The organism is Streptomyces yatensis, assembly GCF_018069625.1.
Classification (GTDB): Bacteria; Actinomycetota; Actinomycetes; order Streptomycetales; family Streptomycetaceae; genus Streptomyces; species Streptomyces yatensis.
The window spans coordinates 1,381,957-1,439,627 of the sequence record NZ_CP072941.1 but is presented as its reverse complement, the minus strand read 5'-3'; the positions used below and the strand labels follow the sequence as shown (position 1 = coordinate 1,439,627).

The 57,671-nt window shown below is 72.9% G+C and carries 48 protein-coding genes and 1 riboswitch (2 of these 49 only partly in view); of the genes, 29 read left to right on the top strand and 19 right to left on the bottom strand.

All coding sequences use genetic code 11. From position 1 onward, the window contains the following. Together J8403_RS05160 and J8403_RS05155 are read left to right on the top strand one after the other, a co-directional pair. A protein-coding gene (locus J8403_RS05160; protein WP_211122088.1) for an NAD(P)/FAD-dependent oxidoreductase crosses the window boundary here: on the top strand, positions 1-768 show its 3' portion. It extends 525 nt beyond the left edge of the window; the window shows 768 of its 1,293 coding nt (coding positions 526-1,293); its start codon lies off the left edge, out of view; it ends in the stop codon at positions 766-768. Between the two features lie 162 nt (positions 769-930). Then, entirely contained in the window at positions 931-2,076 is a 1,146-nt protein-coding gene (locus tag J8403_RS05155) for a glycoside hydrolase family 88/105 protein (RefSeq protein ID WP_211122087.1), read from the top strand. Positions 2,077-2,151: 75 nt separating this feature from the next. On the opposite strand, the gene J8403_RS05150 is transcribed toward J8403_RS05155, so the two are convergent. Then, on the bottom strand, positions 2,152-3,234 hold the full coding sequence (locus J8403_RS05150; protein ID WP_211122086.1) for a PQQ-dependent sugar dehydrogenase: 1,083 nt from the start codon (positions 3,232-3,234) through the stop codon (positions 2,152-2,154). Between the two features lie 11 nt (positions 3,235-3,245). Beyond that, entirely contained in the window at positions 3,246-4,052 is an 807-nt protein-coding gene (locus tag J8403_RS05145; RefSeq protein ID WP_211122085.1) for a hypothetical protein, read from the bottom strand. A 409-nt stretch (positions 4,053-4,461) separates the two neighbouring features. Here J8403_RS05145 and J8403_RS05140 point away from each other — a divergent pair, with 409 nt between their 5' ends. The 7 genes from J8403_RS05140 to J8403_RS05110 all read left to right on the top strand — a co-directional run bounded on the left by J8403_RS05140 (position 4,462) and on the right by J8403_RS05110 (position 11,167). Then, a complete protein-coding gene (locus J8403_RS05140; protein ID WP_211122084.1) occupies positions 4,462-6,255 on the top strand; it encodes a discoidin domain-containing protein in 1,794 nt (597 codons plus the stop codon). A 154-nt stretch (positions 6,256-6,409) separates the two neighbouring features. After that, on the top strand, positions 6,410-6,553 hold the full coding sequence (gene pqqA / locus J8403_RS05135; protein WP_211122083.1) for a pyrroloquinoline quinone precursor peptide PqqA: 144 nt from the start codon (positions 6,410-6,412) through the stop codon (positions 6,551-6,553). Positions 6,554-6,563: 10 nt separating this feature from the next. Further along, a complete protein-coding gene (pqqB, locus tag J8403_RS05130) occupies positions 6,564-7,484 on the top strand; it encodes a pyrroloquinoline quinone biosynthesis protein PqqB (RefSeq protein ID WP_211122082.1) in 921 nt (306 codons plus the stop codon). Continuing rightward, the gene (gene pqqC, locus J8403_RS05125) at positions 7,481-8,188 is read left to right on the top strand and encodes a pyrroloquinoline-quinone synthase PqqC (protein ID WP_211122081.1); all 708 of its coding nucleotides are present in this window, start codon (positions 7,481-7,483) and stop codon (positions 8,186-8,188) included. The genes pqqB and pqqC overlap by 4 nt, the downstream gene beginning before the upstream one ends. Next, positions 8,185-8,496, top strand: a complete 312-nt coding sequence (gene pqqD, locus J8403_RS05120; RefSeq protein WP_246585695.1) for a pyrroloquinoline quinone biosynthesis peptide chaperone PqqD — start codon at positions 8,185-8,187, stop codon at positions 8,494-8,496. The genes pqqC and pqqD overlap by 4 nt, the downstream gene beginning before the upstream one ends. Then, a complete protein-coding gene (pqqE, locus tag J8403_RS05115; protein ID WP_211122079.1) occupies positions 8,493-9,599 on the top strand; it encodes a pyrroloquinoline quinone biosynthesis protein PqqE in 1,107 nt (368 codons plus the stop codon). The genes pqqD and pqqE overlap by 4 nt, the downstream gene beginning before the upstream one ends. Positions 9,600-9,688: 89 nt before the next feature. Then, entirely contained in the window at positions 9,689-11,167 is a 1,479-nt protein-coding gene (locus J8403_RS05110; protein WP_211122078.1) for an SDR family NAD(P)-dependent oxidoreductase, read from the top strand. A gap of 58 nt (positions 11,168-11,225) precedes the next feature. Here the strand turns inward: J8403_RS05110 and J8403_RS05105 are convergent, their stop codons facing one another. Then, the gene (locus J8403_RS05105; RefSeq protein WP_211122077.1) at positions 11,226-12,485 is read right to left on the bottom strand and encodes a glycosyltransferase family 4 protein; all 1,260 of its coding nucleotides are present in this window, start codon (positions 12,483-12,485) and stop codon (positions 11,226-11,228) included. A gap of 175 nt (positions 12,486-12,660) precedes the next feature. On the opposite strand from J8403_RS05105, the gene J8403_RS05100 reads away from it, so the two are divergent. Continuing rightward, a complete protein-coding gene (locus J8403_RS05100) occupies positions 12,661-13,365 on the top strand; it encodes a response regulator transcription factor (RefSeq protein WP_093467083.1) in 705 nt (234 codons plus the stop codon). Next, on the top strand, positions 13,365-14,777 hold the full coding sequence (locus tag J8403_RS05095) for a sensor histidine kinase (RefSeq protein ID WP_211122076.1): 1,413 nt from the start codon (positions 13,365-13,367) through the stop codon (positions 14,775-14,777). Before J8403_RS05100 ends, J8403_RS05095 begins: the two co-directional genes overlap by 1 nt. A gap of 260 nt (positions 14,778-15,037) precedes the next feature. Here the strand turns inward: J8403_RS05095 and J8403_RS05090 are convergent, their stop codons facing one another. Genes J8403_RS05090 through J8403_RS05080 form a run of 3 tightly spaced genes read right to left on the bottom strand, consistent with a single transcriptional unit; the run spans position 15,038 to position 17,012 of the window. Then, a complete protein-coding gene (locus tag J8403_RS05090) occupies positions 15,038-15,856 on the bottom strand; it encodes an SAM-dependent methyltransferase (RefSeq protein ID WP_211122075.1) in 819 nt (272 codons plus the stop codon). After that, on the bottom strand, positions 15,853-16,125 hold the full coding sequence (locus J8403_RS05085; protein ID WP_272933882.1) for a DUF397 domain-containing protein: 273 nt from the start codon (positions 16,123-16,125) through the stop codon (positions 15,853-15,855). Before J8403_RS05085 ends, J8403_RS05090 begins: the two co-directional genes overlap by 4 nt. Positions 16,126-16,154: 29 nt before the next feature. Next, positions 16,155-17,012 (bottom strand): helix-turn-helix domain-containing protein, encoded by an 858-nt coding sequence (locus tag J8403_RS05080; protein WP_211122073.1) that lies wholly within the window; start codon positions 17,010-17,012, stop codon positions 16,155-16,157. Between the two features lie 225 nt (positions 17,013-17,237). Here J8403_RS05080 and J8403_RS05075 point away from each other — a divergent pair, with 225 nt between their 5' ends. Then, entirely contained in the window at positions 17,238-17,705 is a 468-nt protein-coding gene (locus J8403_RS05075) for an ATP-binding protein (protein WP_211122072.1), read from the top strand. A gap of 25 nt (positions 17,706-17,730) precedes the next feature. On the opposite strand, the gene J8403_RS05070 is transcribed toward J8403_RS05075, so the two are convergent. Continuing rightward, positions 17,731-19,068, bottom strand: coding sequence for an MFS transporter (locus tag J8403_RS05070; RefSeq protein WP_211122071.1), 1,338 nt, complete (start codon positions 19,066-19,068; stop codon positions 17,731-17,733). 154 nt (positions 19,069-19,222) lie between these two features. Then, on the bottom strand, positions 19,223-19,558 hold the full coding sequence (locus J8403_RS05065) for a winged helix-turn-helix transcriptional regulator (RefSeq protein ID WP_211122070.1): 336 nt from the start codon (positions 19,556-19,558) through the stop codon (positions 19,223-19,225). A 140-nt stretch (positions 19,559-19,698) separates the two neighbouring features. On the opposite strand from J8403_RS05065, the gene J8403_RS05060 reads away from it, so the two are divergent. Further along, on the top strand, positions 19,699-20,583 hold the full coding sequence (locus J8403_RS05060) for an NAD(P)-dependent oxidoreductase (protein WP_211122069.1): 885 nt from the start codon (positions 19,699-19,701) through the stop codon (positions 20,581-20,583). A gap of 66 nt (positions 20,584-20,649) precedes the next feature. On the opposite strand, the gene J8403_RS05055 is transcribed toward J8403_RS05060, so the two are convergent. The 4 genes from J8403_RS05055 to J8403_RS05040 all read right to left on the bottom strand — a co-directional run bounded on the left by J8403_RS05055 (position 20,650) and on the right by J8403_RS05040 (position 26,726). Further along, positions 20,650-21,771 carry a DMT family transporter gene (locus J8403_RS05055; protein WP_211122068.1) on the bottom strand — a complete coding sequence of 374 codons (1,122 nt, stop codon included), beginning with the start codon at positions 21,769-21,771 and terminating at the stop codon, positions 20,650-20,652. Between the two features lie 97 nt (positions 21,772-21,868). Beyond that, entirely contained in the window at positions 21,869-23,428 is a 1,560-nt protein-coding gene (locus J8403_RS05050; protein ID WP_211122067.1) for a bifunctional phosphatase PAP2/diacylglycerol kinase family protein, read from the bottom strand. 127 nt (positions 23,429-23,555) lie between these two features. Beyond that, complete coding sequence (locus tag J8403_RS05045; RefSeq protein ID WP_211122066.1) at positions 23,556-25,886, bottom strand: glycosyl hydrolase family 95 catalytic domain-containing protein; 2,331 nt, start codon at positions 25,884-25,886, stop codon at positions 23,556-23,558. A gap of 243 nt (positions 25,887-26,129) precedes the next feature. Next, on the bottom strand, positions 26,130-26,726 hold the full coding sequence (locus tag J8403_RS05040) for a TetR/AcrR family transcriptional regulator C-terminal domain-containing protein (RefSeq protein ID WP_211122065.1): 597 nt from the start codon (positions 26,724-26,726) through the stop codon (positions 26,130-26,132). Between the two features lie 138 nt (positions 26,727-26,864). Between J8403_RS05040 and J8403_RS05035 the strand changes: the two genes are divergently transcribed. From J8403_RS05035 to cobM, 13 genes are all read left to right on the top strand, one after another. Next, the gene (locus J8403_RS05035) at positions 26,865-28,397 is read left to right on the top strand and encodes an FAD-dependent monooxygenase (protein ID WP_211122064.1); all 1,533 of its coding nucleotides are present in this window, start codon (positions 26,865-26,867) and stop codon (positions 28,395-28,397) included. A 181-nt stretch (positions 28,398-28,578) separates the two neighbouring features. Then, positions 28,579-28,749, top strand: a complete 171-nt coding sequence (locus J8403_RS05030) for a hypothetical protein (protein ID WP_211122063.1) — start codon at positions 28,579-28,581, stop codon at positions 28,747-28,749. A gap of 280 nt (positions 28,750-29,029) precedes the next feature. Next, entirely contained in the window at positions 29,030-29,557 is a 528-nt protein-coding gene (locus tag J8403_RS05025; RefSeq protein WP_211122062.1) for a helix-turn-helix domain-containing protein, read from the top strand. Continuing rightward, positions 29,544-30,236 (top strand): ImmA/IrrE family metallo-endopeptidase, encoded by a 693-nt coding sequence (locus J8403_RS05020; protein ID WP_137970342.1) that lies wholly within the window; start codon positions 29,544-29,546, stop codon positions 30,234-30,236. Before J8403_RS05025 ends, J8403_RS05020 begins: the two co-directional genes overlap by 14 nt. Further along, positions 30,229-31,413 (top strand): MAB_1171c family putative transporter, encoded by a 1,185-nt coding sequence (locus J8403_RS05015; protein WP_246586302.1) that lies wholly within the window; start codon positions 30,229-30,231, stop codon positions 31,411-31,413. The genes J8403_RS05020 and J8403_RS05015 overlap by 8 nt, the downstream gene beginning before the upstream one ends. Before the next feature lie 191 nt (positions 31,414-31,604). After that, the gene (locus J8403_RS05010) at positions 31,605-32,834 is read left to right on the top strand and encodes a cytochrome P450 family protein (RefSeq protein ID WP_211122060.1); all 1,230 of its coding nucleotides are present in this window, start codon (positions 31,605-31,607) and stop codon (positions 32,832-32,834) included. Between the two features lie 333 nt (positions 32,835-33,167). Next, positions 33,168-35,051, top strand: a complete 1,884-nt coding sequence (mutA, locus tag J8403_RS05005; protein WP_211122059.1) for a methylmalonyl-CoA mutase small subunit — start codon at positions 33,168-33,170, stop codon at positions 35,049-35,051. Next, on the top strand, positions 35,051-37,279 hold the full coding sequence (gene scpA, locus J8403_RS05000; RefSeq protein WP_211122058.1) for a methylmalonyl-CoA mutase: 2,229 nt from the start codon (positions 35,051-35,053) through the stop codon (positions 37,277-37,279). Before mutA ends, scpA begins: the two co-directional genes overlap by 1 nt. A 166-nt stretch (positions 37,280-37,445) precedes the next feature. After that, positions 37,446-38,444: a methylmalonyl Co-A mutase-associated GTPase MeaB gene (gene meaB, locus J8403_RS04995; protein WP_211122057.1), complete on the top strand. Its 999-nt coding sequence runs from the start codon at positions 37,446-37,448 to the stop codon at positions 38,442-38,444. Continuing rightward, on the top strand, positions 38,437-39,180 hold the full coding sequence (locus J8403_RS04990) for a (2Fe-2S)-binding protein (protein WP_211122056.1): 744 nt from the start codon (positions 38,437-38,439) through the stop codon (positions 39,178-39,180). Before meaB ends, J8403_RS04990 begins: the two co-directional genes overlap by 8 nt. A gap of 78 nt (positions 39,181-39,258) precedes the next feature. Next, positions 39,259-40,104 carry an acyltransferase gene (locus J8403_RS04985; RefSeq protein ID WP_211122055.1) on the top strand — a complete coding sequence of 282 codons (846 nt, stop codon included), beginning with the start codon at positions 39,259-39,261 and terminating at the stop codon, positions 40,102-40,104. 50 nt (positions 40,105-40,154) lie between these two features. Beyond that, entirely contained in the window at positions 40,155-41,450 is a 1,296-nt protein-coding gene (gene cbiE, locus J8403_RS04980; RefSeq protein WP_246585694.1) for a precorrin-6y C5,15-methyltransferase (decarboxylating) subunit CbiE, read from the top strand. After that, the gene (gene cobM, locus J8403_RS04975) at positions 41,447-42,223 is read left to right on the top strand and encodes a precorrin-4 C(11)-methyltransferase (protein ID WP_211122053.1); all 777 of its coding nucleotides are present in this window, start codon (positions 41,447-41,449) and stop codon (positions 42,221-42,223) included. Before cbiE ends, cobM begins: the two co-directional genes overlap by 4 nt. Before the next feature lie 159 nt (positions 42,224-42,382). Here cobM and J8403_RS04970 read toward each other — a convergent pair whose 3' ends face one another. Next, on the bottom strand, positions 42,383-43,543 hold the full coding sequence (locus J8403_RS04970) for a cobalt-precorrin-5B (C(1))-methyltransferase (RefSeq protein WP_211122052.1): 1,161 nt from the start codon (positions 43,541-43,543) through the stop codon (positions 42,383-42,385). A 53-nt stretch (positions 43,544-43,596) separates the two neighbouring features. Here J8403_RS04970 and J8403_RS04965 point away from each other — a divergent pair, with 53 nt between their 5' ends. Then, positions 43,597-44,358 carry a cobalt-precorrin-6A reductase gene (locus J8403_RS04965; protein WP_211122051.1) on the top strand — a complete coding sequence of 254 codons (762 nt, stop codon included), beginning with the start codon at positions 43,597-43,599 and terminating at the stop codon, positions 44,356-44,358. 9 nt (positions 44,359-44,367) lie between these two features. On the opposite strand, the gene J8403_RS04960 is transcribed toward J8403_RS04965, so the two are convergent. The 3 genes from J8403_RS04960 to J8403_RS04950 are packed head-to-tail and all read right to left on the bottom strand — an operon-like array spanning position 44,368 to position 48,160. Next, complete coding sequence (locus J8403_RS04960; protein WP_211122050.1) at positions 44,368-45,867, bottom strand: precorrin-2 C(20)-methyltransferase; 1,500 nt, start codon at positions 45,865-45,867, stop codon at positions 44,368-44,370. After that, positions 45,864-46,514 (bottom strand): precorrin-8X methylmutase, encoded by a 651-nt coding sequence (locus J8403_RS04955; RefSeq protein ID WP_211122049.1) that lies wholly within the window; start codon positions 46,512-46,514, stop codon positions 45,864-45,866. The genes J8403_RS04960 and J8403_RS04955 overlap by 4 nt, the downstream gene beginning before the upstream one ends. Continuing rightward, positions 46,511-48,160 carry a nitrite reductase gene (locus tag J8403_RS04950; RefSeq protein WP_211122048.1) on the bottom strand — a complete coding sequence of 550 codons (1,650 nt, stop codon included), beginning with the start codon at positions 48,158-48,160 and terminating at the stop codon, positions 46,511-46,513. Before J8403_RS04950 ends, J8403_RS04955 begins: the two co-directional genes overlap by 4 nt. A gap of 131 nt (positions 48,161-48,291) precedes the next feature. Beyond that, positions 48,292-48,377: riboswitch (cobalamin riboswitch) on the top strand. A gap of 53 nt (positions 48,378-48,430) precedes the next feature. Here J8403_RS04950 and cobN point away from each other — a divergent pair. Then, positions 48,431-52,072 carry a cobaltochelatase subunit CobN gene (gene cobN / locus J8403_RS04945; RefSeq protein ID WP_211122047.1) on the top strand — a complete coding sequence of 1,214 codons (3,642 nt, stop codon included), beginning with the start codon at positions 48,431-48,433 and terminating at the stop codon, positions 52,070-52,072. Positions 52,073-52,157: 85 nt separating this feature from the next. On the opposite strand, the gene J8403_RS04940 is transcribed toward cobN, so the two are convergent. Next, positions 52,158-52,412 carry a hypothetical protein gene (locus J8403_RS04940; RefSeq protein ID WP_211122046.1) on the bottom strand — a complete coding sequence of 85 codons (255 nt, stop codon included), beginning with the start codon at positions 52,410-52,412 and terminating at the stop codon, positions 52,158-52,160. Positions 52,413-52,706: 294 nt separating this feature from the next. Between J8403_RS04940 and J8403_RS04935 the strand changes: the two genes are divergently transcribed. After that, positions 52,707-53,705 carry a cation diffusion facilitator family transporter gene (locus tag J8403_RS04935; protein WP_211122045.1) on the top strand — a complete coding sequence of 333 codons (999 nt, stop codon included), beginning with the start codon at positions 52,707-52,709 and terminating at the stop codon, positions 53,703-53,705. A 157-nt stretch (positions 53,706-53,862) separates the two neighbouring features. On the opposite strand, the gene J8403_RS44285 is transcribed toward J8403_RS04935, so the two are convergent. Next, positions 53,863-53,991 (bottom strand): hypothetical protein, encoded by a 129-nt coding sequence (locus tag J8403_RS44285; protein ID WP_269785803.1) that lies wholly within the window; start codon positions 53,989-53,991, stop codon positions 53,863-53,865. Between the two features lie 166 nt (positions 53,992-54,157). Further along, a protein-coding gene (locus tag J8403_RS04930; RefSeq protein ID WP_211122044.1) for a cation-translocating P-type ATPase crosses the window boundary here: on the bottom strand, positions 54,158-57,671 show its 3' portion. Its footprint extends 1,112 nt past the window's final position; the window shows 3,514 of its 4,626 coding nt (coding positions 1,113-4,626); the start codon falls outside the window, past its right edge; it ends in the stop codon at positions 54,158-54,160.

Below are 57,671 nucleotides of genomic sequence, written 5' to 3'. Positions count from 1 at the left end.
GCCCGGCTCGCGGAGGCGGAGCCCTCGCTCACCGACGGCGCCCGGGCGGGTTTCGTGGTGGAGCGCCAGTGGTCGCTCGACCCCTCGCTCTTCGTGGACCGGCTCGCCGAGCGGCTGCGGGGCCAGGGCGTCGAACTGGTCGAGGGCGCCCGGGTGTCGGCCGTCACGGACCGGGGCGGCCGCACCGAGGTGCGCACTTCGGCCGGGACGTACCGGAGCGACGCGGTGGTCATCGCCGCGGGCGTCCGGTCGCGCGAGCTGGTCCGCGGACTCGGCCTGGACGTCGACCTGGTGGCGGGCAAGGGGTACAGCTTCTCCGTGGCGGCCGAGCCGCCGCCCTCCCGGCTGGTCCACCTCGGCGCGGCCAAGGTGGTGCTCACTCCGATGGGCAAGCGGGTCCGGGTCGCCGGGACGATGGAGTTCGAGCGCGACGCCGACCGGTTCCGGCAGCGGCGCATCGAGGCCATCGTCGCCGCCGCGCGCCCGTATCTGCGCCATGCCGACTGGGACGACCGCCAGGAGGAGTGGGTGGGGCCGCGGCCCATGACCCCCGACGGGCTGCCGCTGATCGGGCCGGTGCCCGGCCATCCCCGGGTGCTGCTGGCGACCGGTCACAACATGCTGGGGCTGATGCTCGCGCCCGCCACCGGCCGGCTGGTGGCCGGACTACTGACGGGTACGGCGGATTCTGGCCTTTCCTCCGCTTTTGCCCCGGTACGGAGCGTTCGCCGCTATTCTTGGCGTGTACGCGCCACCCACGGCCGGTGAGCCGAAGGGGCGCACCGCTGTCGAAAGGGAGAGCGCGCGCGGACCCGTGAGGAACGCGCGGGCCGGGCACGGTCGACGACCGGCAGCGGGTCCCTCCCAGCGGTAGCCGGGGGAGACGTGGGCGACCCGGAGCCGAACCGAGCCCTGAGAAAAGGGGAACGAGTGATCAGTCGCAGAACGCTGTTCGCGAGCACACTGGGCATCACCGGCGGCCTTCTCCTCCCGACGGCGGGCGCCGGCGCGGCGCCCGCCGACTGGTCCCGGGCGGTGGTGGACTCCACCGTCGCCCGCTACCCCGACCCCGCCTCGCTCGGCGGCTGGGGCTACACCCGGGGGCTGTTCCTGCTCGGCACCCACCGCGTCTACCAGCGGGTCAAGGAGCCCTCGTACCTGGCGTACATCAAGCGCTGGGTGGACAACTTCGTCGACGCCGACGGTCATATGAGCCGGACCTTCGACAACCTCGACGCGATGCAGTCCGGCAATCTGCTGCTGGTCCTCCACCAGGAGACCGGCGACCCCCGCTACCGGACCGCCGCCGACCAGATCCGCGCCCGGATCACCAGCTATCCGCGCACCGCCGACGGCGGGATGTGGCACGCCACCGGCAAGACCAACGAACTGTGGGGCGACGGCGTCTTCATGGCCCAGCCCTTCCTGCTGCGCTACGGCACCGCCTACGGCGACCAGGCGTACGCGTACGAGGAGGTCACCCGGAACCTCTCGGTGTACTTCCGCCACCTCAAGGCGTCCAACGGGCTGCTCTACCACGCCTTCGACGCCGACGGCGACGCCCCGTGGAAGCCCGATCCCACCACCGGCACCTCCGGCTACCACTGGGCACGGGCCATCGGCTGGACCGCGATGACCCATGTGGAGGTGCTGGAAATGCTCCCCGCCGACCATCCGCGCCGCGCCGAACTCATCGGCAACGTACGGCACTTGGCGAAGGGTTTCGTGCGCTACCAGGACCCGGCCACCGGCCGCTGGTTCCAGGTCGTCGACAAGGCGAGCGACCCCGGCAACTGGACCGAGACCTCCGCCTCCAGCATGTACACCCTGATGCTGCACGCGGCCCTGAAGCACGGCTGGATCAGCGGCGGCGCCTACGCCTCGGCGGCGCGCCGGGGCTATCAGGGCGTGCTGCGGAAGGTGTCGGTCGGCTCCGACGGGCTGACGAACATCTCCGACATCAGCGAGGGCACCAACGTCGGAGACCTGGCGTACTACCTCAATCGGCCGCGCAATACGAACGACCTCCACGGTCTGGGCGCCTTCCTGCTCATGAACGAGCGGCTCGCATACTGACACCGACGTACGGGCGCGACATGGACGTACGGGCGCGGTCCGCGGACCGCGCCCGTACGCTCACCCGCGAAGGCGCTACTTCAACTCGACCTGGAACACCTTGTCCGCGCCGTCCGGCTCCCCGCCGTTGTTGTCGGCGTTGGTCGTGGACAGCCACAGCGTGTTCTTGCCCGGCACGGTCTCCACGGTGCGCAGCCGCCCGTAGGAGCTGGTGTAGTACGCCTTGGGGGTGCCCGCGCTCGTCCCGTCCACCGGGATCCGCCACAGCCGCTCACCGCGCAGCGCCGCCATGTACATCGCGCCGTCGGCGTAGGTGACCCCGCTGGGCGAGGCGTCGCCGACCGGCCACTGGCGCTTGGGGTTGGTCATCCCGGAGGTGGAGCAGTTGCCCTCACAGGTCGGCCAGCCGTAGTTCTTGCCCGGTTCGATGAGGTTGAGCTCGTCGTACTTGCTGTTGCCGAACTCGGCCTCCCACAGCCTCCCCTGCGGATCCCAGGTGATGCCCTGCGGATTGCGGTGGCCGTAGGAGTAGACGAGCGTGCCGAACGGATTGCCCGGGGCGGGCTTGCCGTCCGTGGTCATCCGGAGGATCTTGCCGTTGAGGGAGTTCTTGTCCTGGGCGAGATCGGGGGTCTGGGCCTCCCCGGTGGTGGCGTACAGATAGCCGTCCGGACCGAACTTCAGGCGTCCGCCGTTGTGATACTTGTTCTTCTTGATGCCGGTGACCAGCGCCTTGTAGCCGCTGAGCGAGGAGCCGTCGTAGGTCATCCGGGCGATGCGGTTGCCGTCGGAGGCGGTGTGCATCAGATAGACGGCGTGGTCGCTGTTCCAGTTCGGGGACACCGCGATGCCCAGCAGCCCGCCCTCACCGCCGGTGGTCACCACATTGGGCACCGTGCCCACCTTGGTCCTGGTGCCCGACTGGGTGAGCTTGTAGACGTCGAACGCGTCGCGCTCGGTGATCAGGGCCGAGCCGTCGGGCAGCCAGCTGAGTCCCCAGGGGATCGACCAGCCGGAGGAGACGGTCTTGATGTCCGAGGGGGCCGAGTCGGCCGCCGAGGTCGCGGCGCTGCCGGTGCCGGTCTGGGTGAGCAGCAGCCCCGCGGCGAGTGCGGTGGTGGCGGCCGCGGCCACCAGGGTGTTCCGATAGCTCTTCATCGCGCGCCCTCCTACTGGAGCTTGTACGCCTTGAAGTTCCGGGTGAGCAGGTAGGTGGTCCGGAGGCCGTCGCTGTTCAGGCTCCGGTAGATGCCCCACTTGGGCCGCAGATAGTTCTTGCCGCGCCACAGGTCCAGGCCGGTGCGCTTGTACGCGGCGACTCGTCTGCCGCCGGTGGTCACCGACCAGTCGGCGTACGCGCCCGAGTCGGCCGCCTTGACCTCGACCGACACATCGCTCCACGCGCCCTGGAGCGGCGTCATGTCGGCGGCCCCGGCCTCGGTGAGGTTGTCGTCGTCGTCCGACGTCCGGATCTCTACCTTGGGCCCGTCGCCGTGCTGGTGCAGCGACATGGTGAACAGCGGGGCGGCCACGTCCCCCACCTTGATCTGCATGATGTGGGTGAAGCCGGTGGTCGCGTCGAGGGTGTCCGGCACATACATCTGGTACTGGATCCGCCAGGTCTCGTTCTTGAGGATCTTGACGGCGGAGCCGTTCCGCTCCATGCCCCTGACCTCTTGGCGCTGGCGGTCGGTGCTGGTGTCGACGTCCTTGGGGTAGTGGATGTCGGTACGGAAACCGCCCTGGTAGGGGTAGATGTGGGTGACACCGGGATGGGAGTCGGCGCGGTCGTCCTCGGCGCCCTCGAAGGCGTCGGCGACACTCGCCCCCGATGCGGGGCTCCACTTCAGACTCCAGGACGCGGCCGGCGCCCGCGGGGACCGCTCGGCACCGTAGGCGACCGCTGCCGGGGCGATCAGCGCGGCCGTGGTCGCGAGAGCCAGGGCGGTGCGGGGTAAGAGCGGTGAATGCTCCATCAAGGATTCTCCTGTCTGATCCTTGTTCACATGGGGGGACTGTAAGGAAGGCTTCCTAACGCGTCAACAGGTGAGCCGTAGTCGGCTACGGTCCGGAGTGAAGACCCCGTGATCGTGTGGATCTCCGCATGGCCGGCTCCACTGAACGCGGACAGTGCTTCGCGGAAGGTAGGAGGTATGGCCCGATGAGTCAAGGAATGGTGTGGACCAAGGGGCGGTGGCGTGGGGGGAGGTCGGCGGAAAGCGGCCAACTACCAGCGGATTCCGCTTGTTTGTTGGTGACGCACGGGGAATGTGCAGCCGGAGAGGTCGGAGGATTTTTGACGCACGCTTCTTGACCGAGCCCCAACAGCCGGTGACGCTGCAACAGAACGGCACATGACCGTACGCCCCCCGAGAAGGAGCCCTCATGGGCCGCAGATCCCGCCGGCGCCTCGGCGTCTGGCCGGCAGCCGTGCTGTCTCTTGTCGCCACCCTCGCCCTGACCGGCCCCGCCCCCGCGCGGGCCGATGTGGTCAACTCCCGTCAGCAGTGGCTGCGCGACTCCCAGGCGGGCCTCTTCCTGCACTGGGGCATGCGCACCTCGCCCGGCTACACCAGCTGCTCCGCCTGGGAGAAGGCGGTCAGCGACGGCGGCTGGAAGGCCGACTACTGGGTGGCCGAGGCCAAGAAGCTGCACGCCTCCTACCTGGTGCTGGCCTCCTTCCACAGCCGTCTGGGCTACGCTCGCGCCTGGCCGTCCGCCGTCCCCGGAAGCTGCTCCACGAAGCGGGACTTCCTCGGCGAGCTGATCGAGGCGGCGAACGCCCAGGGGCTGAAGGTCATGCTCTATATGACCGACGACCCGCAGTGGCATGCCGAGGGCGGCCATGAATGGCTCGACTCGGCGGCCTACTCGGCCTACAAGGGCCATGACGTCGACCTGACCACGCGCGACGGCTTCGGCGAGTACTCGTACGACAACGTCGTGGAAGTGATGCGGAAGTACCCGAAGCTGTCCGGGTTCTGGATCGACAACGACAACGACTACTGGATCGACCACGGGCTCTACGAGAAGATCCGTGCCGACCGTCCCGGCTGGCTGCTGAGCAACAACAACGAAGACACGCCGATCATGGACACGGTCAGCAATGAGCAGAAGACCGGGATGACCCCGGCCTACGACTATCCCCAGGCCATCTGGACCCCGCAGCCCCGGCTCACCGAAGCCTGCTTCAAGCTGCCCAGCAGCGGGGCCTGGTGGTACAGCGGCACCGACTCGGCGGTGGACCACGGACTCACCCTCGGCCGGCTGATCAGCAACTCCGGATCCTCCGTCAAATCGCTCATGGCCGAAACCGCCCAGGTGAACGGTCGCTTCCCGAGCAAGCAGGAAGCCTTCAACGACTACGCCAAGAGCTATCTCGACAAGATCTGGGGGTCGCTGGGCGGCACCGAGGGCGGCGGCTACTCCTACGGCGGCCTGCAGCCCGGCGCCTGGAACGACGGCGCCCACGGGGTGACCACGGTGAGCGAGGCCGACCCCGACCGCCACTTCATCCACGTCCTCACCAGGCCCTCCGGCTCCACGCTGACCGTGCGGGACAACGGCTACAAGGCGACCGGCGTCACCGACTACCGCACCGGCAAGAAGCTGAACTTCCGCCAGAGCGACGGCAGGATCACCATCTCCGGCATCACCGGCTGGGATCCGTACGACACCGTCCTCGCGGTCCGCACCGACGGCCGCCAGGGTGTCGTTCCGGCCAGTTCGGTCACCGCGAGCGCCAGTGTCTCCGCGAGCGGCCACCCCGCCTCCGCCGTACTCGACGGCGACCCGGAGACCTACTGGGACAACGCCACCACCCTGCCCGCCTCGGTCACCTTCGATCTGCGGTCGGCCAAGAGCCTCCGCTATCTGGCGGTGAACCAGCGGGAGTGGTCGGTCTCCTACGCCCGCTCCGACACCGAGCAGTCCGCCCGCATCCGCGACTACCAGGTGCGGGTCTCCGGCAACGGCCGCGACTGGGGCAGCCCGGTGGCGAGCGGAACGCTGCCCAGCGCCCGCGGAGTGGCGTTCATCGACATCCCCGCCACCACCAAGCGCTATGTCCGGCTCACGGTGAACAGCACCTGGGCGGCGGCCACCGACACCAAGCACTACCGCAAGCTGCTGCTCGACGAGGTGCGCATCGGAACGGCCTACCCCGGCAGCGGCTCATGACCCCGTCCCCGACGACGCCATCGACCACCGCGGGCGACGGCACCACCCCCGACGGCGGGGCGCTGCGGATCCGGACCGCCGACCGACGGCCCGACTGACGGTCCGTCCCGTCCCGTTGACCCATCCCCACCCAGTTGGAAGGCAGGTCGAAGCCATGAACGACACCACACCGCAGACGGCACCCGAGGCGACGGACCGGACCCGTACGGACGCCGGGGAAACCGCCTGGCAGACGCCCGACTACGTGGTCGTGGAGACCGCGCTGGAGGTCACCGCCTACTCGCTGAACGCCCGCTGAGCTCCCCGCCATGCGCGTGCGCGTGCTCGGCACCGCGGCGGGTGGCGGCGTACCCCAGTGGAACTGCGCGTGCCCCGGATGCTCCGGGGCACGCGCCCACCCGGGGTGGCGCCGCCGCCATGCCTCGCTCGCCGTCCAGGCCGCCGAAGGCCGCTGGTATCTGGTCAACGCCACCCCCGACCTCGGCGAACAGGTCGAGGACTGCCCCGAGTTGCACCCCGGGCCCGAACCGCGCCGGACCCCGCTGGCCGGAGTGATCCTCACCGACGCCGAACTCGACCACACCCTCGGCATCGCGCGGCTGCGCGAGGCGGACGGCATCGAGATCGTGGCCACCGCCCCGGTGCGCCACGCCCTGCTGACCGGACTCCACCTGGGCGAGGTCCTCACCCCCTACGCCCCGCTCGACTGGCGCCCCCTCGACCCCGGGGACCGCCCGCTCGCCGAGGACTCGCCGCTCGCCATCGGCGCCGTCCCCGTCTCCGCCAAGCGCCCCCGCTACGCGGCCGGACTCGACGCCCGGGACGACGACGCCGACGCCCCCGACGACGACGCCTGGGTGGTCGCCCTGCGGCTGACCGACCGCACCAGCGGCCGCTCCCTCCTCTACGCCCCCGCGCTCGCCGCCTGGCCCGACGCCTTCCAGCGCGCCGCCGAAAGCGCCGACCACGTCATCGTCGACGGCACGTTCTGGTCCGATGACGAGCCCCTCACCAGCGGCTTCGGCTCGCGTACCGCCACCGCCATGGGGCATCTGCCGATCGATGGACCCGGCGGCACGGCGCGGCGGCTCGCCGCACTCGACGCGCGCACCCTGTACACCCACCTCAACAACACCAACCCCCTCAACGACCCGGCCGCGCCCCAGCACACGGTGCTGCGGGAGCTGGGCGTCGAGGTGGCCGCCGACGGGATGGTGATCGACCTGTGAGCACCCCACGGACACGTCTTGAGGAGCGGCTGCGCGCGGTCGCGCAGGAGCGCTACCACGACCGCCACCCCTTCAATGTACGGATGCACGCAGGCGAGCTCACCCCCGCGGAACTGCGCCGCTGGATCCTCAACCGCTTCCACTACCAGCGCCACATCCCCATCAAGGACGCGCTGATCACCGCCAAACTCGACACCGCGCGGCTGCGCCGGATGTGGCTGCGGCGCATCCAGGACCACGACGGCGCCGCCGACGGCGAGGGCGGCATCGAGCGATGGCTGCGGCTCGGCGAGGCCGCCGGCCTGGACCGGGACCGGCTGCTGTCCGGCGCCGAGGTGGTGCCCGGGGTGCGGCTGGCGGTCGACGGCTATGTCAACTTCTGCCGGCTGCGCGGCCCGCTGGAAGCCGTCGCCGCCTCGCTCACCGAGCTGTCCGCGCCCGGCATCATGCTCACCCGTATCGACGCCTTCGAGCGGTACTACCCCTGGATCGAGCGCGCGGGCCTGGCCTACTTCCGCAACCGGGTCGACCAGGGGCGCCGGGACAGCACCGAGGCGCTCGACCTGGTCCTGACCTGGGCACGGACCCCCGAGGACGAGGACCGCGCGGTGGCGGCGCTCGCCTTCAAATGCGATGTGCTGTGGTCGCTGCTGGACGCGGTCGAGCACGCCGACACCAAGGACGGCCCAGGGGAGGGGACATGACCACCGCCGACACCCCGGAAGCCCCGCCCGCCCCGGACATCCCGCCCGCCCCGCCCGGATGGCGGCCCGCGCTGACCCCCGCCGTGAGCCTGCGCCACGACCGGGTGCGTGACGCCGATCTGCTGGTGCTGCCCGAGCGGGTGGTGGTGCTGCGGGGCAGCGCCGCCCGGATCCTGCGGCTGTGCGACGGCGACCGCGACCTCGACGCCATCGTCGCGGAGCTCATGAGCCGCTTCCCCGGCGCGCCCGTGGCCGAGGACGTGCCCGCCTTCCTCGCCCGGATGCGTATCGAGGGCTGGGTCCGATGACCGCCGCGCCCCGCCCCTGGGCCCTGCTCGCCGAGCTCACCCACGGCTGCCCGCTGCACTGCCCCTACTGCTCCAACCCGCTGGAGCTGGTCCGCCGCTCACGGGAGCTGTCCACCGCCGAGTGGACGGAGGTGATGCGCCAGGCCGGGGAGTTCGGCGTGGTGCACACCCATCTCTCCGGCGGGGAACCGCTGTTGCGCCGCGATCTGGCCGAGATCGTCACCGCCGCCGAGTCCGCCGGGATCTACACCCAGCTCGTCACCAGCGGGGTGGGCCTGGACGAGGCCCGGCTGGCCGAGCTGATCGCCGCCGGGCTGCGCAGCGTCCAGCTGTCCCTGCAGCACGCCGACCCGGCCGCCTCCGACCGGATCGCCGGGTACCGCTCCTTCGCCGCCAAGGAGCGGGCCGCGGCCCTGGTGCGCAGGGCCGGTCTGCCCCTCGGGATCAATGTCGTCCTGCACCGCGACAACCTCGACGCGCTCGACGCCGTCATCCAGCGCGGGCTGGACTGGGGCGCCGACCGGATCGAGCTGGCCAACACCCAGTTCTACGGCTGGGCGCTGCGCAACCGCGACGCCCTGCTGCCCACCCGCGACCAGCTCGCCCGGGCGCGGGAGACGGTCGAGCGCCGGCGGCAGCGGCTGGGCGGCACCGTCGACCTGGTGTGGGTCGTGCCCGACTACTTCGACGGCGTCGCCAAGCCCTGCATGGGCGGCTGGGGCGCGGTCTCGCTGACCGTCGCACCCGACGGCACCGCGCTGCCCTGCCCCGCCGCCGCGAGCCTGCCGGACCTGGACCCGCCCGATGTGCGCGACCACACCCTGGAGTGGATCTGGGACCACTCCACCGCCTTCAACCGCTACCGGGGCGAGGAGTGGATGCGGGAGCCGTGCCGCACCTGCTCCCGCCGCGCGGAGGACTTCGGCGGCTGCCGCTGCCAGGCGTACGCCCTGACCGGCGACGCCGCCCGTACCGACCCGGCCTGTGCGCTCGCCCCGGACCACGGCGTGATCCGCGCGCTGACGGAGGCCGGGGAGCCGGCCGGAGCGCGGGCCCCGGCGCGGACCGGCGGCTATGTGTACCGCAGGCCCGGAGGAGGGTGAGCCGGGCGCGGTTTGGCGCATACGCCTCCGCTTCCGTAAAGTTTCGCCGTTGTCCAGGGGAACAGGCGAACCAGAAAGCGGCAGCGGCGATGACGGTGATAGACGAAGGCCGGGCCGAACGGGCGGCGGCCGAGGAGCCGGGCATCGACCCGGAGCGGCTGGCGACCTGTCTGAGCGTCCTCGCGGAACTCGACCGGCTGCCGGTCGACCACCCCGACGCGATCATGGTCCGCCGGGCCACCTCCGGGATCTACCGCAGCGTGAAGCAGCGCAGGCGCCAGGAGCGGCGGGCCGCGAAGACCGCCCACGACAAGGCGGTGACCGAGGCCACCGCCACCGGCGCCGCCGACCGGATCGACGACGAGACGCTGGGCCGCGCGCTCAGCAGCTCCGTCTCCACCGAGATCGCGGGCATCCTGGTGCGCCCCCGCTCCTGCTACGTCTGCAAGACCCGGTTCGTCGAGGTCGACGCCTTCTACCACCAGCTGTGCCGCGACTGCGCCGCCGAGAACCGGGCCCGCCGCGACGCCCGCACCGACCTCACCGGGCGCCGCGCCCTGCTCACCGGCGGCCGGGCGAAGATCGGCATGTATATCGCGCTGCGGCTGCTGCGCGACGGCGCGCACACCACCGTCACCACCCGCTTCCCGGGCGACGCCATCCGCCGCTTCAAGGCCATGCCCGACAGCGGGGAGTGGCTGCACCGGCTCAAGGTCGTCGGCATCGATCTGCGTGACCCCGCCCAGGTCATCGCGCTGGCCGACGAGGTCGGCGCCGCGGGGCCGCTGGACATACTGATCAACAACGCCGCCCAGACCGTCCGCCGCACCCCCCAGGCGTACGCGGAGCTGATAGCGGGCGAGTCGGCGCCGCTCCCCGCCGGGGAGCTCCCCGAGTCCCTGGTCCTCGGCGCCTTCGGCAGCGGCGCCCAGGCGGCCCTCCCGGCGCCCCGTACGCCACAGGACGGCGCCCTCACCCCGCAGGACCTCACCGCCCTCGCCCTCACCAGCGGCTCCGCCTCCCCGGCCCGGATCGAGGCCGGGACCGCGATCGACGCGGGCGGGCTGGTGCCGGACCTGGACCCGACCAACACCTGGGTGCAGCGGGTCAACGAGGTGGACCCGGTCGAGATGCTCGAGGTCCAGCTGTGCAATGAGACGGCGCCGTTCATCCTGGTGAGCCGGCTGCGCCCGGCGATGGCCGCCTCGCCCGCCCGGCGCAAGTACGTGGTCAACGTCTCCGCGATGGAGGGCAAGTTCGGCCGGGGCTACAAGGGCGCGGGCCATCCGCACACCAATATGGCCAAGGCCGCGCTGAACATGCTGACCCGCACCAGCGCCCGCGAGATGTTCGAGGCCGACGCCATCCTGATGACGAGCGTCGACACCGGATGGATCACCGACGAGCGCCCGCACCCGGACAAGATGCGGCTGGCGGCCGAGGGCTTCCATGCCCCCCTCGACCTGGTGGACGGCGCGGCGCGGGTCTACGACCCGATCGTCCGGGGCGAGGCGGGCGAGGACCTCTTCGGCTGCTTCCTGAAGGACTACGCCCCGACGTCCTGGTAGCGCGGACGGCTCCGCGGCCGTAGCGGTGACGCCTCGCCCGGCGCGGTCCGGCGTGGCGTCAGGCGCTCGCCTTTCCGCCCGCCGGGGTCCGGCGGGCGGGGGAGATGCCGAAGCGGCGGGCCAGGCGCCGCAGGCGGGCGCGGGCGGCGACCCGGCCGCGCTCCCAGAAGCGGGCGAACCGGCTCGCGCGCAGCTCCGCGAAGAGCTCGTCGTAGCGGTGCGCGAGCGGCTCGGGATCGTAGGCGCGGGAGCTCTCCAGGGCGGCCGCGGCCATCGCCTGCCGGGCCGGGGCGTCGGCCATCAGCTCCATCAGCGCGCTCGCCAGCGCCTCCTTGTCCCCGGTGGGGACGAGCCGTCCGGTGACCCCGTCCTCGATGATCTCGGCGGGGCCGAGCGGGCAGTCGGTGCTGACCACCGGCACCCCGCAGCGCATGGCCTCCACGATCGTCATCCCGAACGACTCGGCATCCGAGGCGACCGCGACCAGCGACGCCTTCGCGAACTCCTCCTCGATGGGGGAGTAGGACCCCATCAGCTCCGCGCTCCCGGACAGGCCCAGCCGCTCGATGCGCTCCGCGAGCCGCTCCTTCTCCGCGCCCCCGCCGTAGATCCGCAGCCGCCAGGCCGGGAACTTGGCCGTGACCTCCGCGAAGGCGTCGATGAGCAGGTCGAAGCGCTTGCCGCGGACCAGCCGCCCGGCCGCCGCGATCACCGGTGTGGTGCCCTCGGAGGGGGCGACGGCCGGTTCGGGGACGCTGTTGGGTATCGCCAGGGTCCGCACTCCCGGCAACGGCATCTTCTCGCGGTAGACCGCGGCGTCCGCCTCGGTCGTGGTGACGATGGCGTCCAGCAGCCGGTAGTGCGGAGCCAGCTCCCGTCGCAGCTTCTTGCTGTGCGCGTCGTACCGCAGATGCTCCTGGGCGATGCGCAGCGCCCGGCGCGGGGCGAAGCGGGATACGTAGACGTTCACCCCCGGCCGAGTGCCGATGATCACATCGGCGGGGCAGCCGCGCAGATACTCCGCGGCCCGCGTGTCGATCAGGCGGTTGTACTGGCGGTACCGCTTCTCGGCGGCCGGGAAGTCCCGGCTGGCCTCGAAGAACAGCGGGTCATTGGCGTCCGTGCTCTCCGGACGCGTGTCCACCAGGGGGACCAGCCGCACCCGGGGGTCGAGGGCGAAACGCGGCGTCTCGCGATGCCGCATCATCGAGACGATCTCCACCTCGTGGCGGTCGGCGAGCGCCGTCGCGAGATTCATCGTCGTCCGGATCGTTCCGCCGATCCCGTAGGCGTTGTGCAGCAGGAATGCGATCTTCATGCGGTATTTTCTCCGGCCGGTTGCATCCCCGGGGCGAGTTCCCCCCGGAACGTGACGGACACCTTCTCCGGGCCCGGTAAGCCCGTCGCGTGAAGAAGGTGAGAGCGGGGTAAGAAGCCCCGCTCAGGACCCCCGGCCGGGGCGGGCACCGCTGTGGCCTTGGCAGACTCGGGGTGTGACCAACACCGTGCTGCTCGCCGAGGACGACCGTGCCATCCGCCAGGCGCTGGAACGCGCCCTGACCCTGGAGGGGTACCGCGTCACCGCCGTACCCGACGGGATAGAGGCGCTGGCGGCCATCCACCGGGAGCGCCCGGACGTGGTCGTCCTGGACGTGATGATGCCCGGCGTGGACGGGCTGCAGGTGTGCCGGGTGCTGCGCGCCGAGGGGGACCGCACCCCCATCCTGATGCTCACCGCGCGGGTCGAGACCGCCGACCGGATCGAGGGCCTGGACGCCGGGGCGGACGACTACGTGGCCAAGCCCTTCGAGGTCGAGGAGGTCTTCGCCCGGCTGCGCGCGCTGCTGCGCCGCGCCGCCCCGGCCGAACCGCCCGCGCCGGAGGACGCCGCCATCGACGGCGTGCTGGAGGTCGCGGATCTGCACCTGGACTCCTCGGCGCGCCGGGTCTGGCGCGGCGGTACGGAGCTGGAGCTGACCCGCACCGAATTCGACCTGCTGGAGCTGCTGGCGCGCAACGCGGGCATCGTCCTGGACCACACCACCATCTACGCCCGCATCTGGGGCTACGACTTCGGCCCCGGCTCGAAGAACCTCGCCGTCTACATCGGCTATCTGCGCCGCAAGGTCGATCCGGAGGGGCGCACCCCGCTGATCCATACGGTGCGCGGAGTCGGTTACACCCTGCGGGAGGAGTAATGGTGCGGCTTCCCCCGCTCCGCCGTGGGCGGCCCAGTCTGCGGACCACCTTCGCGCTCTCGTTCGCGGCGGCGGCCTCCGTGGTCACCCTCCTGGTCGGCGGCCTCAGCTACGACGCGGCGGCCGGGCTGGTGCGGGTCGACCAGCAGACGGCGTTCGACGATGTGATCCGCGATCTGCGCGGCGAGGTCCGCACCGAGAAGGTGATCCTGCGGCAGTACCCCACCGAGTCCACCGTGCCCGTCCCCTACGGCCTGCGGGACGATCTGCGCCGGATCAGCCGGATGGACGTCCAGGTGATCAACGGCAGCGGCACGGTCTACGACGCGGGCAAGCCCCCGCTGCCGGTGACCGGCGACGACCGGATCACCGCCGCCTCCCGCACACCGGGCACCGTCGTCCGGCGCGAGATCGGCATCGGCGGAGAGCAGTACCGCATGGCCACGGTGGCCGTGGGCGACGGCACCGGCGCGGTCCAGGTGGCCCAGCAGATCAGCGACACCGAGGATCTGCTGCGGGAACTCCAGAAGCGCACCGCGCTGTTCGTGGTCGCCGTCATCCTGGCCGCCGGACTGGCCGGCTGGTGGCTGGCCGGACGGATCACCCGGCGGCTGGTGCGGCTGACCCGGGTCGCCGAGAGCGTGGCCGCGACCGGCCGGATGCAGGTGGCGGTGCCGGTGGCCGGGGACGACGAGGTGGGCCGCCTCGGACGGGCCTTCGACGGCATGCTCGGACAGCTCGCGCGCTCCAAGGACGACCAGCGGCGGCTGGTCGAGGACGCCGGGCACGAGCTGCGCACCCCGCTCACCTCGCTGCGCACCAATATCTCCCTGCTGCGCCGCTTCGAGGAGCTGCCGGGGCCCGCGCGCGAGGATCTGCTGGCCGATCTGGCGGGGGAGACCCGGGAGCTGACCGACCTGGTCAATGAGCTGGTGGAGCTGGCGGCCGGGCAGCGGGACGACGAACCCCTTACGGAGGTCTCGCTGGCGGAGGTGGCCACCACCGCCGCGACCCTCGCCCGGCGCCGGACCGGCCGGGAGATCACCGTACGGGCCGAGGGCGACACCCGGCTGACCGGCCGCCCGGCCACCCTGCAGCGCGCGATCTCCAATCTGGTGGAGAACGCCGCCAAGTTCGACCGGGACGGCACCGAGCCGGTCGAGGTGATGATCACCGGCCGCCGGGTGGAGGTCCTGGACCGGGGCCCCGGCATCGCCGAGGAGGACCGCGAGCGCGTCTTCGACCGCTTCTACCGCGCGCCCGGCGCGCGCAGCCTGCCCGGTTCGGGGCTGGGCCTGGCCATCGTGCGCGAGGTCGCCCTCGCACACGGCGGCACCGTCTTCGCCCGGCCGCGCCCGGGCGGGGGCGCGGTACTGGGCTTCACGGTCGGCGAGGGCGCCGAGGCGCCGTAGATGCCGGGCCGTGAAGCCCGCGGGCCATGCGTGCCGCCGCCGCTACGGGGCGTCCGGGGATTCTTACCCCTTCCCGCCCCTTCCCGCAGCATCGCTATGCGGCTCCGCCGCGTGGCAGGGGCTCCGCCCGTGAACCCCGGGGTCTGGGGCGGAGCCCCGCACGCGGCGGAGCCGCATTTCGTCAGGTGTCGGGAAGGGGCGGGGAGGGGAACAGCCCGCCGCGGGCGCCAAGTCCCGCCGAACACTCCCGGTGGCTTGCCCTATGGCTTCCGGGCCACTCCCGCCCACATGTTGATGTCCGCGCTGCGGATGGTCTCCGGGCTGTCCTCGGGGTCCGGGTTCCAGTGGTGGGGCTCCGACACACCCGGGTCGACCAGCTCCAGACCGTCGAAGAAGGCCCCGACCTCGCTCTGGGAGCGGGTGGTGAAGGAGATGCCGCTCTCCTTGTAGACCTGGATGACGTTCCGCCAGGTCTCCGCCGAGAAGTCATGGGTGGAGTGGGTCAGCATCAGATAGCTGCCCGGGGCCAGGGGCGCCATCAGCTCGCGGATGATCTCGTACGGCTTGTCCTCCTCCGGGATGAAGTGGAAGAGCGCGTTCACGGAGATCGCCACCGGCTGGTCCAGGTCCAGCGTCTCATGCAGCTCGGGGGCGCTCATGATCCGCTGGGGATCGCGCACATCCGCCTGCACATAGGACGTACGGCCCTCGGGGGTGCCGATGAGCAGCGCTTGGGCGTAGGCCAGCACGATGGGGTCGTAGTCGGTGTAGACCACCCGGGCCTCGGGGGCGACGCCCTGGGCGACCTGGTGGAGGTTGGGCTCGGTGGGTATGCCGGTGCCTATGTCGAGGAACTGCCGTATCCCGGCCTCCCGGGCCAGCCAGCGGGTGGCGCGGTGGATGAAGGCCCGGTTGACGGTGGCGTTGAGCCGGACGGTGGGATAGACCTCCAGCACCCGCCCGGCGGCCTCGGCGTCGACCTCGTAGTGGTCCTTGCCGTTGAGGTAGAAGTCGTACATCCGAGCCGGGTGCGGCTTGGTGGTGTCGATCTGGTCAGGGGCGAGCCCGTAGTCGGTCACGCGGCCCTCCGTTCCGGTCCGGTACCCGCCGAGGAGGTCAGGTTGGGGTCTGGGCGTGTGAGCAGGAAATCCGCGGCGCCGGCCTTGGCACCTTGGATGAACCTCTCGATTTCATGGTGGGTGTAGATCAGGGCAGGGCCGTCGGGATCGGTCGACTGACGCAGGGCGATCCGCCCGTCGTGCAGCCTCAGCGCCTCCACGCAGGCACCGCCGTTGGGACCGCTCCACGGCTTGGCCCAGCCCTCGGTCCCCAGGTGTTTGGCCGGCATGCCGTTGTACACGTGTACCTGATCCACAGTCAGAGCTCCTTGCGAATCCCACGGAGGAAACTCTCCGTGCGCCGCGCCGGTGTGGCCTGGGTGCCCATGCGGTCCAGGGCCTCCAAATAGGCGGCCACATCGGAACGTTGGTCGAGATAGCCGGCGCCGGTCAGGCCCTCGGCGTAGACGATGTCCGGCAGTTCCGGGATCTGGAACCGGAAGAGCTGGAAGGGTCCGCCCATGCCCGGGTGCGGGCCGGCGGAGAACGGCACCACCTGGAGGGTGATGTTGGGCTTCTGTACCGCCTCGATCAGGTGGTCGATCTGGGCGCGCATCACCTGGGGACCCCCGATGGACAGCCGGAGCACCGTCTCGTCCATCACCACCCACAGATGCGGTCCGTCCGGGCGGCTGAGCAGCTCCTGGCGCTCCATCCGCAGCGCCACCCGGCGGTCGAGCTCCTGGCGGGACCCGTGCGGGAAGCCGATGGAGAGCAGCGTGCGGGCGTACTCCTCGGTCTGCAGGAGTCCGGGGACGAAATGCGGCTCATAGGCGCGGATGCGGCTCGCCACGCCCTCGAGGCTCACATAGAGACTGAACCAGTCCGGCAGCACATCGCGGAACCGGTGCCACCAGCCCGGTCTGTTGGCCTCCTCGGCGAGCGCGAGGAAGGAGTCGATCTCTTCCTGTTCGGCGCCATAGGTCTGCAGCAGCTTCTCGACGTAGGGGAGTTTCAGGCCGACCTCGGCCTTCTCCATCCTGCGCACCGTGGTCTGGTTGACGTGCAGCGCCCTGGCAGCCTGGTCGTAGCTGACGCCGGCTTTCTCGCGAAGGTCCCGCAGCCTCATGCCGAGGACCATCTGCCCGACGGTCGGGGCAGATCGCGCTTCACCCACGTCGTACCTCCTGGGACGGTCTTGTCAGGATCAGTGTGCCACGTGCGAGATGAGGGGCAACAGAGTGCGCTGGCTATTCTGCATTTTGCAGATCGCGCCTTGCCAACTGGTGCTTGCAGCAACGATAGTGACGGGTGTGACCAGTCCAACGTGGCTGCTGTGTCGCGCACTTGCGGCATTCACGTACGGCATTCACGCCCCCACAGGTAGACGGACGGAAGGCACATGGCCGTGGCATTGCGTCAACGCTCGACGATGGCCCACCACCCGAACTCCGGGAGCGTTGACTCCGCCCTCCGTCAGGAGAGGTTCCAGCTGTCTGCCAGAGGCGCCTCGGTCGCCGTCGCCCGGCACCGGGTGCGCTCCCGCGTACTGGAGTGGGGCTTTCAGGAGGACCTCTGCGAGTCCGCCGAGCTGGTGATGTCCGAGCTGTTCACCAACGCCCTGGTGCACACCGGAAGCGAGCACATCCTCTGTGTGCTGCGCGCCCATGAGCGGCACATGCTCTATATCGAGGTCGCCGACCAGGGCGGCGGACCGGCCGTCCCCACGCCGAGGGAGGCCGGTCTGGAGGACGAGTGCGGACGCGGACTCGCGCTGGTCCGCGCCCTGGCGGACGCGTGGGGGGACCGGCCGGGCGTGAACGGCGGACGGGTGGTCTGGGCTCAGATGAGCGTGACCGCCGGCCACTGACGCCGGGCCCGGCCCCTCGGCGTCGTCACACCGCGGTCGTCCGCTGCTTCCCCGGGGCGGCCGGGCCGTCCGCGCGGTCCCGGGAGAGGGCGGCGTCGCGGGTCTCCCGCATGGTGAGGTAGACGATGAGCGAGACGGCCGCACACGCCGAGACGTACCAGTAGTACCCGGACTCCGCACCGCCCTTCTTGAACCACAGCGCCACATACTCCGCGGTGCCGCCGAACAGCGCGTTCGCCAGCGCGTACGGCAGGGCCACCCCGAGCGCCCGGACATGGGTGGGGAACAGCTCCGCCTTCACCACGGCGTTGATCGAGGTGTAGCCGGTCACGATGACCAGCGCCGCGAGCGAGAGCAGCAGCGCCCCCGTGAAGGTGTCGGTGTGCGACAGCGCGGTCATGATGGGGACGGTGCCGAGCATCGAGCCGAAGCCGAAGGTGATCAGCAGCGGACGGCGCCCGATCCGGTCCGAGAGCGATCCGGCCAGCGGCTGCAACAGCATGAACAGGAACAGGGCACAGAAGCTCACCAGCGACGCGTCCGACTTGCTCAGACCGGCCGTGTTCGACAGGTACTTGGTGAGATAGGTGGTGTACGTGTAGTACGCGACCGTGCCGCCCATGGTCAGCGCGATGACGAGCGCCGCCTCTTTGCGGTGGCGCAGCAGCTCGGCGATCGTCCCCCGTTCGTCCTGGTGGGCGTCCTCCTCGGTGTAGACCTCGGTCTCCAGCAGATTGCGCCGCAGCCAGAAGACCACCGCCGCGCCCACGGCGCCGACGACGAACGGAATGCGCCAGCCGTAGGAGTGCAGCGCGTCATCGGACATGGTGTGCTGCAGCAGGATCTGGAGGCCCAGACCGATCAGCTGGCCCATCGTCATCGACACGTACTGGAAGCTGGAGACGAAGCCGCGGCCGCCGGGCCGGGACGCCTCGGTGAGATAGGTGGCACTGGCCGCGTACTCACCGCCCACCGACAGCCCCTGCAGCAGCCGCGCCACCAGCAGCACGGCCGCGCCGAAGTAGCCGACCTGGTCGTACGTCGGGGCGATGGCGATGAGCAGCGCGCTGGCCGACATCAACGTCACGGTCAGGGTGAGCGCCGCCTTACGGCCGCGCCGGTCGGCGAACCGGCCCAGCAGCCAGCCGCCGACGGGACGCATGAAGAAGCCGACCGCGAAGATCCCGGCGGTGTTGAGGAGCTGTGCCGTGTCGTTGCCCTTGGGGAAGAAGGCGCCGGCGAAGTAGGTGGCGAAACTGGCGTAGACGAACCAGTCGTACCACTCGACGAGATTTCCGATCGAGCCGCCGAAGACGGCTCGCCAGGGTGTGCGCGCTGGGCTGGGGGGAGCGCTGTCGGTCACGGGGCCTCCAAGTGAGCGGGGTGATCTCCACACCCCTACCCCGCGGAGGCCCGGTTGGAAAATACGTGCGACGGCGCCGGTTGACGCCGATTCACGGGCGCGGCCGCCGCCCCGGGCGGTGCGGCCGCCCCGGGCGGTGCGGCCGCCCCGGAGGTCAGCCCTGCCCCGCCTCCTCCAGCACCGCCATCCGGCGCTTGCCCCAAGCGCCCAGCGGGCCCAGTGCCGTATTCAGCTCGTCGCCCAGCTCGGTCAGCGAATACTCCACCTTCGGCGGCACCACGTCGTACGACTCCCGGTGGACGATTCCGTCCGCCTCCAACTCCCTCAGCTGCTGCGCCAGTACCTTCTCGCTCACCCCCGGAACCAGCCGCCGCAATTCCCCGAAGCGGCACCGCTGGTGATTGAGCGCCCAGATGATCAGCACTTTCCATTTGCCGTCGATCACGTCCACGGCCGCGTCCAGACCGCAGACATAAGGCTGCCTTCGCATGGCCCCGCCCCCACTGACCTCAAGGTAAGTACGCACTCTTTAGTGCGTACTTGCCCACGTTACCGCCGGGGAACGAGGCTGTGAGCGGCGCGCCGGACCCCTACGAACCCAGCGGTATCGAAACAACTGGAGCAACCTCGATGAGCGAAACCCCCGTGACGGTGCTGGGCCTCGGCGACATGGGCACCGCGCTGGCCCGCGCACTGATGAAGGCCGGGCACCGGACGACGGTGTGGAACCGTACGGCCGCCAAGGCCGAGGCGCTCGCCGCCGAGGGCGCGCTGACCGCCGCCACGGCCGGCGAGGCCGTCGCGGCGAGCCCCCTGGTGGTGGTCTGCCTGCTGGACTACGACTCGGTAGGGCAGGTGCTGGAGCCCCTCGGGGACGCCCTGTCCGGCAAGGCCGTCGTCAACCTCACCAACGGCACTCCGCGGCAGGCCCGTGACCTGGCCGCATGGGCGGCCGGACACGGTGCCCAGTACCTCGACGGCGGCATCATGGCCGTCCCGCCGATGATCGGGACGCCCGCCGCCTTCCTCCTCTACAGCGGCTCACCGGCCGTCTTCGCGGACCACCGGGCCGTGCTGGACCTCTTCGGCGAGAGCCACCATCTCGGCGAGGACCCCGGCCGCGCCCCGCTGTACGACCTCGCCCTGCTCAGCGCGATGTACGGCATGTTCTCGGGCGTGCTGCACGCCTACGCCCTGGTGCGATCGGACGGCGTCGCGGCGGCCGATGCCGCCCCGCTGCTGGGCCGCTGGCTGACCGCCATGTCGGGGGCCGCGGACGGCTTCGCGCAGCAGATCGACTCCGGCGACCACGCCACCGGGGTGGTCTCCAACCTCGCCATGCAGTCGGCCGCGTTCGTCAACTTCACCGGCTCCGCGGAGGACCAGGGCATCAGCCCCGAACTGATCGCCCCGATCGGCGACCTCATGGCCCGCCGGGTCGCCGACGGCCATGGCCATGAGGGCCTCTCGGGGCTGGTGGAACTGCTCGGCGCGGAAGGGCCCGGCGCCGTCTAGGCGAGGTGCCGCCACCCAGGCGAGATGCCGTTGCCCAGGCGAGGTGCCGCCCGGGCGTGGCGCCGCCTAGGCGTGGTGCTGCAGTACGGCCTCGCCGCATTCGGGCAGGCGCGGGCCGGGGTCGCTCTCGCCGGTGGGCTGGCGGGGGATCGGCTGGGGGAGGAGGAGCGGGGTACCGGGCTCGGCGGGCCCGCCGGGGACGTCCGGCACCTCGTGCGGGCCGGATCCGATGGGCCCCTGCGGAACCTCCGGCCCGCCGCCCCCGCCGCCGTGCCCGGGCGCGCCCGGGCCCTCGGCGGCCGCGACCGGGACGGCCGGGGCCTCCTCGGCGGCCGCTTCGGTCGCGGCCTCGGCTTCGGTCTCCGCCTCGGCGTTGTGCACCGTCAGCATCACCAGGCCGGTGCTCGCGACGAGGGCCGCGACCAGGGCCAGCAGGGTGCCGGGCGTGCCGTGCCGGAAGTTCTCGCCGAGCGCGGCGATGCCGACGGCGGTGGCGACCACCGGGTTGACCACGGTCGCCGTCGCCAGCGGCGAGGCCAGCCCGGCGCCCCGGTACGACGCCTGGGAGAGCAGCACCCCGCCCGAGGCCAGCAGCCCGATCGTGACCAGGCCGGGCAGGGCGTCCTGCCACGCGTCCCAGGTCCACTCCACGGCCACGTTCTTGGTGACCACCGACGAGACGCCGAAGGCCGTCCCCGCGGCCGCCGCCAGCAGCACACTGCGGATGACGGGCGATCGCATCAGACGAGCCGCCCCGGCCAGTACGGCGATGGCGGAGACCGTGATCACGACCAGCCAGACGCCCTCCTGCTCGGCCAGCGCCTGGGCCCGCGAGGTGCCGGTCAGCGAGAGCAGACCGGCGAGCCCCACGGTCGCCAGCAGCGCGCCCCGCCAGCCGGACGCGCCGACCCGGCGGCGGACGAATATCGCCGCCATCGGCAGGGCGAAGACGATCGTCAGAGCCCCTAGGGGTTGCACCACGCTCAGCGGGCCGTAGGCCAGGGCGATCACATGGAGGACCGCGCCCGCACCGTTGAGGGTCACCGCGGCCCACCAACTCCCGCGCCGCAGAGGGGCGGCCGCGAGCCGCGGCGTCGTGGCCGCGACATGCTCCTGGAGTATGGCTCCGGCGGCGTAGCAGACCGCCGAGACCAGGGCCAGCAGCACAGACAGCGCAAGGGAGGTCACGTCGCGGCCCCCTGGGCCGATCGGTCGTCGTCCATGCCCTCATCCTTGACGGTGGGGGCCGCTCCCGTCGTCGTCCTTGAGCACAGATTTCCGAGTACTACTTGCGTAGTAGAGACCTCCACCAATGGGGGGCCTTCGCGGCGGCCGTACGGGCCCGTTGGAGCAGTTCGTTCTGCGGCTCGGCGGGGCGGTAGACGGTGAGCGCCCTCGGCCACTTGTCGATCAGCAGCTCCTCCGCGGGATCGTCGGCCACCTCTCCATCGTAGGCCCGGCTGTCCACGGCGTGGAGGCCCGACAGCCGCAGTTGGCGCATGCGCCGCGTCGTATAGACGTGGGACCGCCCGAGCGTGCCGGTGAGCGCCGAGATCAGCAGCCGGGTGCGGGCCAGCCGCTCCTCGCCGTCGATCGCCCGCACATCGAGCAGCCCGTCGTCGAGCTGCTGACGGTAGGTGGGGGCGAACCCCTCGGGGGAGTAGACGCCGTTGCCGGCGAACAGCATCCACAGCCGCCGCGGCCGCCCGTTGACCTCGACCTCCATGGGGCTCGCGGTGCGCAGCACCCGGGTGAGCGCGACGGCGGCAGCGGGCCACTTGCCGAGCCGGCCCTCCATGCTCTCCCGGATCCGCACCAGCTCCGGGTAGAAGCCGATGCTGAAGGTGTTGACGAACTGGCTGGTCTCGCCGCCTCCCGCGAGGGGGGTGGCGCGGCCGAGGTCCACGGCCACGGCATCGCCCTCGGTCACGGCGTGCGCGGTGTCCTCGAAGGCCGGTACGCCGAGGTCCAGCGCGAAGTGGTCGAGGGTGCCGCCGGGGAACACGGCGAGCGGCAGCCCGCGTTCGGCCGCGACGGTGGCGGCCGCGTTGACGCTGCCGTCCCCGCCGCAGATGCCCAGCGCCCCGGCCCGGTCGGCGGCGCGCCGGGCGGCCTGCCGGAGCAGGTCCATGAAGTCGTCGTCGGGCCCGCACTCCAGGATCTCCGCGGCGGGCAGCAGGACCTGCAGCTGCTCGGCGACCGTGAAACCGCCGGTGGGGGTGGCCACCCCGGCCCGCTGGTTGACCAGGACCACCAGCCCCTCGCCCTTGGGCAGGGCGGGCGCCGAGATCCGCGGCCGGGCCTGGGCCGGGACCTCGGGGCGCGGCGGCCAGTAGCGGCAGGTCAGCGCGGCGGCGCCGACGCCGAGGGCGATACCGGCCAGCACATCGCTGGGGTAGTGGACGCCCACGTACACCCGGGAGGCGGCGACGGCGGCGGCGAGCGGCGCGACCATCAGGCCGTACCGCGAGGACTCCAGGGCGACTCCGGTGGCGAAGGCGGCGGCGGAGGCCGAGTGTCCGGAGGGGAAGGAGCTGGTCCACGGCTGCCGGCGCAGCTGGCGGACCAGGGGTACGGTGTCCGTGACCGGACGCTTGCGCGCCACCGTCCACTTGACCACGACGTTCGACACGAGCGAGGCGGCGGCGAGCGAGCCGATCCCGCGCAGCGCGGCCCGTCGCGCGGTGCGGCCGCCGACCGTGGCCAGCACCCCGGCGGTGCCGAACCACAGCCTGCCGTGGTCGGCGGCCCGGCTGAGCCGGGGCAGCAGCGGATGGGCGCCGCGGAGCCGGCTGTCCGCGACCCGCGCGAACAGCCGGCGGTCGAAGTCACTGATGCGTCTCATGCGTGATGGGTATCCCGGATCGGCGGTCGGCAGTCGTCATCGGACGCCGACCGGGCCGATCCGGACCATCCGCCGACGCGACCGCGCCGGAAGATCCTGCCGGTGTACCGGAAGATCCCGCCGGGGATTAGGACGCGGGGAGCCCCCAGCGCGGCGCCGGCTCATTGGGCTCGACCGGGCGGACCGTCAGGTCCGGGCGGTCCCCGCGGGCGGTGATGATGGCCTCCTGGCCCCTGCGGAGCGCGATCCGGATCGTGCCCGCGCCCACCGTCTCGTACGGCAGCCGCCGCCCGCGCGCGTCCCGCACCTCGATCGGTCCGTCGAGGGAGTGCCGTACGACACACGGCGCGCCCGCCTCGCTGCGCAGCCGCACCCAGCGGGTTCGGCCGTCCTCGCGGGCGGCGCTCAGCAGGAACGCGCCCTGGGTGCGGAAGTCGTGGACCACCAGCTCACGCCAGGCGGCGGGCAGCGCGGGGAAGATCCGGATCACCCCGCCCCAGCTCTGGCAGACCATGTCGTGCAGTGACTGCGCGGCGGACAGCGGAGTCTCGATGACCGGGCCCGACTCCTTGTACATGGTGTTGGCCTGGATGAAGCGGCTCATCAGCTCGCCCAGGTACTTGAGCGCGTCCTCACCCCGCCCCATCTGCGCGGACATCGAGGCGGCGCCGGTGAAGGTGTAGCCCTGGAGCGCGCCCTCGAAGCCGACCCAGTGATTGAGGGAGGTCTCGATCAGCTCGCGCTTGGCGGGGTCCTCCCAGGTGACCTCGTAGAGCGGATAGACGGCGAGCATATGGGAGTAGTGGCGGTGGGACTTGGCGAACGGAACACCCGCGCCGATCATGAAGCCGTTCTCGTCGACGGGGTACGGCGTGAGCTTGGCCAGCACCTCCCGCCAGCGCGGCGCGGCGGGATCCTTGACGCCGAGCAGCCGGGCCGAGTCCAGGAGGGTGGCGCAGCCCCAGCGCAGCAGCATCAGGTCGTAGTTGCAGTCGGGCGCGTTGACGCCGTACTCGGGCGAGAAGGTGGCGGGCAGATGCAGCTTGCCGTCGCTGCCGGGGGTCAGGAAGTGGAGGTAGTACGCGACGGACTTGCGCAGCAGCGGGTAGACCACATCGCGCAGCACCGACTCGTCCATGGTGTGGCGGTAGGTCAGCCAGACGTTGTGCAGCGCCCAGGTGAGGTTGCCGACCTCGGGGGTGGGCGGGTCCTGGCCGGGGATGCCGACCGCGTAGCCGCCGTTCGCCGCGGCGCCGCCGTTGACCAGGTGGATGTCGGTGGTGCGGGGGATGCCCGCCGAGTCCTTGCGGTACGGGGTGTCGAGCTGGTTGGAGAGGTTGTCGCGGAATTCGCCGAGCGCCCGGGTCACCGCGTCGAGTTCGAGGTGGTTGGAGCCGTGGATCAGCCAGTACTCGAGCTGCACATTGAGGTTCCACCAGGTCGCGGGCCACGGGGTGGACTCCAGCCAGGGCCCCGAGGTGGCCATCACGGGGGCGTCGGCGCGCGCGGCCGCCGCCACCTTGTACAGCTGGATCCAGTAGAAGCGCTGCAGCCGCGCGTCGGGCAGGGAGAGGAAGCTCTTCCGGTAGTACGCGTGCCACCAGGCGCGATGGCTGGGCGCGAGGACGTCGTAGGAGAGCGCCGAGGCGGATCGGATGTCCTTGAGCGCACGGTCGCGCGCGGTGCGCCGGGGGTGGGAGTGGGCCACGGTGACGTACAGCGTCCGCCGCCCGGCGTGGGTCCGCTCCCGCCAGGCCGTCACATGCTGTCCGCCGGCGAGCAGCGGCTGCACGGCGGCCTGGATGCCCTGGTGGTCCTCGACGACGGCCGGGGGGTTGCCGGTGTAGCCGTCGGGGACCGGTTTGAAGGCGACCCGCGGGCTGATGGCCTCGGCGGGGTGGAACACCCAGCGGAACGCGGCCTCTCCGGCGCTCGGGGTCACCTCGATGGCCAGCAGGGAACGGGAGTTGTGGACGAGGGCGCGCAGCCGCAGGGTGCCCTTGTCGGTGGTGATGGTGCCGGTCAGCTCGGCGTCCCCCAGCCGCAGCCGCCAGTCGATGGCGGTGATGGCCCCGACCGGCTCCAGGGTGAAGTACCCGATGGGCAGCCGGGCGAGCCCGAAGAGTGAGCCGAACTCCGGCCGGTGGTCCTGGACCTCGCTGTGCTGCACGTTGAAGCGCACCGCGTTGGCGTCGCCCGGCTCGGCGTAGATGCCCGAGCCGAGCAGGGCGTTTCCGAGGAACGGGCCCTCGTACCAGGTCTGCGGCAGCTTCTGCCACACCATGTCGGCGTCGGCGAGGACCGTGGCCCAGGGGTCCCCCGCGGGGTGGGCGACCGTGGCCGCGGCGGGGGCCTGCGGCTCGGCGGCGTACGCGGCGGCCGGGCCGGCGAGGCCGGCGGCGGCACCGGCGGCCACGGCGGTGCCGACGACTGTCCTTCGGGTGGGTGCGGATGACATGACGCTCCAGGGGATGTGAACCGGGTGCGGGCGATCTTCTGCGGGGGCAGCAGCGGGCGGTCACGTACATGCCTGAGGTTCCACGACCTGAACCCCCCGGGCATGATGCAGCTCCCGTGGCGGAACCGGAACCCCTTGTGCGTCATAAACATCGGATGGACGGCGCGCAGTCACGGGGAAAATGGCGCCCGCATGGCAGCGGACGCGGCAATACCTCGGACCTCCCGGCCCTGAGTGAGCGAGTTACGCGCTCGCCTCCTGCCCCCTGACGATCAACCCGACGCCGTGCCGGAAGCGGTGCTCGAAGTCGGCGAAGTGTCCGGCGACCGCGGCGAGGGCGGGGAAGCGCTCGGCGGTGGCCGCCCGCAGCAGCGGCTCCATGCCGCCGATGCCCTGGGCGGCCTGTTCCTCCTGGGTCAGGCCGAGCGTGAAGTAGACCAGCGACCAGGTCCGCCAGCCGGCTTCGGCGGGGCTGTGGCCGCCGCTGAGGAACGCGCCGGTCAGGGCGTCCGCGAAGCGCAGGGTGTGCTCCTCGGCGACATACGTCCCGGCCACGACCCGGGCGCCGTCGCGGCGGGAGAGCAGCGCCGCGCGATAGCGGTGGGCCAGGGCGCACGCCCGGTCGTCCCAGGGGTCCGGGAGTGGCGCGTCGGCGCATCCCTCGAGCATCGCGTCGGCCATCAGCTCCAGCAGCCGGGGCTTGCTGGAGGCGTGCCAGTAGACGGTGTTGAGCTGCACGCCCAGCCGCTCGGCCACCTTGCGCATCGTGAGCTTGTCCAGCCCCGCCTCGTCGAGCAGTTCCAGCGCCGCCGTCACCACGGCCGTGCGGTCCAGGCCCATGCCGCCGATCTCCTTCGCTTGCGTCTTGATCCGGGATCAAGTCTACTGGGGGCAGCTTCTTGATCCGGGATCAAGAGAGGGATCGAGGAGTGGATCGAAAGTCGAAAGACCCGATCGAGAGACAAGGGAGATGGTGTGGTGAACGACGTCGTCGTGGTGGGGGCCGGACCCGTGGGGCTGCTGCTCGCCGCCGAACTACGGCTGGTGGGTGTGGACGTCACCGTGATCGAGCGCGCCGCCGCCCGCAGCCCGCACTCCAAGGCGCTGACCCTGCATCCGCGCTCCCTGGAGGTGCTGGCGATGCGCGGTCTCGCCGGGCCGTTCGTCCGCGAGGGCGTTCCGATGCCCACCGGGCACTACGGCGGGCTGCCGGTCCGGCTGGACTTCTCCGTACTGGACACCCGCTTCCCGTACACGCTGGTCCTGCCGCAACTCCGCACCGAACAGCTGCTGGAGGAGCGGCTGCGGGAGCTGGGCGGGGAGATCCGCTGGCGGCACCGGGCGCTGGAGGTGCGCCAGGACGCGGACGGCGCCGAGGTGGAGGTGGCGGGCCCCGACGGGACGTACACCCTGCGCGCGGCATGGGTGGTGGGCTGCGACGGGGCCGGAAGCACCGTACGGAGCTCCGCCGGTATCGACTTCCCCGGCACCCGCGCCACCACGACCGGCTTCCTCGGCGATGTGGTGCTCGACGCGCCGCCCTCGGCCCCCTCGGTCGACAATGAGCACGGGGGCTTCCTGGTCGTCCCGCTGGCCGACGGACACCACCGCATCGCGGGCACCACCGGGGAGTCCCTCGCCGTCCCCGCCGATCAGCCGCTCACCTTCGACGAGCTGCGCGGATATGTGCGCCGGGTCGCGGGCACGGACTTCGGGATGCGGGCGCCCCGCTGGCTGTCCCGGTTCGGCAACGCCGCCCGGCAGGCCGCCCGCTACCGCGACGGTCGCGTCCTGCTCGCCGGGGACGCGGCGCATATGCACATGCCCATGGGGGGCCAGGGCCTGAACGTGGGACTCCAGGACGCCTTCAACCTCGGGTGGAAGCTGGCCGCGGTGTGCCAGGGCCGCGCCCCCGAGGGGCTGCTGGACACCTACCACGCCGAGCGCCACCCCGTGGGGGCCGCGCTGCTGGAGAACACCCAGGCACAGACCATGCTCGGCGCCACGTACACCGCCGACGCGCGCGCCCTGCGCTCGGTGTTCGGCCGGCTCCTGGCCGCCCACCCGGCGGTGAACCGGCAGTTCGCCGGGGAGCTCTCCGCGCTGGACGTGGCCTACCGCCCGGCCGAGGGGGAGCCGGGAGGGGCCGGGGAGCGAGGGGGGACGGGGGAGCCGGGAGGGGCCGGGGGCGGCCACTCGCTGGCCGGTACCCGCGCCCCCGACCTCGGGCTGGCCGGGGCGCCCGAGCCCAGCCTGTATCCGCTCCTGGCCGACGGGCGCTTCGTACTGCTCCACCTCGGCCCGGGCGGCGACGCGGGACGGGGGACGGCCGACGGCCCGGGCGTCGCCGGCGCCCGCGCCGCCGCCGAGGCGATCGCCGGGAGTCCGGACCGGATACGGGCCGTGACCGCGCGCCCGACCACCGCCCATGACGGCTGGGCGGGCCGGGACACCGTGCTGGTGCGCCCGGACGGCCATGTGGCCTGGGACGCGGCGCTGTCCAGCAGGTGAGACGAGTTCGGTGGGTCTCGTACGTACCAGCTCACCACGGACGGCTCCGGGCGGCCACCGGGCGCGGAAGGGGGTCCCGGCGACGGCTCGTTGTCCAGTCCCTGAGAATCGACGCGCGGACCGTTCAGTCGCTGGTTAATCTGACGACAGATCCGGTTCAGCCGACACGAGGGAGTGTGCGGTGACCCCCGAACAAACACAGAGCGACGACGCTCGCGCCGATAGCAGCGGGCGGTTCGTGCAGGCCACGGAGGTGGGCAGTCTGGAAGTATGGGCGCGTTCCGCGCCGATCCGACTCGCCGGTTACGAGGACGACCTCGCCGAGCCGCACATCCTCCAGAGCGTGGACTGATGGCCCGGCGCATGCGCTGAGAGCGAGGGAGGCCACCGGCCCCTCGGCCGCGGCCGCTGGCAGCAAGCGGACATCGCGGCCCTCGGCCGGCCTCCTCCCTCGCCTGATCGATCACCCTCTTGGCCCAGCTACCAACTGGTAGTTAAGTCGGCCGCCCCCACGATTCGGCACCGGACTGGTGTGCTGTGCGATGAACATGGCAGGATGCGTCGCGCGGCATCGTCCGCCTTAACCAACCGTGAGGGTGTTCGAGCCCGGCAGCAGCCGTGAGGGGGCGCAGATGGCAGCGGGTGCCGACAGGTCACCGGACGCGGCCGACAGCCCGCTGGCGGACCGGCTCACCTACCTGTTCACCACCATGCACCCGCCGGGCGCGCCGTACACCAACGCCCACGTCGCCGAGGAGATCAGCGGCGGCGAGGAGTACGGCGGGGTGAGCGTCACCGAGCAGTATCTGTCGATGCTGCGCAACGGCAAGCGCACCAATCCCAGCCCGGATGTGCTGCGGGCGCTCGCCAAGTTCTTCGCCGTGCCCGTCGGTTATCTGCTGGGCGACCTTTCGCCTTCGCAGGCCGAGCGGGTCGAGGAGGAGGTACGGTTCCTTGTCGCGATGCGCGACAAGCGGGTCCGCAGCATCGCGCTGCGCTCCGTGGGCCTCCCGCCGGAGGTCCAGGACAGTCTCACCACGATCATCTCCCAGTTCCGGCAGCAGATGAACCTTCCGCCCGAGCCTCCCGGTGCGAACGGGGCCGCGGGAGCGGACGGTTCGGGTGGTCCGGATGGTGAGGCGACGAATGGCCGCCGATGACCCGGAACTGTTCTCCTCCTGGCGGCAGACCGGATACGAGGGTGGTACAGGCATGCGAGTGGGCCGGATACGGCGGCAGTGCAAGCAGCTCATCAAGGAGCTCGGGCTGCCCGCCTCGACCGACCTGCCCGGTCTGTGCGACCTCGTCGCCCGCCGCGTCGGACGCCCCGTCCACCTGGTGCCGATGAGCCTGGGCGGGGTGGTCTCGGGGATGACCGCCTCCACCGACGAGGACTACTGGATCTTCTACGAGCTCAGGACGTCCCCCTGGCACCAAATCCACATCGTGCTGCATGAGATCGGCCATCTCCTGCTCGGACACGAGCAGGACCCGGCGGTCACCGAGGACGCGCTGCGGATGTGGACGCCGTCCGTCGATGTGACCACCGCGATGCGCCGGCTGGGGATGACCCCGGACTTCGCCCGCCACCACTGCTACGACAACCTCACCGAACGCGAGACCGAGGTGCTGGGCACGCTGCTGATGGAGCATGTGGTGCCGACCTCGCCGGACCACGGGCTGCCGCTCCAGGGCCGGGCGGCCGAACTCGCCGCCGCGCTCGGCCCGGCGCTGCGCCACGTCCGCACCGACCGCGCCGACCACGCCCACGGGGCCGACCGCACGGGCGGTGCCGATGGTGGCGTACGCGGTGAACCGGGCGGTGACACCGGTGTTTGACCTCGTCTATCTCTGCTTCGGCGCCGCCGCCTGGACGATGGCCGGCTACAAGGCCCGGGCCTGGTTCCGCGACCGCGCCAACGCCGATCTCGGCCTGGCCTGTGTGATGACCGCGGCCGTGGCGAATGTCTTCCTGCTCTCGGCGCCCAGCGTCTACCGCTGGTTCGACGGCCTGGTGGGCGTCGCCAATCTCGCCATGGTCTTCCTCTACTCCTCCGTCGTGGTGTTCGCCACCGGCGCCCTGGTGCTGCTGCTGCGCTGGACGGGGTCGGCGGCGCGGCCCGTCGTGGTGGTCGCCGCCGTGGCCGTGGCATGGACCGTGGCCATCATCGGCTTCGCGGTCGGCCGCCCGGACGCGGTCGAGCACCCCCGCGACTTCAGCACCGCCTACGCCGACGCCCCGGGAGTGGTCCTCTTCCTGGTGCTGTATCTGGCCATTTTCGGAGCCGGTCTGGCGGGGCTCGGCATCCTCTGCCCGCGCTACGCCGCCAGCCTGCGCGGCTCATGGCTGGCCCGGGGGCTGCGGGTGCTGGCCGCCGGATGCTGGCTGGGACTGGCGTACTGCGCCTGCAAGCTGATCGGTTTCGTCTTCTCCTGGGCGGGCCGTGAGCTGTACTGGCTCTCCAACGGGGTCGCCCCGCTGACCGCTTCGGTCGCGGCGCTCCTGGTGCTGGCCGGTTTCGCCATCCCGGCCGTGGGGCCCCGGGCGTCCGCGTGGCGCCGCTTCCGGCGGTTGCGGCCGCTGTGGCGGGAGGTCACCGCGCAGGCCCCCGAGGTGTCCATGGGGCACTCCCGCTGGAGCGGCTGGTGGCCGTTCGCGGACCTCGAGTGGCGGGCCAACCGTCAGATGGCGGAGATCCGCGACGTCCAGCGCGGCGTACGGCGCCATGTGGAGGCCGGCGCCCTGGAGATCGCGCATGTCAAGGCCGGCGCGGCGCGACTCGACGATTGGCAACTTGCTGCCGTAGTGGAAGCAGCGGCGCTCAGACGCGGTTTGCTGAATCAAGCAGCGGGACATGTGCCGGAGTCCGCGGCGGACAGCGTGGTGATGACGACAGGGGCCGAACTGGTGGAGGAGCACGAGCATCTGGCCCGCGTCGCCGACGTCTACCACCTGCCGCTCGTGGACGAGGTGCTCGCGGAACTGAGGGAGGGGACCGCCGCACAGCGGCGGTGAACGGGGGGATCACAGACGAGGTGGCCCTGGACGGGGGTCGGGGCCGCCCGTGGCACAGGCGGCGCCGGGGGGATTCAGCCCCGGCGCCGCCTCCCGGCCACCACCACGCGCATCTGTGCGCATCGCCCGGACGGGCCGAAACGCCCCACCCGTTCAGGCCCGGAGGACGCCACCGCCTAGAGTCGGGATCCATGCAGAACACCGCGCACGCCGCCGGAACGGACGGCCCGGAGCTCGTTGACCCCGCCCCGATGATCGAGGACCTCTACCCGGCCCTGGCCACGCTCCGCGAAGCCGGCCCGGTCCATCGGATCGCCGGCACCGACGGACGACCCGCCTGGCTGGTGACCCGTTACGAGGATGTGCGGCGGCTGCTCGCCGATCCGCGCCTGGCCCTGGACAAGCGCCACGCCGCCCCGGGCAACTACAGCGGCTTCTCCCTGCCGCCCGCCCTCGACGCCAATCTGCTCAACATGGACCCGCCGGACCACACCCGGGTGCGCCGGCTGGTGGTCAAGGCGTTCACCCCCGGCCGCGTGGAGCGGATGCGCGAACCGGTCCGGCGGATCGCCGACGAGCTGCTCGACACCATCGCGCCCGACGGCCGCGCGGACCTGCTCACCGCCTATGCCGGACAGCTGCCCATCATCGTCGTCTGCGATCTGCTCGGCGTCCCGCAGCGCGACCGGCGCGACTTCCGGGCCTGGAGCGACGCCCTGATCACCCCCGATCCGACGCGGCCGCGGGCGGCGAAGGAAGCGGTCGGCAGCATGCTCCGCTTCTACACCGAGCTGATCGCGAAGAAGCGCGCCGAGCCCGGGGACGATCTGCTCTCGGATCTGATCCGGGTCCGCGACGACGAGGCCGGGGACGGCGACGGCAGGCTCACCGAGGACGAACTGACCTCGCTGGCCTTCCTCATCCTCCTCGCGGGCTACGAGAACACCGTCCACCTCATCGCCAACTCGGTGCTCACCCTGCTCGACCACCCCGCGGTCCTCCAGGAGCTGCGCGCGGATCCGGGCGGTCTCGCGGCCGCCTTCGACGAACTGGCGCGGTACGAGGGCCCCGCATCGCTGGGGATCCGCCGCTTCCCGCTCGAGGAGATCGAGATCGGCGGTGTGACCATCCCCGCAGGGGAGACCGTGCTGCTCTCGCTGGCCTCGGCGCACCGCGACCCCGCCCAGTTCAAGGATCCGGACGAGTTCAATCCACATCTTGGCCGGTCCGGTCACCTTGCGCTCGGCCACGGCATCCACTACTGCCTCGGCGCACCCCTGGCCCGGATGGAGATGGAAATCGCTCTGGCCGCGCTGGTTCGGCGTTTTCCGGGGCTGCGGCTGGACGTCCCGAGGGAGCAGCTCCGGTGGCGGCCGTCGATCCGCGCGCGTGGCCTGATCTCGCTGCCTGTCGCATGGTGAACCGGGGAAGCGAACACGCTTTTGATGCATAACCCCCCGCCGATGCGGTAAAAAGGTCTTCGAGCCCGCCCGGTGTGCATCCCCCGTCGCACCGGGCGGGCCTCTGTGTGCGCCAGGCGATCCCATGTCCGAGCGGCCGGTCGGCATCCCGGGCCGTCGTCGACCACGGGCGCCCGTTCCGCACCCCGGGCCGGGCCCATCGGCCTCACCCGCCCCGGCCGTGGGCGGGCGCCACTGTTGAATTCCCTAGTGCTCACCCCTGAGATCACTAGAGAGTAAGCTCACAGCCTGAACCACTGCTCCGGCTTTAGCGGACCCCATTAGCCTCCTCCTATGACGGTCCTGCCCGACGGGCTTCCCCTAGCCGACGATTTCCCTGAAGTGACGCGAGACCAATGGCGCCACCTCGTCGAAGGCGTGCTGCGCAAAACCGGCACATCGGACGCCGTGGGCGCCGAGGCCGAAGAGGCCCTCGCGACCGCGCTCGAGGACGGCATCACCGTCCACCCCCTCTACACCGCCGAAGACGCCCCCCAGGACGCCGGATTCCCCGGCTTCGCGCCCTTCGTGCGCGGCGGCCGGGCCGAGGGCTCCGCCGTGTCCGGCTGGGACGTACGCCAGCGCCACGCCCACCCCGATCCGGCGCGCACCAACCAGGCGATCCTCGCCGACCTGGAGAACGGCGCCGGCTCGGTCTGGCTCGCGGCCGGCGCGGCGGGAGTGCCCGTGGACGCCCTCCCCGAGGCGCTCAAGGGGGTCTACCTCGACCTCGCCCCCGTCGCCCTCGACGCGGGCGCCGACTTCGAGGACGCCGCCCGCGCCCTGCTGCGGCTCTACGCCGGCCGCGAGGTGCCGCCCGGCGCCGCGCTCGGCAACCTCGGCGCGGACCCGCTGGGGCTCGCCGCCCGCACCGGACGCGACGACGGCCTGGCCGCTCAGCTGGCCGCCGCGGCCGACCTCGCCGGGATCTGCCACCGCGACCACCCCGGGGTGACCGCCTTCGCCGTGGACGCCCTGCCGTACCACGAGGCCGGCGCCGGGGCGGCCCAGGAGCTCGGCTGCTCCCTCGCCGCCGCGGTGGCGTATCTGCGCACCCTCACCGAGGCCGGGCTGAGCGTCGAAGCCGCCTGCGCCCAGCTGGAGTTCCGCTACGCGGCCACCGCCGACCAGTTCCTCACCATCGCCAAGCTCCGGGCCGCCCGCCGCCTGTGGGCGCGGGTGGCGCAGGCGTGCGGGGCGCCCTCCCAGGCGCGCGCCCAGCGTCAGCACGCGGTGACCTCCCCGGTGATGATGACCCGGCGCGACCCCTGGGTGAACATGCTGCGCACCACCGTGGCCACCCTCGCCGCGGGCGTCGGCGGCGCGGACGCGGTCACCGTGCTGCCCTTCGACAGCGCGATCGGCCTCCCCGACGACTTCGCCCGCCGCATCGCCCGCAACACCTCCACGATCCTGCTGGAGGAGTCGCATCTGGCCCGGGTGATCGACCCGGCCGGCGGCTCCTGGTACGTCGAGAAGCTCACCGACGACGTCGCCCGCGCCGCCTGGGCCTGGTTCCAGGAGATCGAGCGCGCCGGCGGAATGGCCGCGGCCCTCGCCTCCGGGCTGGTCCGCGACCGGCTCGCCGAGACCTGGGCGCGCCGCGGCCGCGACCTCGCCCGCCGCAAGGAGCCGATCACCGGCGTCAGCGAGTTCCCGAACCTCGCCGAGCGGCCCGTCGAGCGCGAGCCCGTCCCGGAGCCGCCCGGCGGCGGACTGCCGAGGGTGCGCCGCGACGAGGCGTACGAGGCGCTGCGCACCCGCGCCGACGCCCAGCTGGCGGCCGAGGGCAGCCGGCCCAGGATCTTCCTGGCCGCGCTGGGCCCCGCCGCCGCGCACACCGCCCGCGCCTCCTTCGCCGCCAACCTCTTCCAGGCGGGCGGGATCGAGGCGGTCCACGAACCCGCCACCGTGACCGCGGAGACGGTCGCCGAGGCGTTCGCCGCCAGCGGCGCCCGCGTCGCCTGCCTGTGCTCCAGCGACAAGCTGTACGAGCAGGAGGCGGCCGCCGTGGCCGAGCGGCTGAAGGCGGCCGGGGCGACCCGGGTCTACCTGGCCGGACGGCCGGGCACACAACAGGATGAGTACGAACGGGCCGGAGTGGACGGATACGTCTTCGCGGGCTGCGACGCGGTCGAGGTGCTCTCCTCGGCTCTGAACACCATGGGGGTGGCGTGATGGCCGGCGCTCCGGTGGAGCCGGGCAAGATCCCGGACTTCTCGGCGGTCGATCTGGACGGACCGGCCGAAGGCCCGGTGCCCAGCTCCGGCGACTGGGCCGCCGCGCTGCAGAACAGCGTGGGCAAGGGCGTGGAGGACCTGGTGTGGGACACCCCCGAGGGCATCGGGGTCAAACCGCTCTACACCGCCGAGGACCTCGAAGGCGTCGACTTCCTGGGCACCTACCCCGGCGCCGCGCCCTATCTGCGCGGCCCGTACCCGACGATGTACGTCAACCAGCCCTGGACCATCCGGCAGTACGCGGGCTTCTCCACCGCCGAGGAGTCCAACGCCTTCTACCGCCGCAACCTCGCGGCCGGCCAGAAGGGCCTGTCGGTCGCCTTCGACCTGCCCACCCACCGGGGCTACGACAGCGACCACCCCCGGGTCACCGGTGACGTCGGCATGGCGGGCGTGGCCATCGACTCCATCTACGACATGCGGCAGCTCTTCGACGGCATCCCGCTGGACAAGATGAGCGTGTCGATGACGATGAACGGCGCGGTGCTGCCCGTGCTCGCGCTCTACATCGTGGCCGCCGAGGAACAGGGCGTACCGCCCGAGAAACTGGCCGGGACCATTCAGAACGACATCCTCAAGGAGTTCATGGTCCGCAACACCTACATCTATCCGCCGCAGCCGTCGATGCGGATCATCTCCGACATCTTCTCCTTCACCTCGCAGCGGATGCCGCGCTACAACTCCATCTCCATCTCCGGCTACCACATCCAGGAGGCCGGAGCCACGGCCGACCTGGAGCTGGCGTACACCCTGGCCGACGGTGTGGAGTATCTGCGGGCCGGCCGGGACGCCGGGATGGACGTGGACGCCTTCGCGCCCCGGCTGTCGTTCTTCTGGGCGATCGGCATGAACTTCTTCATGGAGATCGCCAAGCTGCGCGCGGCGCGGCTGCTGTGGGCCAAGCTGGTCAAGCAGTTCGACCCGAAGAACCCCAAGTCGCTGTCGCTGCGCACCCATTCGCAGACCTCCGGCTGGTCGCTGACCGCCCAGGACGTCTACAACAACGTGGCCCGCACCTGCGTGGAGGCCATGGCCGCCACCCAGGGCCACACCCAGTCGCTGCACACCAACGCGCTGGACGAGGCGCTCGCGCTGCCCACCGACTTCTCCGCCCGGATCGCCCGCAACACCCAGATCCTGCTGCAGCAGGAGTCGGGCACCACCCGGGTCATCGACCCGTGGGGCGGCAGCGCGTACGTCGAGAAGCTGACGTACGACCTGGCGCGGCGGGCCTGGCAGCACATCGAGGAGGTCGAGGCGGCCGGCGGCATGGCCAAGGCCATCGACGCGGGCATCCCCAAGCTGCGTGTCGAGGAGGCCGCCGCCCGCACCCAGGCCCGGATCGACTCCGGCCGCCAGCCGGTCATCGGCGTCAACAAGTACCGCATCGACAGCGATGAGCAGCTCGAGGTGCTCAAGGTCGACAACTCCGCGGTGCGCACCCAGCAGATCGAGAAGCTGCGGCGGCTGCGCGCCGAGCGCGACGAGGCCGTCTGCCAGGACGCGCTGCGCGCCCTGACCGCCGCGGCCCGGTCCGGTCCGGGCGCGGGCCTGGAGGGCAATCTGCTGGCGCTCGCCGTGGACGCCGCCCGCGCCATGGCGACCGTCGGCGAGATCTCCGACGCGCTCGAGGCGGTCTATGGGCGCCACTCGGGGCAGATCCGTACGATCTCCGGTGTGTACCGAGAAGAGGCCGGAGCGTCCTCCGGCGTGAGCCGGACCCGCGCGCTGGTGGAGAAGTTCGAGAGCGCCGAGGGCCGCCGCCCCCGCATCCTGGTCGCCAAGATGGGGCAGGACGGGCATGACCGCGGCCAGAAGGTGATCGCCACCGCCTTCGCCGACCTGGGCTTCGACGTCGACGTCGGCCCGCTGTTCCAGACCCCGGAGGAGGTCGCGCGGCAGGCGGTGGAGGCCGATGTGCACATCGTCGGCGTGTCGTCGCTCGCGGCCGGCCACCTCACGCTGGTGCCCGCGCTGCGCGAGCAGCTGGCCGAGGCGGGGCGCGAGGACATCACCATCGTCGTCGGCGGGGTCATCCCGCCGCACGACGTCCAGACCCTGCACGACGCCGGCGCCGCCGCCGTCTTCCTGCCCGGCACGGTCATTCCGGACGCCGCCCATGACCTGGTGCGCAAGCTGGCCGCCGACCTCGGCCACGAGCTGTAGGGGGTGTCTTGTGGATCAGGCCGGATCAGGGAGCGGCGCCTGGTGCGTGCAGCCGCAAGGCGGAGGAGGAGAGCGCAGCGGCGCTGCGTGCGACGACGACAACGCGGCGGATGCGCGTGCCGGGCGCCGCGAGCCCGGCATGATCCGCGAGACACCCCCTAAGGCCATGCCGCGGACGATCGACATCGAGGAGTACGCCAAGGGCGTGCTCGACGGCAAGCGCGCGTACATCGCCCGTGCGATCACGCTCGTCGAGTCCACCCGGCCCGACCACCACGACCTCGCCCAGCGGCTGCTGGTCGAGCTGCTGCCGCACACCGGCGGGGCGCGGCGGATCGGCATCAGCGGGGTGCCCGGGGTGGGCAAGTCCACCTTCATCGACGCCCTGGGCACGATGCTCACCGGGACCGGCCACAAGGTCGCGGTGCTCGCCGTCGACCCGTCGTCGACCCGCACCGGCGGCTCCATCCTGGGTGACAAGACCCGGATGGAGCGGCTGGCGGTCGACCCCGACGCCTTCGTACGGCCCTCGCCCAGCGCCGGGACGCTGGGCGGGGTCGCCCGCGCCACCCGCGAGTCCATGGTCGTCATGGAGGCCGCGGGCTATGACGTGGTGCTGGTGGAGACCGTGGGCGTGGGCCAGTCCGAGACCGCGGTGGCCAATATGGTCGACTCCTTCCTGCTGCTCTCCCTGGCCCGCACCGGCGACCAGCTGCAGGGCATCAAGAAGGGCGTCCTGGAGCTGGCCGACGTGGTCACCATCAACAAGGCCGACGGCCCCCACGCGCGGGAGGCCAAGTCGGCGGCCCGTGAACTGGCGGGCGCGCTGCGGCTGCTGCAACCCGCGGACGCGCCCTGGAACCCGCCGGTGCTCACCTGCAGCGCCCGCGAGTCCACCGGGCTCGACGTGGTGTGGGAGCGCCTGGAGCAGCACCGCCGGGTGCTGGAGGCCACCGGCGCGCTCCGAACCAAGCGGCGTGACCAGCAGGTCGACTGGACCTGGTCGATGGTGCGCGACCAGCTGCTCGCCCGGCTGCACGCCCACCCCGAGGTGCGGCGGCTCGGGCCCGAGCTGGAACAGCGGGTCCGCGAGGGCACCCTGACGGCCACCCTGGCGGCCGACCGGCTGCTGGAGGCGTTCCGGGCCCCGGCCGACGGTGAATGAGGCGCCGCTGCCGGACGCGGCGCGGGTCGGGCCGTTCTTCACCCTGCGTACCGGGAGCGGCGACCCCCGCGAGGAGGGGTACGTACCGATCGGCGAGGCGTACCGGCTGACCGGCGAGGGCGCCGCCGGGCCGGTGCTGAGCGCCCGGGTCGAGGCGGTCGCCGCGAGCCTGCGCACCGATGAGCCGAGGGTCGCGGCCTCGCTCGCCTTCCAGGGCCTCGCCGCCCGGGTGTGGTCGCTCACGCTCGGCCCGGCGGCCCTCGCCGGCCGGGTGCCGCACCTCCGGCCCGACCGGCTGTGGTGGAACCCCGGGCGAGTCGCCCCCGACGACCTGTGGTGGCCCGGCGTGCCGCAGGTGATGGGCGAACCGGGAGGACTCGCCGGTCAGGTGGGCACCGCGGCGTTCGTCCATCTGATGCCGCTGCACCACGCCATCGGACGGGCCTACCGGGTCTCGGAGCGGCTGCTGTGGGGCAACGCCGCCTCGGCGCTGGCCGGTTCGCTGCGCGTGCTGCACGACTGGTGCCGGGCGCACGGCCACGCCGAGGCGGCGGACCGGGCCACCGAGCTGGCGCGCGCCCAGCTGGTCCACCCGCCGCTGCGCGAGGCCGGCACCCTGAGCACCGCGCCGCTCGGCTACCGGCGCCACACCTGCTGTCTCTACTACCGCGTGCCCGGCGGCGGGTTGTGCGGCGACTGCGTCCTGCGCGAGGCCCCGGGACGGGGGAGCGCCTAGCGGGAGCGCTCAGGGGGAGCGCTTATGGGACGCCGGGGTGACGCTGACGGCCTCCCGAGCGGCCGATACGGTGGGCGAATGCCGAAGAACGAGAACCTGTTCTCATCCTGGCGGGGCTGGCGCCGGCGCGTCACCTCCCGTCTGGTCCACCGCGGCTGGCGCGCCGTGCAGCGCGCCGGCGCGGTGACGGCCGAGCGCCCCGGCCCGTACCGGTTCGGCCGCATCGGCGTCGGCACCCGGCTGGCGTTCCCCCAGGGCACCCTCTTCGGCGAGCCGTGGATCGAGCTCGGTGAGCACTGCGTCATCGGCGAGCAGGTGACCCTCACCGCCGGGATGATGCCCGGTGTGGACCTCGGCCCCGATCCGGTGCTGCGCATCGGCAACGGCGTGGTGCTGGGCCGGGGCAGCCATGTGATCGCGTCGGTGCCCGTGGAATTCGGCGACGATGTCTTCTGCGGCCCGTACGTCTATGTGACCAGCGACAACCACTCCTACGACGATCCGGAGCAGCCCATCGGCCGCCAATGGCCGCGCTCCGCGCCCGTCCACATCGGCCCCGGCAGCTGGCTGGGCGCGGGCGCGGTGATCCTGCCCGGGGCGCGGCTGGGCCGCAATGTGGTGGTCGCGGCGGGCGCGGTCGTACGGGGCGAGGTGCCCGACCACGCCGTGGTGGCCGGGGCACCGGCCCGGATCATACGGCGGTGGGCCCCGGAGGAGGGCTGGCAGCCGCCGCTGCGCACCCCGGCGCCGGTGCCGATCCCGGAGGACATGACCGTCGAGCAACTGCTGGCGCTGGCGGAGCTGGAGCGCGAACAGGAGCGGGCGGGGGAGCAGGCGCGGCAGCGGGGGCAGGCGGGGGAGCGGGGGCTGGAGGAGGCGCGCGAAGTGGACCTGGAGCGGGAGCCGGGAGCCGGGGCGTCGTAGCAGGTCAGTAGAGTTTCGTGGACCGTTCCCCGACCCGTGAGGTGACCACCGTGAGCCCGCCGCCTCCCCCCGTGACCGTCATCGGCATCGGCGCCGACGGCTGGGACGGGCTCGGCCCCGCGGCCCGCGAGGCGTTGCGCACCGCCGAGGTGGTCATCGGCGGACGGCGCCATCTGGGCCTGCTGCCGCCGGAGTGCCACGGCGAGCGGGTGCCGTGGCCGTCCCCGCTGCGCCCCGCCGTCCCCGGGCTGTTCGCCGCGCACACCGGGCGGCGGGTCTGCGTGCTGGCCAGCGGCGACCCCATGTTCTTCGGCATCGGCCGCACCCTGGCCGAGCTGCTGGGCGCCGAGCGGCTGCGGGTGCTGCCCCATCCCTCGTCCGTCTCCCTGGCCTGTGCGCGGCTCGGCTGGGCGCTGGAGGAGACCGAGGTGATCAGCCTCGTCGGCCGCCCGCCGGCCACGCTGAACCGTGAGCTGTACGCCGGACGGCGGCTGCTCGTGCTCAGCGCGGGCGCCGAAACCCCCGCCCAGGTGGCCGCGTTGCTCGGGGACCGCGGCTTCGGCCCGAGCCGGATGCGGGTGCTGGAGCGGTTGGGGAGCGGGCGGGAACGCTGTGTGGAGGGCACGGCCGAGAAGTGGCCCCATCCGCCCGGCGACCCCCTGAACGTCATCGCCGTCGACTGCGCCCCGGCGGACGGCGCCCGGCCGCTGTCGCTCGCGCCGGGGCTGCCCGACGCGGCGTACGACCACGACGGACAGCTCACCAAGCGCCATGTGCGGGCCGCCACCCTCGCCGCGCTCGCGCCCGCCCCCGGAGAGCTGCTGTGGGACGTCGGCGGCGGCTCGGGCTCCATCGCCGTGGAGTGGATGCGCGCCCACCGCACCTGCCGGGCGGTCTCGGTCGAACGCGACCCGGTGCGCGCCGAGCGCATCGGCCGCAACGCCGCCGCGCTCGGTGTGCCCGGCCTGACCGTCGTCACCGGCGCCGCCCCGGACGCCCTGGCCGGACTGCCCGCCCCCGACGCGGTGTTCATCGGCGGCGGCCTGACCGCCCCCGGGGTGCTGGAGGCGTGCTGGGCGGCCCTGCGGCCGGGCGGCCGGATCGTCGCCAACACCGTGACCCTGGAGTCCGAGGCACTGCTCGCGGACCGGTACCGCCGCCACGGCGGCGACCTCGTCCGCCTCGCCGTCTCCCACGCCACCCCGGTCGGGGGCTTCACCGGCTGGCGGCAGGCGATGCCGGTCACCCAGTGGTCCGCGACCAAACCGCCCGACTCCCGAGGCGCTGGCGGGCATGCCGCCGATCCCGCGGGATCCGTCGAAGCCGCTCAAGGAGAGACACGATGACGGTGTACTTCATCGGCGCGGGCCCCGGCGCCGCCGATCTGATCACGGTGCGCGGCGCCCGGACCCTGGCCCGCTGCCAGGTGTGTCTGTACGCGGGCAGCCTGGTGCCGCGTGAACTGCTCGCCGAATGCCCGCCGGACGCCCGCCTCGTCGACACCGCCCGGCTCGACCTCGACCAGATCACCGCCGAGTTCGTCGCCGCCCATGAGGCGGGCCATGACGTGGCCCGCCTCCACTCCGGGGACCCGTCGGTCTTCAGCGCCGTCGCCGAGCAGATGCGCCGCCTCGACGCCGCCAGCGTTCCGTACGACGTCGTCCCGGGCGTCCCCGCCTTCGCCGCCGCGGCGGCCGCGCTGAAGCGCGAGCTGACGGTGCCGACCGTCGGCCAGACCGTCATCCTCACCCGCATCGCCCAGCAGGCCACCCCCATGCCGGAAGGGGAGGACCTCGCCACTCTCGGCCGTAGCGGCGCCCTCCTCGTGCTGCATCTCGCCGCCCGCTATGTGGACCGCGTCGTCGGCGAACTCCTCCCGCACTATGGCGCCGACTGCCCGGCGGCCGTGGTCGCCATGGCCAGCCGCCCCGACGAACTGGTGCTCCGCGGCACGCTGGACGACATCGCGGCCCAGGTGAAGGCGGCGGGCGTGGTGCGGACGGCGGTGATCATCGTGGGCCGCACCCTCGGCGCCGAGCAGTTCCGCGACAGCCACCTCTACTCCTCGGACCGCGAACGCCCCCACGAGCCCTGCCACCCACAAGGCCCAGCCGCCTGACGACACCGGCGCAGCGGCCCCGGTGGTGACGCATGGGCGTGGACACCGCACCGCATCGCGCCGGGCGCCGTGCGGCATCGCGCCGGACACCGCATCGCGCCGGGCGCCGCACCGCATCGCGCCGGGCGCCGTGCCGCATCGCGCCGCTGGCGAGCCGGGTCAGCGCTCCCGGGGGCCGCGGGGTTCGGCGCGGCCCACGATCGTGCCCGCGCGGTCGATGCAGATCACGTCCACCGCCACCGGTGCCCCGCGCAGCACCCCCAGCGCCGTGTCGCGGGCCGCCGCGGCGACCAGGTCGCCGAGGGGTACGCCACGGGCGGAGCACAACTGCACCGTCTCCAGGCCGGTGTTGGCCCTCGCCACCGCCTCCGCCAGCTGCTCGTCCGCCCCGCCCCGGCGGGCCAGGTCCGCGAGGAACCCCTTGTCCACCTGGGAGCGTGCGGAGTGCAGATCCAGATGCCCGGCGGCCAGCTTGGAGAGCTTGGCGAAGCCGCCGGCGACTGTCAGCCGGTCCACCGGATGGCGGCGCAGATACTTCAGCACCGCCCCCGCGAAGTCGCCCATGTCCAGCAGCGCGTCCTGCGGCAGCCCGTGCACGGCCACCGCCACCTTCTCGGACGTCGAGCCCGTACAGCCCACCACATGGCGGCGCCCCGCAGCGCGTGCGACATCCACGCCGCGCCGGATGCTGTCGATCCACGCCGAGCAGGAGTAGGGCACCACGATGCCCGTCGTGCCGAGGATGGACAGCCCGCCGAGGATGCCCAGACGCGGATTCCAGGTGGAGCGGGCGATCTCCTCGCCGTGGTCCACCGAGATCTCGATCTCGACGTCACCGGTGCCGCCGTGCCGGGCCGCGACCGCGGCGATGTGGTCGCGCATCATCTGGCGCGGCACGGGGTTGATGGCCGGTTCGCCCACCGGGAGCGGCAGCCCGGGCCGGGTGACCGTGCCGACGCCCGGACCGGCCCGGAAGACCACTCCGCCGCCGGGCGGCAGGGCCCGTACCGTGGCCCGGACCAGTGCGCCGTGGGTCACATCCGGGTCGTCGCCCGCGTCCTTGACGACCGCGGCCATGGCGTGGCCCGCCGACAGCTCCTCGGTCGCGAGCGCGAAGGCGGGCCGCTGCCCCTTGGGCAGTTCGATGCTCACCGGGTCGGGAAACTCCCCGCTCAGCAGCGCGGTGTACGCGGCCGTCGTCGCGGCTGTGGCACACGCCCCGGTGGTCCAGCCGTGCCGCAGCCCCGACCGCTCCAGCTGGGCGCTCCGCCCCCCGGCCGCCTTGGCCTCCGTCCCCGCCTCGGCCTCCGTCTCAGCCATGGGCAGGCCGCCGCGCATACGATGACGGGCGCACGGACGACGAAAGGCACCCGATGAACAGCGCACCGGCGCGGCGCCATGTGCTCATCCTCGGCGGCACCACCGAGGCGCGCCGCCTCGCCGGGGAGCTCGCCGACGACCCCGCCCTGCGCGTCACCAGCTCCCTCGCGGGCCGGGTCGCCGCGCCGCGGCTGCCCGTGGGGCAGGTGCGGATCGGCGGGTTCGGGGGCGCCGAGGGCATGGCCCGCTGGCTCCGCGAGCACCAGGTGGACGCGCTCATCGACGCCACCCATCCTTTCGCCGACACGATCAGTTCCCACGCGGCCCGGGCGGCCGCCGACGTCCATGTTCCCCTGCTCGCCCTGCGCCGTCCCGGCTGGGTACCCGGCCCGGGCGACCGCTGGCATACGGCCGGCTCACTGGCCGACGCGGCGCGGCTGGCCCCGGCCCTGGGGGAGCGGATCTTCCTCACGACGGGCCGCATGGGCCTGGCCACCTTCGCCCACCTCACCGAGCCATGGTTCCTGGTCCGCTCGGTCGACGCCCCCGAGCCGCCGGTCCCGCCCCGGATGGCGGTGATCCTCGACCGCGGCCCGTTCACCCTCGACGGCGAGGCGGAGCTGCTGCGCCGCCACCGCATCGAGGTGCTGGTCACCAAGGACAGCGGCGCCCACGCCACTGCCCCCAAACTCGCCGCGGCCCGCGCCGCCGGGATCCCGGTCGTCGTCATCCGCCGCCCGCCCGCCCCTCAGGGCGTCCCGGTGGCCGAGACCCCCGCCGAAGCCGCCGACTGGCTCCGTACGACCCTGGCCTGAGCCCGGAGGCTAGCCCTCCGGATACCGGCGTGGCGTCCAGACGACCTCGGTGCCGTCGCCGCGGCGGACCGTGCGGGTCTGGGAGGAGCCCACCAGCAGGATCGTGCGCATGTCGACATCGGCCGGGTCGAGGTCGGCCAGGCGGACGATCCGCACCCGTTCGCCGGGGCCGCCGATGTCGCGGCCCAGGACCACGGGTGTGTCGGGGGCGCGGTGCTCCAGCAGGAGTTCGCGGGCCTTGCCCACCTGCCAGACGCGGCTGCGGGAGCCGGGGTTGTAGAGGGCGAGCACCAGGTCGGCCGCGGCGGCGGCGCGCAGCCGTTCGGCGATGACCTCCCAGGGCTTGAGCCGGTCGGAGAGGGAGATCACCGCGTAGTCGTGGCCGAGCGGGGCGCCGGCCCGGGCGGCGGCGGCGTGGGCCGCCGTCATGCCGGGGACGATCCGTACCGGGACCTCGCGGTAGGGGTCCTCGGAGGCGGCCTCCAGGACGGCGGTGGCCATGGCGAACACGCCGGGGTCGCCGGAGGAGACCACGGCGACACGCCGGCCCCGCCGGGCGAGGTCGAGGGCGAATTCGGCGCGTACGGACTCGACCTTGTTGTCGGAGGCGTGGCGCCGCTGGCCCGGCCGTACCGGCACCCGGTCCAGATAGGTGCTGTAGCCCACCAGATCCTGTGCGGCGGCCAGTTCGGCCCGCGCCTCGGGGGTGAGCCACAGCGGACCGGCCGGACCCAGGCCGACGACCACGACCTCGCCCGGACCGGACTCCTCGCGCGGCGCGTCCACCCGGCTGGGCAGCACCGCCATCGAGAAGTACGGCACCGACTCCGGGTCGACCTCGGCCAGCCGGGCGGTTCGCTCCGCGTCCATCGTGGCGCGCTCCACATAGCGCGCGTCCGCGAGCCGCCCCGACCGCTCCAGCGCGCGCCGCACCGTCGGGAAGGTCCGGCCGAGCTTCATCACGGCCGCCGAGTCCGTCGTCGCCAGCCGGGCCGTCAACTCCTCCTCCGGCAGGGTGCCGGGGAGGACCGTCAGCACCTCCTCGCCCTCCACCAGCGGCACGCCGAGCCGGGCGGCCGCCGCGCTGACCGAGGTGACACCGGGGATGACCTCGGTGGGGTAGCGGTCGGCGAGCCGCTTGTGCATGTGCATATACGACCCGTAGAAGAGCGGATCGCCCTCCGCGAGCACCGCGACCGTGCGCCCCGCGTCCAGATGCGCGGCGAGCCTGGCGGCCGCGTCCGCGTAGAACTCGTCCATCGCGCCGCGATAACCGCCCGGATGGTCGGTGGTCTCCGTGGTGACCGGATAGACCAGCCGCTCCTCGATGTGGTCGGGCCGCAGATGCCGCTCGGCGATGGAGCGCGCGATGCTGCGCCCATGACGGGCGCTGTGGTACGCGATGACATCGGCCTCGGCGATGACCTCCACGGCGCGTACGGTCATCAGGGAGGGGTCGCCGGGGCCGAGCCCCACACCGTAGAGCCGGCCCGTCTGCTGCTCGCTCACTCTTCCTCGCTCGCTATCGCGTTGATCGCGGCCGCCGCGATGGCACTGCCGCCCCGCCGGCCGTGCACCACCAGGTGGTCGAGCGCCGCCGGATGCCCGGCCAGCGCCTCCTTGGACTCGGCGGCGCCGATGAAGCCCACCGGCACACCGATCACGGCGGCCGGGCGCGGCGCGCCCGGCCCTTCTTCTTCGATCATCTCCAGCAGCCGGAAGAGCGCCGTGGGGGCGTTGCCCACCGCCACCACCGCCCCGTCGAGCCGGTCCCGCCACAGCTCCAGCGCGGCGGCGCTGCGCGTGGTGCCCATGCGCCGCGCCAACTCCGGTACGGCGGGGTCCGTGAGGGTGCAGATGACCTCGTTGTCGGCGGGCAGCCGCTTGCGGGTGACCCCGCTGGCGACCATGCGCGCGTCGCAGAGCACCGGCGCGCCGGACCGCAGCGCGGCGCGGGCGCGGGAGACCACCTCGGGGGTGTACGCGAGGTCCTTGACCAGGTCGACCATGCCGCAGGCGTGGATCATCCGCACCGCCACCTGGCCGACGTCGGCGGGGAGCCCGCCGAGGTCGGCCTCGGCACGGATGGTGGCAAAGGACGCGCGGTAGATGGCCGCCCCGTCCTTCTCGTAGTCGAACACGGTGTCCTCGATCATGTCGTTCCACGGGCCGCCGCGACCGCGCCGGCCAACTGCTCTGCTGTCACATCCACGCTGTTCGAGCTGTCCGAGCTCTCCGCCTCCGGCGTGTCTCCCCTCGCGCCCCGCACGGTGACGCGGTAGTCCGTGTCGCCGGTCGCCAGCGCGTCCACCCAGCGGCCCCCGGGGTGACCGCAGCGCCGTTCACAGCCGGAGACGTACACCGGCAGCGGACCGGGCCCGGCCGGGCCGCCGCCGTACGGTGTGCCGCCGCCGTACGCCGGGCCGCTCACCGGCCGCGGCTTCGGACCGTCCGCGACCGCTCCCGCCGCGTTCGCGGCCACCCCGACCGTGTCCGCGGCTCCCCGGGCCGTGCCCGAGGTCCCGCGCGCCGGGTCCGTGGCCGCCCGTGCCGTACCCGAGCGCCGTAGCACCGGGTCCGCCACCATGCGGGCCGTGTCGGCCCGCACATCCGCCAGGGACTTGGCGCAGCCCGGCCGCCCCGTGCACGCGCCGACCCCGAGCCACGGTGAGTCCGGCGTGGTCACCAGTCCCGCGTCGGACAGTTCGGACAAGGCACCGCGCGTGTCGTCCGGGGCGAACCCGGGGAGCACCACGCCGCGCCAGGGTGTCATACGCAGCTCAGCGGCCCCGCTCCGGGAGGCGAGCCCGGCGAGCAGCCGCCACTGCGCGGCGCTCACCCGGCCCAGGGGGAGCGCGACGGAGAGCGCGTGACGCCCGTTCGGGCCGGGGACCGGCCCGGGGGCGGGTGGCGTGGCGCGGGGCGCCGGTTCATGCTCCACGGGTACGGCCTCGATGCCCGCGTCGGCGAGTCGCGCGGCCAATCCCTCGGTCATGACGGCGTGTCGCACGGGGAGTTCGCGTACCCGCCACGCCCGGGTGCCGCTCTCACGGGCCTTGGCCAGGAACTCCACCGCGGCCAGCGCCGCCGCACGCGGCGCGTCCTCGCCGCGTACCCGGAGACCACCCCCTGCCGTCGACCCGGCCGTACGAGACTCCCGCCGCGCTGCCGCGGCCGGGCGTGTCCCCGCCGCCGACGGCGACGGCGCACCGGGGCCCGGCGGCGGACCGCCGACCCGTAGCACCGCTCCACCGTCCGGCGTTGCGATCAATGTCACATCCGCGGCCAAGGTGGCCACATCGCCACGCCCATCGTCCAGCGCGAACAGGAACCTGCCCGACAAGCCCGACAATTCCCCGCCCCCCGCCGGTGTGTCGTCGCACAGCACGGCGTCCAACTCCCGCACCCACGCCACCACATCCGCATGCCCCTCGCCGTCCAGGCCGGACAGCGGCGACGCCACGATGTTGCGCACCCGGTCATGGCGGTCGGAGGGCAGCAGTCCGGCCGCCCGCAGCCGGGCCGCCAGCTCCGCGCCGCACCCCGCGGCCAAGCCGCGCACCTGCAGATTGCCCCGTGAGGTGATGTCCAGCCGCCCGTCGCCCAGCTCCTCGGCCACCCGCCCCAGCGCCAGCGCCTGACGGGCCGTCAGTAGCCCGCCCGGCACCCGGATCCGGGCGAGCGAACCGTCGTCCGCCGGGTGCAGCCGCAGCGCGCCCGGACAGGCGTCATCGCGCCCGCGCACGGGGGTTTCATCCCCGGATGGGGTGGTTGTCGGGGGGAGGGACATGGCGGCGAGCATACCGACGATCCGGTCCGGCCCACCGCCCCGGCCAGGCCGGAACTCACCGTCCCGTGGCAGGTCAGCAACGCTTACTATGCTCAGCGGTGGGTCGGTCCCGGCCCGCCGAACGCACAAGACGGCACTCACGGTAGGAAGCCGGTGGAAATCCGGCGCGGTCCCGCCACTGTGAGCGCGGCGGCTGCCCAACGGCAGCGGCGGCGCGAGCCAGGAACTGCCGCCGTCTTCAACCCGCCCGGGGCGCGGACCCCGAGGAAGGCATGCCGTCGCATGATTCTGCTGCTGTCGACGTCCGACACCGACCTGCTGAGCGCCCGTGCCGCCACGGGCCCGGTGCCGTACCGCCTCGCCAACCCGGCCCGCCTCGCTCTCGATGACCTCCCCGGCCTCCTCGACGGCGTCGAACTCGTCGTCGTACGGCTCCTCGGCGGCATCCGCGCCTGGCAGGAGGGGCTCGACACGCTGCTCGCGGGCGACCTGCCCGTGGTCGTCCTCACCGGTGAACAGGCGCCCGACGCCCAGCTCATGGAGGCGTCCACGGTTCCGGTCGGCATCGCCGCCGAGGCCCACGCCTACCTCGCCCACGGCGGGCCCGCCAACCTCGACCAGCTCGCCCGGTTCCTCTCCGACACCGTGCTGCTCACCGGCCATGGCTTCGAACCGCCCGCGCCCGCGCCCACCTGGGGTCCGCTGGAGCGCACCGACCGCGCCGCCGGCTCGGCCGACGTCACCGGCCCGACCATCGCGGTGCTCTACTACCGCGCCCACCACATGAGCGGCAACACCGCCTTCGTGGAGGCCCTGTGCCGGGCCGTGGAGGACGCCGGTGGCCGCCCGCTGCCGCTGTTCGTCGCCTCGCTGCGGGCCCCCGAGCCCGAGTTGATCGAGGCCCTCGGCGCGGCCGACGCGATCGTCACCACCGTCCTCGCGGCCGGCGGCACCCGCCCCGCCGAGGCGTCCGCGGGCGGCGACGACGAGGCGTGGGACGCGGGCGCGCTCGCCGCGCTCGACGTGCCCGTCCTGCAGGCGCTGTGCCTGACCTCGTCGCGCGCCGCGTGGGAGGAGAACGACGAGGGGCTCTCCCCGCTGGACGCCGCGACCCAGGTCGCCGTCCCCGAGTTCGACGGACGGCTGATCACCGTGCCGTTCTCGTTCAAGGAGGTCGACGAGGACGGCCTGCCGGTCTACGCCGCCGATGCCGAACGCGCCGCGCGGGTCGCCGGAATCGCGGTACGACACGCCCGGCTCCGCCATATCCCCGCCGCCGACAAGCGCCTGGCGCTCGTCCTCTCCGCCTACCCCACCAAGCACTCCCGGATCGGCAACGCCGTCGGCCTCGACACGCCCGCGAGCGCCGTCGCCCTGCTGCGCCGGCTGCGCGCCGATGGTTACGACCTGGGCCCCGAGGACGGGCCCGACGCGCTCCCGGGCCTGGTCTCCGGCGACGGCGACGACCTGATCCGCGCCCTCATCGAGGCGGGCGGCCACGACCAGGAGTGGCTCACCGAGGAGCAGCTCGCCCGCAACCCCGTGCGCGTCCCGGCCGCCGACTACCGCCGCTGGTACGCCACGCTGCCGCGGGAGCTGCGGGACGCGGTCGAGGAGCACTGGGGCCCGCCGCCCGGCCAGATGTTCGTCGACACCAGCCGCGACCCGGAGGGCGAGATCGTGCTGGCCGCGCTGCGCCGCGGCAACCTCCTGGTGGTCATCCAGCCCCCGCGCGGCTTCGGCGAGAACCCCATCGCCATCTACCACGACCCCGATCTGCCGCCCTCGCACCACTACCTGGCCGCCTACCGCTGGATGGCCACCCCCCGCGCCGACGGCGGCTTCGGCGCCGACGCCATGGTCCACCTGGGCAAACACGGCAACCTGGAGTGGCTGCCGGGCAAGAACGCCGGACTGTCCGCCGCCTGCGGCCCCGACGCCGCGCTCGGCGATCTGCCGCTCGTCTACCCCTTCCTGGTCAACGACCCGGGCGAGGGCACCCAGGCCAAGCGCCGCGTCCACGCCACCCTCGTCGACCACCTCGTCCCGCCGATGGCCCGCGCCGACTCCTACGGCGACATCGCGCGGCTGGAGCAGCTCCTCGACGAGTACGCCGCCATCTCCGCGATGGACCCGGCCAAGCTCCCCGCCATCCGCGCCCAGATCTGGACCCTCATCCAGGCCGCCCGGCTCGACCACGACCTGGGCCTGGAGGACCGGCCGGACGACGACGGCTTCGACGACTTCCTGCTGCACGTCGACGGCTGGCTGTGCGAGGTCAAGGACGCCCAGATCCGCGACGGACTGCATGTCCTGGGCACGGCCCCGGCCGGGCCCGCGCGCGTCAACCTGGTGCTGGCCATCCTCCGCGCCCGCCAGATCTGGGGCGGTACGTCCGCACTCCCCGGCCTGCGCGAGGCGCTCGGCCTCGACGAGTCGGCCGCCACCCGCACCGGCGCCGACGAGGCCGAGGAGCGGGCCCGCGGACTGGTCCAGGCGATGGAGGACGCCGAATGGGCCCCGGAGGCCGTCGAGAAGGCCGTCCTCACCCTGCCCGAGGAGCAGCGCCCCGCCGTCTCCGCGATTCTCGACTTCGCCGCCCGCGAGGTCGTCCCCCGGCTGGCGGCCACGACGGACGAGATCGACCACGCCGTCCACGCCCTCGCCGGCGGGTTCGTCCCCGCGGGGCCCTCCGGCTCGCCCTTGCGCGGACTGGTCAACGTCCTGCCGACCGGCCGCAACTTCTACTCCGTCGACCCCAAGGCCGTGCCCAGCAGGCTGGCCTGGGAGACCGGCCAGGCTCTCGCCGATTCGCTCCTGGAGCGCTACCGCGCCGACAACGACGGCCAGTGGCCGAAGTCCGTCGGCCTCTCGCTGTGGGGCACGAGCGCGATGCGCACCTCCGGCGACGATGTGGCCGAGGCGCTGGCGCTGCTGGGTGTCCGGCCGGTGTGGGACGACGCCTCGCGCCGGGTGACGGGCCTGGAACCCGTGCCGCTCGACCAGCTGGGCCGCCCGCGCGTCGACGTCACCCTGCGCATCAGCGGCTTCTTCCGGGACGCCTTCCCCCACGTCGTCGGGCTGCTGGACGACGCCGTCCGGCTCGCCGCCTCCCTGGAGGAGAGCGACGAGGACAACTACATCCGGGCGCACACCCGAGCCGACCTCGCCGCACACGGTGACGAGCGCCGCGCCACCACCCGGATCTTCGGCTCCCGCCCCGGCACCTACGGCGCCGGGCTGCTCCAGCTCATCGACAGCCGCGACTGGCGCACCGACGCCGACCTCGCCGAGGTCTACACGGTCTGGGGCGGCTACGCCTACGGGCGCGGTCTGGAGGGGCGGCCGGCGCGGGCCGAGATGGAGAGCGCCTACCGCCGGATCGCGGTCGCGGCCAAGAACACCGACACCCGCGAGCACGACATCGCCGACTCCGACGACTACTTCCAGTACCACGGCGGCATGGTGGCCACCGTGCGCGCGCTCAAGGGCACCGCACCCGCCGCGTACATCGGCGACTCCACCCGCCCCGAGACGGTCCGCACCCGCACCCTCCACGAGGAGACCTCACGGGTCTTCCGCGCCCGGGTGGTCAACCCGCGCTGGATCGAGGCGATGCGCCGCCACGGCTACAAGGGCGCCTTCGAGCTCGCCGCGACGGTCGACTACCTCTTCGGCTACGACGCGACCACGGGCGTGGTCGCCGACTGGATGTACGACAAGCTCGCCCAGACCTATCTGCTCGACCCGGAGAACCGCGCCTTCCTGGAGGAGGCCAACCCCTGGGCGCTGCACGGCATGGCCGAGCGGCTGCTGGAGGCCGAGAGCCGCGGGCTGTGGGACGAGCCCGACCCGGAGGTGCTGGAGCGGGTGCGGGAGCTGTATCTGGAGACGGAGGGCGGCCTGGAGGGCGGGGACGAGTAGGCACGTCCGCGGGGGCGAGTGGGCGTGTCCCGCGTGTCCGCGCCCCCGCACGACGAGATGAGCCAGCCGGTGTACGACCGGTGGCTCAGTCGGTGGAGGGTCGTGCCGCCGGGCGGGCCGCCGCCCGGATCCGGTCCGGCCAGGGCGGACAGTTGACCAGTTCGGTCCACTCGCGGTCGTAGCGCCCGGGCACCGCGCGCCCCGCGGACGCCCAGCGCTCGACGAGCGCCGCGTAGATCGGTACGGATGTGGATGTGTGAACGGTCTGATGAACCGTTCCGTCGCCTTCGGTGCTCCGGTCCAGCGCTCTGCTCGGCTGCGAGAGAGAACGGCGTCGCATCGTCGTCGTCATAGTCGGACAACGCGCTCCGCCCCGCCGGGTCACCTTCCGCGCGCCGGTCTCACCCGCATCGGCGTGGTCTCGCACATGTCAGCGACTCCCCGGCGGTGGGCCCGGGCGGCCCGGCCGCACCCCCTTTTCGCACTCCGAAATGAAAAGCATTGCCGCATTCATAAAGCACCTTCGCCGCCGGTGCGCAAGTTTATTGATAACCGTGTCCATTGCAGCCTTTGGTGAATTCCCCTCGGTGCTGTTTCAATTGCGCTGTCCCGAAGACGATCCGAGGAGGAGCCGGTGGGAGCTCATGCGCACGGACCCGACGAGGGGCGCGGCGGAGCTGGGCACGGCGGCCACGCCCACGGGGTGGCGGAGAACGCCGACCGCCGGTGGCTGTCCCTCGCCCTCGCGCTGATCAGCGGCTTCATGGCGGTCGAGGTCGTCGTCGGGATCATCGCCCGCTCCGTGGCGCTGCTGTCCGACGCGGCCCATATGCTCACCGACGCCGCCTCCATCGTGCTCGCGCTCATCGCGATCCGGCTCTCGGCGCGCCCCGCACGCGGCGGATACACCTATGGGCTCAAGCGGTCGGAAATCCTTTCCGCCCAGGCCAATGGCCTTTCCCTGCTGCTGCTCGGCGCCTATCTCGGCTATGAGAGTGTGGGGCGGCTGATCGATCCGCCCGAGGTGACCGGCGGTCTGGTGCTGATCACCGCGCTGGCCGGGGTGGCGGTGAATCTCGCGGCCGCCTGGTGCATGTCCAGGGCGAACCGCTCCTCGCTCAATGTCGAGGGCGCCTTCCAGCATGTGCTCAATGATCTCTACGCCTTCATCGCCACCGCCGTCGCCGGGCTGGTGGTGGTGACCACGGGTTTCGCCCGCGCCGACGCGATCGCCGGTCTGCTGGTGGTCGTCCTCATGATCAAGGCGGGTGTGGAGCTGCTGCGCGCCTCCGGCCGGGTGCTGCTGGAGGCCGCCCCGGCCGGGGTCGAACCCGATGAGGTGGGCGGCCGTCTCGTCGCCCATGGACAGGTGGCGGAGGTGCACGATCTGCATGTCTGGCAGATCACCTCGGGCGAGGTCTCGCTCTCCGCGCATGTCCTGGTCGCGGCGGGCGGCGACTGCCATGCGGTCCGGGAGGACCTGGAGGCGGTGCTGAGCGGTGAGTACGGGATCACCCACACCACGCTTCAGGTCGACCATCTGGAGGACCCCGCCGCGCGGGGAGGCGAGGACGGGGAGCACTGCCCGACCGCCCACGGCCCGGTGCACCGGGCGGCGTCGTACGGCCACTGAGTGCGTCGCGCTGAGCCGGGCCGCACGGAGCGGGGCCGCGTGGCGCCACAGCTTGCGGAAGGCCCGGGAGCGTCGCGGCGCTTCCGGGCCTCGATGATGGTGGCGGGGTGCCGTCCCTGGGGACGTCACCCCGGACGGCCGGCGGGTGCCGGCCGTATCAGGCGGCGGCCGGAGCGGCGGCCGGACGGAAGGTCGAGGTCACCAGCGTCTTCACGAGCTGGGCGACAAACGCCTCCAGCGCGATCTGGGCCAGCTTGACCAGGACGGTCGTCAGAATGTGGGCCATGAGTACCTCACTGGACGGAACACGAGCGGAAGCGAGGCATCCGCTTCCGTCCGTAGCCTGACCCGCGTCGGGAAGCGGGTGGCGCACACCGGGTGAGCGTCCGGTGAATGGAAGGAAAGCTGAGGTTAAGAAACGCCGGAGATATCCGGTTTCCCGGGTGGTGTGTTCAGACCGCGAGCGGCGGCCGCCGGGGGAAGAGCAGCCGTGGCGCGACGGCCGCGCCCAAAGTGGCGGCGGCCGAGCACGTGCCGACGACCGACCAGGCCATCGGGCCCAGGGGCGTACAGCCGAAGAAGTGGCTGACCACCGGGGTCTCCACGATGGCGAACAGCGTGGCCGCCGAGGCGACGCTGGTGACCAGCACCAGGGGACTGTGCCAGTCCGTCATGAACGTCTGGCCCAGCTGGGTGCCGACCAGCGCCGCGAGCCCCATGGTGCTCGCCCGCCGGTCCCGGCCCGTCATCCGCCCGCACTGCCAGGCCGCGGCGGCGCCCAGCGCGGTGGCACTGCCGCGCACCGCGAGGATGCGCCCCAGATCGGAGCCGAACAGCGCGGACGCCGGGCCGCCGACCAGCGGGTCCTCACCGGACTTCTGTTCCCGGGACCGGGCCAGGGCCACCGCCAGGGCGGGCAGCATGTCGGTGAGCAGATTCACCAGCAGCAGCTGACGGGTGCCCAGCGGCGCCCGCCCGGCCACCGCCGCGCCCAGGACGGTGAAGGCGACCTCCCCCGCGTTCCCGCCGACCAGGATCGCCACCGCGTCGCGCACACTGCGCCACAGCGCCCTGCCCTCCTGCAGCGCGTCGAGGATCCGGGTCGGGTCCGGGTCGGTGAGCACCAGGTCGGCGGCGGCGCGGGCCGAGGCGGAGCCATGGGCCGACAGCCCGATGCCGATGTCCGCGAGGCGGATGGCGGCCGCGTCGTTCACCCCGTCCCCGGTCATGGCCACCACCTGCCCGGCCTGCCGCAGCGCCTGGACGATACGGACCTTGTGCTCGGGGGAGACCCGGGCGAAGACGGTGGTACGGGCGATCCGCTCGACCCGCTCGCCTTCGGGCAGGGTGTCCAGCTCCGCGCCGGTGAGCACCGGCTCGGCGTCCGGGATGCCCAGCTCCCGGGCGATGGCGACCGCCGTGGTCGGATGGTCGCCGGTGACCATGGCGACGCGCACCCCGGCGTCGGTCAGCCGCTTGACGGTCTCGGCGGCACCCGGCCGTGTGGTGTCGGCGATGGCGATGAAGCCCAGCAGCGTGAGCTCCGTGGCGATTCCGGCCACCTCCGCCGTCGGCGTGTCGGACGTGGCGGGCCGGGCCTCGGCCACCGCCAGCACCCGCAGCCCGTCGGAGGCCAGCGAGTACAGCAGGCGCTCCGTGGCGTGCCGCCGCTCGGCGGTCAGCGGCACGGTGTCGCCCGCCGCCCCCGGACTCAGGGCGTACGCACACCGGGCCAGCACGATCTCCGGTGCCCCCTTGACCGCCAGATGCGGGCGCCCGGACTCCGTGCCCAGCGACGCCGAGAATCCCCGGCTGGCCTCGAAGGGCAGCTCGGAGACCGGAGACCAGGCGTCGTCCCGGTCGCAGTGCGCGGCCGCCGCGTCGATGACGGCCTGGTCGGTGGCGTGCGCCAGCGCCCGCCCGCCCTCGCGCTCGGGGCAGGCCCGGGCCGCCGTACGCAGCAGCCGCCTGCCCAGCGCACTGCCGGTCGGCAGCTCGTGGTCGTACCCGGCGACCCGGGCCACGGCCAGCCGGCCCTCGGTCAGGGTGCCGGTCTTGTCGAAGCAGACGACGTCGACCCGGCCCAGGGCCTCCAACACCCGCGCCGAGCGGGTCAGCACCCCGCGGTGCGAGAGCCGGCGCGCCGCGGCGGACTGCGCGACCGTGGCCACCAGCGGCAGCCCCTCGGGCACGGCGGCCACCGCGATGGCCACGCCGGTGGACAGCGCCTCGCGCACCGGCACCCCGCGCATCAGCCCCAGCAGGGTGACGGCGGCGCCGCCGAGGCCGGTGGCGGGCAGCGCGACCTTGGTGAGCGCGGCCAGCCGGCCCTCGATCCCGATGGGCGCGGTGGCGCGTCCGGCCAGTTCGGCGGCGCGCCCGGCCTCGGTCTGCGGTCCGGCGGCCACGACCACGGCGTATCCGGTTCCGGCGAGCACCGTGCAGCCCTCGTAGACCATGCAGGACCGGTCCGCGAGGTCGGCGCCCGGAGTGGCGGCCGGGTCCTTGGCCACCGGGCCGGACTCGCCGGTGAGTCCGGCCTCGTCCAGCTCCAGCCGGTCGCTGACCAGCAGCCGGGCGTCGGCCGGTACGACGTCCGAGGGCCGCAGCGCGATGATGTCCCCGACTCGCAGCTCCTCGGCGGCCACCGTGCGCACCGGGGCGGTGGTCAGCCCCGCGAAGAACACCTCGCGGTCCGCCGCCACCCCGTCCGCCAGGGGCATCGCGGGCGCCCAGTCGACCAGCCGGCCGTTCATCCGCTCGCTCAGCAGCAGGCCGCGCAGCGAGCGCTCGGCCCGCAGCCGCTGTGCGCCGCTGATCACCGCGTTGCCCGCCATCACGCTGACGACGAGGAAGGAGTCCACACCGGATCCCACCGCCGCCGAGGCCGCGGCGCCCAGCGCCAGCACCGGGGTGAGCGGATCGTGCAGCTCCTCGCGCACCGCGTTCACCAGCGAGGCGGTGTTCCGGTACAGCGCCGCGAACCGGGCGGAGGCCGCCCCCATGGCACCGGGCGCCCCGGCCCGTACGACCGTCCCGGCGGCCTTGCGCACCGGACGCACCCCGGCGGACCACAGGGCCCCCGGCGCGCCGGGACCCGCGCCGCGTGACGCGCCCGAAGCGTCGGGCAGCTCCGTCCCGTTCTCCCGGAACGCGCACAGCACGCTCAGGGTCTCCCGCGCCCCCAGGGCATGCCAGTTGCCGCGGACACGGGGCGGCGGCGGGGGGCGGCGCTCGACCCGGCGCGCCGCGCCGATCCCGCCGAGCACGGCCAGGAACGCCGCGCTGTACACCGGGGAGGTGGCGAGTCCGGCCACCGCGGGCCGGGTCCCCGCCGCGGCGATGAGCGCGCCGAGCGCGGAACCGCCCATCGACAGCCGCGCCGCGCGCCGGCTGACCGAGCGCGCGTCCTCCAGCGCCCGCAGCACCCGCCACGCGTGAAGAAGCCCGGGGCGGCAGATCAGATCGGCCGACCAGCACACCCGGCTCTCACCGCGCGCCGTGACGGCGACGCCGAGATCGGCCGCGCCGAGCGCCTCGTCGTCCTCGCCGCTGATCACCAGCACGCCGTGGCCCTCGACCTGGAGCCGGCGCACGGTGTCGGGGAGCGAGGTGCCGAGGGGGAGCAGTTCGTCGGCCCAGGGAGCGATCTCGTCCGTACTGGCGTGTCCGGTGAGCACCAGACGCCGCGCGCCGGAGCGGGCCGCCGCCACCACGGCGTCGGCCAGCGGGTCGAGTTCACAGCCGATCCGGACCCGGGCCTGCCGCCGGCCGTCCTCGCCGTGCAGGTCCGCGGTCAGGGCCAAGGGGCTCGCCGGGATCGCCGCGGGGATGTCGTGGGGCCGCTCCAGCCGCCAGAGGCCGCGCGTCCAGGGCCCCTCGTCGGACAGCTCCCGCAGCGTGCGGCGGTCCAGGACGGACTGCGCGGCGCTCCACGCCTCGGCCTCGCCCAGGTCGCCGACGGTG

What these genes read in the sequence shown, in the direction of transcription:
- J8403_RS05150 (WP_211122086.1), bottom strand. Translation starts at nt 3,234, where the DNA reads ATGAAGAGCTATCGGAACACCCTGGTGGCCGCGGCCGCCACCACCGCA.
- J8403_RS05145 (WP_211122085.1), bottom strand. Translation starts at nt 4,052, where the DNA reads ATGGAGCATTCACCGCTCTTACCCCGCACCGCCCTGGCTCTCGCGACC.
- J8403_RS05140 (WP_211122084.1), top strand. Translation starts at nt 4,462, where the DNA reads ATGGGCCGCAGATCCCGCCGGCGCCTCGGCGTCTGGCCGGCAGCCGTG.
- pqqA (WP_211122083.1), top strand. Translation starts at nt 6,410, where the DNA reads ATGAACGACACCACACCGCAGACGGCACCCGAGGCGACGGACCGGACC.
- pqqB (WP_211122082.1), top strand. Translation starts at nt 6,564, where the DNA reads ATGCGCGTGCGCGTGCTCGGCACCGCGGCGGGTGGCGGCGTACCCCAG.
- pqqD (WP_246585695.1), top strand. Translation starts at nt 8,185, where the DNA reads ATGACCACCGCCGACACCCCGGAAGCCCCGCCCGCCCCGGACATCCCG.
- pqqE (WP_211122079.1), top strand. Translation starts at nt 8,493, where the DNA reads ATGACCGCCGCGCCCCGCCCCTGGGCCCTGCTCGCCGAGCTCACCCAC.
- J8403_RS05110 (WP_211122078.1), top strand. Translation starts at nt 9,689, where the DNA reads ATGACGGTGATAGACGAAGGCCGGGCCGAACGGGCGGCGGCCGAGGAG.
- J8403_RS05105 (WP_211122077.1), bottom strand. Translation starts at nt 12,485, where the DNA reads ATGAAGATCGCATTCCTGCTGCACAACGCCTACGGGATCGGCGGAACG.
- J8403_RS05095 (WP_211122076.1), top strand. Translation starts at nt 13,365, where the DNA reads ATGGTGCGGCTTCCCCCGCTCCGCCGTGGGCGGCCCAGTCTGCGGACC.
- J8403_RS05085 (WP_272933882.1), bottom strand. Translation starts at nt 16,125, where the DNA reads ATGCCGGCCAAACACCTGGGGACCGAGGGCTGGGCCAAGCCGTGGAGC.
- J8403_RS05075 (WP_211122072.1), top strand. Translation starts at nt 17,238, where the DNA reads ATGGCCGTGGCATTGCGTCAACGCTCGACGATGGCCCACCACCCGAAC.
- J8403_RS05065 (WP_211122070.1), bottom strand. Translation starts at nt 19,558, where the DNA reads ATGCGAAGGCAGCCTTATGTCTGCGGTCTGGACGCGGCCGTGGACGTG.
- J8403_RS05060 (WP_211122069.1), top strand. Translation starts at nt 19,699, where the DNA reads ATGAGCGAAACCCCCGTGACGGTGCTGGGCCTCGGCGACATGGGCACC.
- J8403_RS05050 (WP_211122067.1), bottom strand. Translation starts at nt 23,428, where the DNA reads ATGAGACGCATCAGTGACTTCGACCGCCGGCTGTTCGCGCGGGTCGCG.
- J8403_RS05045 (WP_211122066.1), bottom strand. Translation starts at nt 25,886, where the DNA reads ATGTCATCCGCACCCACCCGAAGGACAGTCGTCGGCACCGCCGTGGCC.
- J8403_RS05040 (WP_211122065.1), bottom strand. Translation starts at nt 26,726, where the DNA reads ATGGGCCTGGACCGCACGGCCGTGGTGACGGCGGCGCTGGAACTGCTC.
- J8403_RS05025 (WP_211122062.1), top strand. Translation starts at nt 29,030, where the DNA reads ATGGCAGCGGGTGCCGACAGGTCACCGGACGCGGCCGACAGCCCGCTG.
- J8403_RS05020 (WP_137970342.1), top strand. Translation starts at nt 29,544, where the DNA reads ATGGCCGCCGATGACCCGGAACTGTTCTCCTCCTGGCGGCAGACCGGA.
- J8403_RS05010 (WP_211122060.1), top strand. Translation starts at nt 31,605, where the DNA reads ATGCAGAACACCGCGCACGCCGCCGGAACGGACGGCCCGGAGCTCGTT.
- mutA (WP_211122059.1), top strand. Translation starts at nt 33,168, where the DNA reads ATGACGGTCCTGCCCGACGGGCTTCCCCTAGCCGACGATTTCCCTGAA.
- scpA (WP_211122058.1), top strand. Translation starts at nt 35,051, where the DNA reads ATGGCCGGCGCTCCGGTGGAGCCGGGCAAGATCCCGGACTTCTCGGCG.
- meaB (WP_211122057.1), top strand. Translation starts at nt 37,446, where the DNA reads ATGCCGCGGACGATCGACATCGAGGAGTACGCCAAGGGCGTGCTCGAC.
- J8403_RS04985 (WP_211122055.1), top strand. Translation starts at nt 39,259, where the DNA reads ATGCCGAAGAACGAGAACCTGTTCTCATCCTGGCGGGGCTGGCGCCGG.
- cobM (WP_211122053.1), top strand. Translation starts at nt 41,447, where the DNA reads ATGACGGTGTACTTCATCGGCGCGGGCCCCGGCGCCGCCGATCTGATC.
- J8403_RS04970 (WP_211122052.1), bottom strand. Translation starts at nt 43,543, where the DNA reads ATGGCTGAGACGGAGGCCGAGGCGGGGACGGAGGCCAAGGCGGCCGGG.
- J8403_RS04965 (WP_211122051.1), top strand. Translation starts at nt 43,597, where the DNA reads ATGAACAGCGCACCGGCGCGGCGCCATGTGCTCATCCTCGGCGGCACC.
- J8403_RS04955 (WP_211122049.1), bottom strand. Translation starts at nt 46,514, where the DNA reads ATGATCGAGGACACCGTGTTCGACTACGAGAAGGACGGGGCGGCCATC.
- J8403_RS04950 (WP_211122048.1), bottom strand. Translation starts at nt 48,160, where the DNA reads ATGCTCGCCGCCATGTCCCTCCCCCCGACAACCACCCCATCCGGGGAT.
- cobN (WP_211122047.1), top strand. Translation starts at nt 48,431, where the DNA reads ATGATTCTGCTGCTGTCGACGTCCGACACCGACCTGCTGAGCGCCCGT.
- J8403_RS04940 (WP_211122046.1), bottom strand. Translation starts at nt 52,412, where the DNA reads ATGCGACGCCGTTCTCTCTCGCAGCCGAGCAGAGCGCTGGACCGGAGC.
- J8403_RS44285 (WP_269785803.1), bottom strand. Translation starts at nt 53,991, where the DNA reads ATGGCCCACATTCTGACGACCGTCCTGGTCAAGCTGGCCCAGATCGCG.